The organism is Paenibacillus sp. J5 (assembly GCF_054955055.1).
Genome location: NZ_JBUEDD010000002.1, coordinates 115,121 through 172,791 on the forward strand (window position 1 = coordinate 115,121; position 57,671 = coordinate 172,791).

General features: G+C 54.2%; 46 protein-coding genes (1 of these 46 cut by a window edge). 38 read left to right on the plus strand and 8 right to left on the minus strand.

The window, feature by feature from the left end:
- Window positions 1–70: 70 nt before the first annotated feature.
- Window positions 71–625, minus strand: coding sequence for a TetR/AcrR family transcriptional regulator (locus tag ACY1JZ_RS03250; RefSeq protein ID WP_462628052.1), 555 nt, complete (start codon window positions 623–625; stop codon window positions 71–73).
- A 938-nt stretch (window positions 626–1,563) separates the two neighbouring features.
- On the opposite strand from ACY1JZ_RS03250, the gene ACY1JZ_RS03255 reads away from it, so the two are divergent.
- The 12 genes from ACY1JZ_RS03255 (at window position 1,564) to ACY1JZ_RS03310 (ending at window position 15,130) form a co-directional block, all read left to right on the plus strand.
- Entirely contained in the window at window positions 1,564–2,337 is a 774-nt protein-coding gene (locus tag ACY1JZ_RS03255) for a squalene/phytoene synthase family protein (RefSeq protein ID WP_462628364.1), read from the plus strand.
- 295 nt (window positions 2,338–2,632) lie between these two features.
- Window positions 2,633–3,430: a FadR/GntR family transcriptional regulator gene (locus tag ACY1JZ_RS03260; RefSeq protein ID WP_462628053.1), complete on the plus strand. Its 798-nt coding sequence runs from the start codon at window positions 2,633–2,635 to the stop codon at window positions 3,428–3,430.
- Window positions 3,390–4,601, plus strand: a complete 1,212-nt coding sequence (locus ACY1JZ_RS03265; RefSeq protein WP_462628054.1) for a M20 metallopeptidase family protein — start codon at window positions 3,390–3,392, stop codon at window positions 4,599–4,601. Before ACY1JZ_RS03260 ends, ACY1JZ_RS03265 begins: the two co-directional genes overlap by 41 nt.
- Window positions 4,602–4,615: 14 nt before the next feature.
- Complete coding sequence (locus tag ACY1JZ_RS03270; RefSeq protein ID WP_270171132.1) at window positions 4,616–6,208, plus strand: ABC transporter substrate-binding protein; 1,593 nt, start codon at window positions 4,616–4,618, stop codon at window positions 6,206–6,208.
- 68 nt (window positions 6,209–6,276) lie between these two features.
- Window positions 6,277–7,197 carry an ABC transporter permease gene (locus tag ACY1JZ_RS03275; RefSeq protein ID WP_270171130.1) on the plus strand — a complete coding sequence of 307 codons (921 nt, stop codon included), beginning with the start codon at window positions 6,277–6,279 and terminating at the stop codon, window positions 7,195–7,197.
- A gap of 58 nt (window positions 7,198–7,255) precedes the next feature.
- Window positions 7,256–8,149, plus strand: a complete 894-nt coding sequence (locus tag ACY1JZ_RS03280; RefSeq protein WP_270172484.1) for an ABC transporter permease — start codon at window positions 7,256–7,258, stop codon at window positions 8,147–8,149.
- A gap of 29 nt (window positions 8,150–8,178) precedes the next feature.
- Window positions 8,179–9,153 (plus strand): ABC transporter ATP-binding protein, encoded by a 975-nt coding sequence (locus ACY1JZ_RS03285; RefSeq protein WP_462628055.1) that lies wholly within the window; start codon window positions 8,179–8,181, stop codon window positions 9,151–9,153.
- Entirely contained in the window at window positions 9,150–10,181 is a 1,032-nt protein-coding gene (locus tag ACY1JZ_RS03290) for an ABC transporter ATP-binding protein (RefSeq protein ID WP_462628056.1), read from the plus strand. The genes ACY1JZ_RS03285 and ACY1JZ_RS03290 overlap by 4 nt, the downstream gene beginning before the upstream one ends.
- A 44-nt stretch (window positions 10,182–10,225) precedes the next feature.
- Window positions 10,226–12,589 carry a S9 family peptidase gene (locus tag ACY1JZ_RS03295; protein ID WP_462628057.1) on the plus strand — a complete coding sequence of 788 codons (2,364 nt, stop codon included), beginning with the start codon at window positions 10,226–10,228 and terminating at the stop codon, window positions 12,587–12,589.
- Complete coding sequence (locus tag ACY1JZ_RS03300) at window positions 12,586–13,209, plus strand: hypothetical protein (protein ID WP_462628058.1); 624 nt, start codon at window positions 12,586–12,588, stop codon at window positions 13,207–13,209. The genes ACY1JZ_RS03295 and ACY1JZ_RS03300 overlap by 4 nt, the downstream gene beginning before the upstream one ends.
- A 177-nt stretch (window positions 13,210–13,386) precedes the next feature.
- On the plus strand, window positions 13,387–13,755 hold the full coding sequence (locus ACY1JZ_RS03305; protein WP_462628059.1) for a BlaI/MecI/CopY family transcriptional regulator: 369 nt from the start codon (window positions 13,387–13,389) through the stop codon (window positions 13,753–13,755).
- 1 nt (window position 13,756) lies between these two features.
- Window positions 13,757–15,130, plus strand: a complete 1,374-nt coding sequence (locus ACY1JZ_RS03310; protein ID WP_462628060.1) for a M56 family metallopeptidase — start codon at window positions 13,757–13,759, stop codon at window positions 15,128–15,130.
- 177 nt (window positions 15,131–15,307) lie between these two features.
- Here ACY1JZ_RS03310 and ACY1JZ_RS03315 read toward each other — a convergent pair whose 3' ends face one another.
- Both ACY1JZ_RS03315 and ACY1JZ_RS03320 read right to left on the minus strand, forming a co-directional pair.
- Window positions 15,308–16,006 (minus strand): type 1 glutamine amidotransferase, encoded by a 699-nt coding sequence (locus ACY1JZ_RS03315; protein WP_462628061.1) that lies wholly within the window; start codon window positions 16,004–16,006, stop codon window positions 15,308–15,310.
- Window positions 16,007–16,019: 13 nt separating this feature from the next.
- Complete coding sequence (locus tag ACY1JZ_RS03320) at window positions 16,020–16,661, minus strand: pyridoxamine 5'-phosphate oxidase family protein (RefSeq protein ID WP_462628062.1); 642 nt, start codon at window positions 16,659–16,661, stop codon at window positions 16,020–16,022.
- A gap of 273 nt (window positions 16,662–16,934) precedes the next feature.
- Between ACY1JZ_RS03320 and pdxR the strand changes: the two genes are divergently transcribed.
- Window positions 16,935–18,476 carry a MocR-like pyridoxine biosynthesis transcription factor PdxR gene (gene pdxR, locus ACY1JZ_RS03325; RefSeq protein ID WP_462628063.1) on the plus strand — a complete coding sequence of 514 codons (1,542 nt, stop codon included), beginning with the start codon at window positions 16,935–16,937 and terminating at the stop codon, window positions 18,474–18,476.
- Window positions 18,477–18,827: 351 nt separating this feature from the next.
- Here pdxR and ACY1JZ_RS03330 read toward each other — a convergent pair whose 3' ends face one another.
- The 3 genes from ACY1JZ_RS03330 to ACY1JZ_RS03340 all read right to left on the minus strand — a co-directional run bounded on the left by ACY1JZ_RS03330 (window position 18,828) and on the right by ACY1JZ_RS03340 (window position 20,690).
- Window positions 18,828–19,154, minus strand: coding sequence for a YnfA family protein (locus ACY1JZ_RS03330; protein WP_462628064.1), 327 nt, complete (start codon window positions 19,152–19,154; stop codon window positions 18,828–18,830).
- A 97-nt stretch (window positions 19,155–19,251) separates the two neighbouring features.
- Window positions 19,252–19,620 (minus strand): DUF423 domain-containing protein, encoded by a 369-nt coding sequence (locus ACY1JZ_RS03335; RefSeq protein WP_462628065.1) that lies wholly within the window; start codon window positions 19,618–19,620, stop codon window positions 19,252–19,254.
- A gap of 86 nt (window positions 19,621–19,706) precedes the next feature.
- Window positions 19,707–20,690, minus strand: a complete 984-nt coding sequence (locus ACY1JZ_RS03340; RefSeq protein ID WP_462628066.1) for an aldo/keto reductase — start codon at window positions 20,688–20,690, stop codon at window positions 19,707–19,709.
- 332 nt (window positions 20,691–21,022) lie between these two features.
- On the opposite strand from ACY1JZ_RS03340, the gene ACY1JZ_RS03345 reads away from it, so the two are divergent.
- The 3 genes from ACY1JZ_RS03345 to ACY1JZ_RS03355 all read left to right on the plus strand — a co-directional run bounded on the left by ACY1JZ_RS03345 (window position 21,023) and on the right by ACY1JZ_RS03355 (window position 24,001).
- Window positions 21,023–22,060 carry a UDP-N-acetylmuramate dehydrogenase gene (locus ACY1JZ_RS03345; RefSeq protein WP_462628067.1) on the plus strand — a complete coding sequence of 346 codons (1,038 nt, stop codon included), beginning with the start codon at window positions 21,023–21,025 and terminating at the stop codon, window positions 22,058–22,060.
- A gap of 240 nt (window positions 22,061–22,300) precedes the next feature.
- Window positions 22,301–23,461 carry an acyltransferase family protein gene (locus tag ACY1JZ_RS03350; protein ID WP_462628068.1) on the plus strand — a complete coding sequence of 387 codons (1,161 nt, stop codon included), beginning with the start codon at window positions 22,301–22,303 and terminating at the stop codon, window positions 23,459–23,461.
- A 24-nt stretch (window positions 23,462–23,485) separates the two neighbouring features.
- Window positions 23,486–24,001 (plus strand): DinB family protein, encoded by a 516-nt coding sequence (locus ACY1JZ_RS03355; protein WP_462628069.1) that lies wholly within the window; start codon window positions 23,486–23,488, stop codon window positions 23,999–24,001.
- Window positions 24,002–24,103: 102 nt separating this feature from the next.
- On the opposite strand, the gene ACY1JZ_RS03360 is transcribed toward ACY1JZ_RS03355, so the two are convergent.
- The gene (locus tag ACY1JZ_RS03360; protein ID WP_270171102.1) at window positions 24,104–24,511 is read right to left on the minus strand and encodes a CBS domain-containing protein; all 408 of its coding nucleotides are present in this window, start codon (window positions 24,509–24,511) and stop codon (window positions 24,104–24,106) included.
- Window positions 24,512–24,690: 179 nt separating this feature from the next.
- Here ACY1JZ_RS03360 and ACY1JZ_RS03365 point away from each other — a divergent pair, with 179 nt between their 5' ends.
- Window positions 24,691–24,981, plus strand: a complete 291-nt coding sequence (locus ACY1JZ_RS03365) for a hypothetical protein (RefSeq protein ID WP_462628070.1) — start codon at window positions 24,691–24,693, stop codon at window positions 24,979–24,981.
- Here ACY1JZ_RS03365 and ACY1JZ_RS03370 read toward each other — a convergent pair.
- Window positions 24,978–25,361 (minus strand): PadR family transcriptional regulator, encoded by a 384-nt coding sequence (locus tag ACY1JZ_RS03370; protein ID WP_270171098.1) that lies wholly within the window; start codon window positions 25,359–25,361, stop codon window positions 24,978–24,980. The two genes, ACY1JZ_RS03365 and ACY1JZ_RS03370, sit on opposite strands and share 4 nt — an antisense overlap.
- Before the next feature lie 438 nt (window positions 25,362–25,799).
- Between ACY1JZ_RS03370 and ACY1JZ_RS03375 the strand changes: the two genes are divergently transcribed.
- The 21 genes from ACY1JZ_RS03375 to ACY1JZ_RS03475 all read left to right on the plus strand — a co-directional run.
- Window positions 25,800–26,741, plus strand: a complete 942-nt coding sequence (locus ACY1JZ_RS03375) for a methyl-accepting chemotaxis protein (RefSeq protein ID WP_462628071.1) — start codon at window positions 25,800–25,802, stop codon at window positions 26,739–26,741.
- A gap of 183 nt (window positions 26,742–26,924) precedes the next feature.
- Window positions 26,925–27,326 carry an Rrf2 family transcriptional regulator gene (locus ACY1JZ_RS03380; protein ID WP_270171094.1) on the plus strand — a complete coding sequence of 134 codons (402 nt, stop codon included), beginning with the start codon at window positions 26,925–26,927 and terminating at the stop codon, window positions 27,324–27,326.
- Between the two features lie 13 nt (window positions 27,327–27,339).
- Entirely contained in the window at window positions 27,340–27,810 is a 471-nt protein-coding gene (locus ACY1JZ_RS03385) for a DinB family protein (RefSeq protein ID WP_462628072.1), read from the plus strand.
- A gap of 134 nt (window positions 27,811–27,944) precedes the next feature.
- Entirely contained in the window at window positions 27,945–28,853 is a 909-nt protein-coding gene (locus ACY1JZ_RS03390; protein WP_462628365.1) for an NAD(P)/FAD-dependent oxidoreductase, read from the plus strand.
- Window positions 28,854–29,178: 325 nt separating this feature from the next.
- Window positions 29,179–35,466, plus strand: a complete 6,288-nt coding sequence (locus ACY1JZ_RS03395) for a rhamnogalacturonan lyase family protein (RefSeq protein WP_462628073.1) — start codon at window positions 29,179–29,181, stop codon at window positions 35,464–35,466.
- A gap of 112 nt (window positions 35,467–35,578) precedes the next feature.
- On the plus strand, window positions 35,579–36,313 hold the full coding sequence (locus ACY1JZ_RS03400) for a 4'-phosphopantetheinyl transferase family protein (protein ID WP_462628074.1): 735 nt from the start codon (window positions 35,579–35,581) through the stop codon (window positions 36,311–36,313).
- A gap of 399 nt (window positions 36,314–36,712) precedes the next feature.
- On the plus strand, window positions 36,713–38,743 hold the full coding sequence (locus ACY1JZ_RS03405) for a beta-xylosidase family glycoside hydrolase (RefSeq protein WP_462628075.1): 2,031 nt from the start codon (window positions 36,713–36,715) through the stop codon (window positions 38,741–38,743).
- 59 nt (window positions 38,744–38,802) lie between these two features.
- A complete protein-coding gene (locus ACY1JZ_RS03410; protein ID WP_462628366.1) occupies window positions 38,803–40,782 on the plus strand; it encodes a carbohydrate-binding protein in 1,980 nt (659 codons plus the stop codon).
- A gap of 304 nt (window positions 40,783–41,086) precedes the next feature.
- Window positions 41,087–42,169, plus strand: a complete 1,083-nt coding sequence (locus ACY1JZ_RS03415; RefSeq protein ID WP_462628076.1) for a DUF418 domain-containing protein — start codon at window positions 41,087–41,089, stop codon at window positions 42,167–42,169.
- Window positions 42,170–42,532: 363 nt separating this feature from the next.
- Window positions 42,533–44,029, plus strand: a complete 1,497-nt coding sequence (abc-f, locus tag ACY1JZ_RS03420; RefSeq protein ID WP_462628077.1) for a ribosomal protection-like ABC-F family protein — start codon at window positions 42,533–42,535, stop codon at window positions 44,027–44,029.
- 264 nt (window positions 44,030–44,293) lie between these two features.
- Complete coding sequence (gene cyoE / locus ACY1JZ_RS03425; RefSeq protein WP_270171087.1) at window positions 44,294–45,220, plus strand: heme o synthase; 927 nt, start codon at window positions 44,294–44,296, stop codon at window positions 45,218–45,220.
- 251 nt (window positions 45,221–45,471) lie between these two features.
- A complete protein-coding gene (locus tag ACY1JZ_RS03430; protein WP_462628078.1) occupies window positions 45,472–45,813 on the plus strand; it encodes an Asp23/Gls24 family envelope stress response protein in 342 nt (113 codons plus the stop codon).
- Window positions 45,814–45,997: 184 nt separating this feature from the next.
- Complete coding sequence (locus tag ACY1JZ_RS03435; RefSeq protein WP_462628079.1) at window positions 45,998–47,146, plus strand: NAD(P)/FAD-dependent oxidoreductase; 1,149 nt, start codon at window positions 45,998–46,000, stop codon at window positions 47,144–47,146.
- A gap of 188 nt (window positions 47,147–47,334) precedes the next feature.
- Window positions 47,335–48,156, plus strand: a complete 822-nt coding sequence (locus tag ACY1JZ_RS03440; protein WP_462628080.1) for a MerR family transcriptional regulator — start codon at window positions 47,335–47,337, stop codon at window positions 48,154–48,156.
- Between the two features lie 7 nt (window positions 48,157–48,163).
- Window positions 48,164–49,216, plus strand: coding sequence for a serine hydrolase domain-containing protein (locus ACY1JZ_RS03445; RefSeq protein ID WP_462628081.1), 1,053 nt, complete (start codon window positions 48,164–48,166; stop codon window positions 49,214–49,216).
- Window positions 49,217–49,361: 145 nt separating this feature from the next.
- Window positions 49,362–50,093, plus strand: a complete 732-nt coding sequence (locus tag ACY1JZ_RS03450; RefSeq protein ID WP_270171080.1) for a ZIP family metal transporter — start codon at window positions 49,362–49,364, stop codon at window positions 50,091–50,093.
- 315 nt (window positions 50,094–50,408) lie between these two features.
- Entirely contained in the window at window positions 50,409–50,939 is a 531-nt protein-coding gene (locus ACY1JZ_RS03455) for a GNAT family N-acetyltransferase (RefSeq protein ID WP_462628082.1), read from the plus strand.
- Between the two features lie 29 nt (window positions 50,940–50,968).
- Window positions 50,969–52,231, plus strand: coding sequence for a macrolide family glycosyltransferase (locus ACY1JZ_RS03460; protein WP_462628083.1), 1,263 nt, complete (start codon window positions 50,969–50,971; stop codon window positions 52,229–52,231).
- Between the two features lie 113 nt (window positions 52,232–52,344).
- Window positions 52,345–53,334, plus strand: a complete 990-nt coding sequence (locus tag ACY1JZ_RS03465) for a C39 family peptidase (protein ID WP_462628084.1) — start codon at window positions 52,345–52,347, stop codon at window positions 53,332–53,334.
- Window positions 53,304–56,426, plus strand: a complete 3,123-nt coding sequence (locus tag ACY1JZ_RS03470; protein WP_462628085.1) for a cyclic peptide export ABC transporter — start codon at window positions 53,304–53,306, stop codon at window positions 56,424–56,426. The genes ACY1JZ_RS03465 and ACY1JZ_RS03470 overlap by 31 nt, the downstream gene beginning before the upstream one ends.
- Window positions 56,427–56,431: 5 nt before the next feature.
- Window positions 56,432–57,671, plus strand: partial view of a non-ribosomal peptide synthetase gene (locus ACY1JZ_RS03475; protein WP_462628086.1) — the 5' portion only. It continues 3,266 nt past the right edge of the window; only the first 1,240 of its 4,506 coding nucleotides appear in the window; it begins with the start codon at window positions 56,432–56,434; its stop codon lies off the right edge, out of view.

Consider the following 57,671-nt stretch of genomic DNA (forward strand, 5'->3'; position numbering starts at 1 on the left):
ACAACAAGCCGGCTGCCTGTGTGATCTGAAGGGCAGCCGGCTTGTCATAGAGCGATCTTAGTGCTTTCAGCTAGCCATTGGCGGCCTTGAGCAATCGCAGCAGCCGACGAGCCATAGCTTCAGAGGAACGTGGAGGCGGCTCGTTCAGCCAGCGAACAATGGCATCTACCCAGATGTCGTCTCTGCTCTTAACAGGCAGCTTGGAAGATGCGCTCCCGCCGCTACATGGGGAAGCGAGCTGCTGAATCATCGTGGACAGCCGTCTGCCGAGCTGTGGAATATGGGACAGCATGATGCGGTAATAGTCATTGTTCGCATCGACATGGTCCATTAATCGGGCAAGCAGTTGCGTTCGCTCTTCCTCCGGGTCGTGTGAAGGAATACGGAGAGGCAAGAGCAGCTCCTTCTCCGCCATCGCCAGCATGTCTTCAACGGTCTGCCGCAGTAGTTCTTCCTTGTCTCTGTAATGATAGTAAAAGGTAGAGCGGTTAATATCGGCCCGCCCGGTAATGTCCAGCACTGTAATGGCATCATACCCCTTTTCATCGATTAGCCGGATGAGGGCTTCTCTGATAAATCTGTTAGTTCGCCTGATCCGGGGATCGGGCTTTCGGTTTCTCTGCAACAACGTCACCACTTTCTGTTTTTTTTTACATTAAATAACAACTGAATGTATCGATTGTAAATTTACAATCTATTTCATCGTATTAAAAAATAGAGTGGAATACAATGTTTTAGTGTCCTAAAATCTGGTGAATGACAGCTCGTTGCGAAAAGATGGAGCCCAGCGATCCCAATGGTGGACAGATGAACTAGAGAGGGGAATGTATGGAGCAGGAGCAAGGATCTGATGATGAATATTGAAGAGGTTGACGATGTGCCTGATGGCACAACCTATGCAAGCTTGAAGAAGTGAGCCGGCAGCAGGGTCGGCAAGCTGCAGGAGAGGGCAGCGGCCCACAGCAGGCACGGGTTCGACGGGTTGAACGGATTGTCGTCAGGCAGGGAAACACCGCGGCCCGGAGCTGCACGCGGGCGAGTCGCCTGGCTTGCATAGTGGCAAGAGGTAAGAAAGGGCTTACAATTAAGGGCGAAATTAAAACAGGCTGCCGCTCGCAGCCACGAACATTAAGGCAAGGGTTCCCGCACATATGTAATAGCGTGGCTGAGCCGCCAACCAAGGCGGCTGTGCCATCCAGACTTCTAGTTCTCCTCCTCGGACCGTACAGCAGCTCTGCCGCCGTACACAATGATTCCAGCACCGATAATCATTACTGCAATCAGCAATGTTGCGTACATAGGTAATCCCTCCTTGCAGCCTAGCACTCGGCATGAAGCCAAAGATGCGCTATTGTTCTATAGGTTAAGCATAGCGCACGCGGAGATGGCTGTAAAATGAACATTCTGAAAATTATTTTTTGGTCGGGCATTCAGTAGGCAGCGATTCAATAAGCTGGATTGTAGTGCTCTACTAGTTCAGATTAAATTATGATATGATAAAGAAAGTAAATAATAAGCAGCGCTGCTATGGAGGTATTATTGTTCTTGGACGATGCACTTATCATGCTGAAAAAGACAAGCCGAACATTTTTCATTCCTATCGATCGGCTTGTGCCGGGCTTGAAGGAAGCGGTCGCTTCCGCTTACCTGTGTATGAGAGCGATCGATGAGATTGAGGATCATGAAGAGCTTGATGATGAACTCAAAATTCAACTGCTGCGTCAGATCCGTGATCTGCTGGCAGCTCCCGCCGATCTGGAGTCGGTGAAGGCCATGCTGGCCCCTTATCAAGACAGGCTGCCAGAGGTCAGCGTTCGCCTGCATGAATGGGCGATGCTCTGTCCGGCGACAGTCTCCGAGGTTGTATTGCGATATACTGCCAAGATGTCCGATCAGATGGCGGATTGGGTGAAGCGGGGATGGTCGATTAGAACCGTCGAAGACCTCGATGGGTACACGTACAGTGTAGCCGGGATGGTTGGCGAGATGCTGTCGGAGATTTGGCTGTGGTTTGACGGTACGAAGACAGACCCAGTGAAGGCAGTTGCCTTCGGTCGGGGCTTGCAGGCGGTGAACATCCTGCGCAACCGCGAGGAGGATCTGAAGCGCGGGGTGGATTTCTACCCGGAAGGGTGGGGCAATAAGGAGATGATTCAGTATACGCGGCGCAATCTGGCACTGGGCGATGCGTATAATGAGGAGCTTCGGGGCGGCCCTGCACTCGAATTTTGCAAAATTCCGCTAAAGCTGGCGCATGCGACGCTCAATCTGATCGCTGCCGGAGGCAATAAGCTGACCCGTCAGGCGGTGCTGAAGCTGGTCAACAGCTTGAGTTAACGGGGAGCACGTAACAGCTTGATGCAGGATGTTGACGGCCGCGAAGGACGGACAAGCCAAGCAAGGGAGGAGGATAGCTCCGCTTGCTTGGCTTTTTGCATTCAAATCCCACTAATCCCATTGACATTAAAAAAATAGAGGTCTATAATGAGCTTAGCCTGAATGGTTCGTTTTTTGATCCTTAAAGGTCTAAGGTATGATCATTAGATCATTGATAATGTCCGTCGTGAACGCTGTAAATCAGAGCATACGGGGGATTCAGCTTCTAACGACTTGTTAACAGGAGTGTGAAGGCATGCAGGTTCAATTCCCTGTCCGTCTTGAGCAGGTGAACGCCAAGAAGGTCAGCGACTTCATTCTAGAGCAGTTGGAGGAAGCGATCATCTTGAAGGAGCTGTTGTCAGAGCAGCAGTTGCCGACTGAGCGCGAGCTGGTCTCGATATTCAATGCCAGCCGATTGGCTGTGCGAGAAGCACTCAGCCAACTGGAGGATAAGGGGCTCATCGAGAAGCGTGTTGGCGCCAAGGGCGGCACCTTCGTCCTTCCGGTCACGATGAACTCCCATTTGCGCAACCGCAAGGAGCTGGAGGATAACTGGGAGGATATGCTGCGGCTGTTCGAATATAGGCTGACGATCGAGCCGGAGGCCGCGGCGCTCGCTGCCGAGCGCATAACGAATGAGCAGCTTGAGGAGCTGCATAGCTATCTGGAGCTGAGCCGGGTCGTCACCTGTCCACGGGAGCTGTTCCGCGCGCTCGATGTCAAGTTTCATCTCAAGATTGCTCAGGCCTCTGGCAATCGCTATTATGAGCAGGCTGTGCGCCGGATTCGAACCCGGATCAATCCCGCGCTGGATCTTATGCCTTATAATGAGCAGATTAGACGGACCAATAATGAGAGACACACCGCTTTATTCGAGGCGCTGAAGGCGCGGGATCGCAATCAGTCCCGGGATGTGATGCGGCAGCACATCGACGGCTCTGCAGATGCGATCTATGCACGTGTATTTCGTCCCCGGGATGCGGATAATGTTGGAGAAGGAGTGGAACGCCATGTCGATACAGCCGCAATACATACTGACGAAGGCCGCTGAATGGAAAGAACGAATGGTCTCGTGGAGGCGGGACTTTCACCGTCACCCAGAGATCGGCTATGAGGAGGTGCGCACGGCTGCAATTGTCGAGGCGCATCTTCGAGCCTGCGGCCTGGAGGTGCAGACAGGACTCGGCGGCACAGGTGTCGTAGCGCTACTGCGCGGCAAGCAGCCAGGGCCAACGATCGGCCTGCGAGCCGACATGGATGCGCTCCCGATTCAAGATGACAAGCGTGTAGACTATTGCTCGACGATTCCCGGCAAAGCGCATCTGTGCGGCCATGATGCGCATACGAGTATGCTGATGGGAGCAGCGGGGCTTCTGGCAGAGCTGGGCAGACCAGAGCGCGGCAACATCAAGTTCGTATTTCAGCCAGCAGAGGAGGGGCTTGCCGGGGCCAAGGCGATGATCGAGGATGGTCTGTTGGCGCAGGAGCCACGCATCGAGGCGATGGCGGGATTGCATGTATTCCCGGCTTTGCCGACCGGGCGGCTTGCGGTAACAGATGGCATCGCCTTCGCTTCAGCAGATGGCTTCGAGCTGGTGATTACGGGCAAGGGCGGCCATGCGGCACGCCCGCATGAGACGATCGATGCCATTACAGTGTCGGCGCAGGTCATTACAGCGTTGCAGCATATAGCGAGCCGTCTGATTGATCCGCTGGAGACTGTCGTGGTGACGATCGGCAAGATCGAGGGCGGCTATATGGGTACCGCGATCGCGCCTGAGGTGCGGATGAAGGGCACGGTACGGACATTGTCTCCTGTCGTCAGAGAGCAGGTGCCCAAGCTGCTGCATCAAGTGATCGGTGGCGTCGTGCAGTCGTTCGGCGCAGGCTATGAGCTGAACTTCGGGATGGGCTACCCGCCTGTGCATAATGATGGGCAGATGGTGCGCTTCTTCACAGAGGCGAGTGAACAGCTACTGGGAGAAAAGCGCTGGGAGCCTGTGAAGCCGTCAACAGGCGGAGAGGATTTTGCTTTTTATGCGGAGCAGGTGCCGGGTGTCTTCTTCCGGCTGGGAGCCAGCAATGGACAGCGCGAGACGATGTTTCCGCTGCACCATCCTCAGTTCGACCTGGATGAGGAAGCGATGGTGCTGGGGGCGTCACTGTTAGTTCACTTAGGCTTGTCTTATCTGGAACACCCGGTATACCCTACTAAACAATAATGGAGGCTTAACAGATGCTAAGTACATTGACATCCAGACGAGCAATGATGAAAGGGCTGATCGTCCTGCTGGCAGGCATGCTGATTCTGGCGGGCTGCTCCAGCTCCGGCGGTGGCGGCAACACGACGACTGGCACGGACAAAGGAACGAATACCGAGAGTAAAACTCCGGCAGCCAGTGGGGAGAAGGTGCTCACGATCGCCAATCCTACTGATATTGAGAGTTTCGATGTACACAATAACAATAACACGTTCAGCGAAGCGGTGATGGTCAATGTATTTGATTACTTGCTCAAGAACGACAGCTCGCAGAACAAGCAGCCTTCTCTGGCGACCTCCTGGGAGCAGCGCGATGAGCTGACCTGGCGCTTCAAGCTGCGCGATGATGTGTTGTTCCACAACGGCGACCCGTTCACGGCGGACGATGTGAAGTTCTCTCTGGAGCGTGTAGCCAAGGACAGCGCGTTGAAGCAGCATACCTATTACAAGGATCTTAAAGAAGTGAATGTAATTGACGCGCATACGGTCGATATTGTGACGAATCATCCTGATCCGATCATGCTCAATCGCCTGTCGCGGATGGGCGCGGATATTCTGCCCTCTAAGTATATTCAGGAGAAGGGGATTGAAGCCTTCCTGAAGGCTCCTGTCGGTACAGGCCCATACAAGTTCAGCAAATGGACGAAGGATGACCGGATCGAGCTGGTGAAAAATGATAGCTATTTTGGCGGCGAGCCTAAATGGGACAAGGTCGTATTCCGCATGATCCCGGAAGCGGCGACCCGAGTATCTGAGCTGCTCACAGGCGGAGTAGACATCGTATCGAATGTGCCGGCCACAGATATTGAACGCATCAACAGCTCTGGCAAAGCATCGATCGAGCAGGCAACGATTCAGCGGGTGCTGCATGTGCTGATGCGCACAGGAGAAGGCTCCGTGACAGCGAATCCGAAGGTGCGCGAGGCGATTGAGCTGGCGATTGACAAGCAAGCGATCATCGACAGCATCGCTGGCGGGGCAGGCACGCCGACCCGGACTTCGGTGACACCGGGCAACTTCGGCGCTGACCCTAGTCTGTACGACAACTATATTTATGATCTGGACAAAGCCAAGGCGCTGCTGAAGGAAGCGGGCTATGAGAGCGGGCCGAAGCTGACCTTCACTGCGGGCTCCAACTACAAAGAGGTCGCTGAGGTTGTGGCGGCGATGCTGACCCAGGCAGGCTTTGAAGTGAATCTGGAGATTCTAGAGCCAAGCAAGTTCAGCGAAACGTATAATGCGAAGAAATTCAAGGAGCTGTTCCTGCTCGGAGTTGGCAACTCGCTGTTCGATGCGTCGAACAACTATAACCGTTTCCTGGTTGAAAATGCGAAGGGCGAAACAGATTACAACAATCCTGAGGTGGAAGCACTGCTTCAGGCAGCAGCGGTCAATATGAATCCTGAGGAACGCGAGAAGCAATATCAGCAAGTGCAACAGCATATCGCCAATGATCGCCCAACCATTTATCTGTATCAGATGAAGGGAGTCTACGGCGTGAACGAGCGTATCCAATATGCGCCTCGTCTGGATGAGATGTTCTTCGCGGAGGAAATCACGTTAAAATAAGCAGGACAAGATGGGGAACACTAGCGGTTCCCCTCTTCGCTTGAAGACATCATGAAGGAGGAGCGGCCGTGGGCAAATATATATTCAGGATGGCGCTGCAGATTGTGCCAGTCCTGTTTTTAATTTCGCTAATTGTATTTGTGTTGGTGCATATTACGGGTGATCCGGTCAACCTGATGCTGCCTGAGACGGCCACAGAGGCTGACCGGGAAGCACTGCGTGCGGCTTGGGGACTGGATCGGCCGCTATATGAGCAATACGCTACCTTCCTCGGCAATGTCGTGCAGGGCAACTTCGGCACATCCTTCCACTATGGGGAGGAGGCGCTGCCGCTCGTGCTGGAGCGGCTGCCTGCAAGCTTTGAGCTTGCGGCTGCCTCTATGCTGATCGCTGTCGTGCTGGCGGTGCCGCTGGGCATCATATCGGCTGTCAAGCGCAATACGGTGCTCGATTTGCTCATCTCGGGGCTGGCGGTTATTGGCAAGGCGATGCCTAATTTTTGGATGGGTATTATGCTGATTCTGATTTTCTCCGTACAACTCGGCTACTTTCCTGTATCCGGTCGAGGCGGACTTGAGCATCTAGCCTTGCCCGCGTTCACGCTGGGCGTCGGGCTTGCCGCCCAGATGACCCGTCTGATCCGCTCCAATATGCTGGAGATTCTGAATCAGGATTATATCCGCACCGCTCGCAGCAAGGGGCTGGTGGAAGCAATCGTCGTCGGCAAGCATGCGTTGCGCAATGGCATGATACCTGTCGTTACCATTATGGGTCTGCAATTTACGAGTCTGATCGGCGGCACACTCGTGACGGAGACGGTATTTGCCTGGCCGGGCCTGGGGCAACTGCTCGTTACGGCGATTAATACGAGAGATATGGCTATTGTTCAGGCTGCTGTATTTATTATTGCGATTACGGTTATTATTACCAATCTGATTACAGATCTGATCTATCGGCTGCTGGACCCGCGGATCAAATACAATTCTTGAAGGACTGCAAAGGGGAGAGCGTATGTCAAGGGAACTGGAGCCTGCAGCGGCAGGGGATATGCTGCTCAAGGACGGTATAGCGGCCAGACGGCCCGGCTACCGCCAACTGCTGCGGCAGCTATGGAAGAGCAAGACGGGGACGGTGGGAGCGATCATCGTGCTGGCTACGGTGATCGTGGCTGTGTTCGCCCCGCTTATCGCGACGCATGATCCGGCGGCGCTTGACCCGCTGCTGCGACTGAAGCCGCCGTCCTGGATGGACGGGGGCTCAGATGCTCATCTGCTCGGCACGGATAATCTGGGGCGGGATATATTCAGCCGTCTCGTCTATGGAGCCAGAGTGTCGCTCATCGTCGGCATCGGCGCTGTCGCAGTGTCCGGCCTGATCGGGGCTGTGCTCGGTCTGCTCGCTGGCTATTATGACCGCTGGATCAGCATGATCATCATGCGAACGGCAGACGCTTTCCTGGCGATTCCATCCATTCTGCTCATGCTGGTCGTGCTGGCTGTCGTCGGTCCTGGGCTTACGACCTTGATCTTCGTTATCGGCTTGACCAACTGGGTGTCGTATGCGCGTGTTGTGCGTGGCGAGGTGCTGAGCGTGAAGGAGCGGGATTTTGTCAAGGCGGCCCGTTCAGTCGGAGCGCGCAGCGGTCGGATTATGCTGCGTCATATTTTGCCCAATGTTGTCTCATCATTTATCGTGCTGTCCGGTCTGAACGTGGCGACGACCATTCTCATGGAGGCATCGCTCAGCTTCCTTGGACTTGGCATCAAGCCGCCGGATGTATCATGGGGCGGCATGCTGAGTGATGGCAGACAATATATCGCTACTAGCTGGTGGGTAGCTGCGCTGCCGGGAGCTGCCATCACGATCACGGTGCTCGGCGTCATCTTCCTTGGGGACTGGCTGCGCGATGTGCTCGATCCACGCATGAAGACGAAGGACTGAACTTCAAGGGGAGCAAGGAGGGGAAGGCAATGGAGCATTTGCTGGAAGTGAAGGATTTGAGAACCTATTTCAAAACAGCAGAGGGCATCGTCCCCTCTGTGAATGGTGTCAGCTTTACAGTCGAGCGTGGCGAGACGCTGGCCATTGTCGGAGAATCCGGCAGCGGCAAAAGCGTGACCTCCATGTCGATCCTCGGACTGGTCGCTTCGGGCGGCAAGGTCGTCGGCGGGGAGATATGGTTCGAGGGCCAGAACCTGTTGAAGCTGCCGAAGCGGGCGCTGCGGCAGCTCCGTGGTAATGAGATGTCCATTATATTCCAGGAGCCGATGACGTCGCTGAATCCGGTATTCACCATCGGCAACCAATTGGATGAGGCGCTGCGCGTCCATCAGAAGCTGAGCCGCAGCGAGGCGCGCCAGCGAAGTATCGAGATGCTGGAGCGCGTCGGCATCGCTGGCGCGGAGAAGGTGGCTCGCCGCTTCCCGCATCAGCTATCCGGGGGCATGCGTCAGCGGGTAATGATCGCTATGGCGCTCGCCTGCAAGCCGAAGCTGCTCATCGCTGATGAGCCGACGACGGCTCTGGACGTGACGATTCAGGCGCAGATATTGAAGCTGATCGGTGAGCTGAGCAAGGAGCAGCAGACGGGCGTTATATTAATTACACATGATTTGGGTGTTGTTGCGGAGCTGGCTGACAAGGTAGCTGTCATGTACGCAGGCGAGATTGTTGAACAGGCTTCCGTGTACGACCTGTTCCGCCGTCCGCTTCATCCCTATACAATCGGCCTGCTCGGCTCGCTGCCGAGCCTGCATCAGCAGCAGGAACGGCTGGCGTCGATTCCCGGCTCTGTGCCTAATCTGCTCCATAAGCCTGCAGGCTGTCCGTTTCATCCGCGCTGCCCCTATGCCGATGAGAGCTGCACACAGCACAAGCCGCGAATGGAGGAGAAGCAGCCGGGTCACTATGCAAGCTGTCTAAAGACGGAGGAGGTGCGCTCATGAGCAAGCTGACGAAGCGGCAGCCCGATGTGCCGCAGGCCGCTACAGGCCAGCCACTGCTTGAGGTAGCGGGACTGAAAAAGTATTATACGGTCAAGCAAGGGCTATTCGGGAGGCGCTCCAGCTTGATCCGGGCGGTGGACGGTCTGGATTTTGCAGTCATGCAGGGAGAAACGCTTGGTGTGGTGGGCGAGTCTGGCTGTGGCAAGTCGACGATGGGACAGTTGGTGACTTGCCTGCTGGAGCCGACAGAGGGCGAGGTTCGCTTTCAGGGCAAGAGTCTGTTCCAGATGGGCGCAGAGGAGCTGCGCCAAGCCAGACGCGACCTGCAGATGGTGTTCCAGGACCCGTATTCGTCGCTCAATCCGCGCATGACCATATTCGATACGGTGGCGGAGCCGTTGCAGGTGCATGGCATCGCGGCAGGCAGCGAGCTGCGAGCGGAGGTGCACCGCCTGCTGGAGACGGTCGGACTGGGCGCGCATCTGGCCGATCGGTATCCGCATGAGTTCAGCGGCGGACAGCGTCAGCGGGTAGGCATCGCACGCGCGCTGGCACTGCGCCCCAAGCTGATCGTCTGTGATGAGCCGATCTCGGCGCTGGACGTATCGATTCAAGCACAGATATTGAATCTGCTCAAGGATTTGCAGCAGCAGTTCGATCTGACCTACATCTTTATTGCGCATGGCCTGCCTTCTGTGAAGCATATCAGCGACCGGATTGCTGTCATGTATCTCGGGCGCATCGTTGAGCTGGCGCCGCGCGATGCGCTGTTCGAGCAGACGCTGCACCCCTACACGGAGGCGCTGCTGGCAGCCGTCCCGGTCCCTGATCCTACACTGCGGCGCGACAAGGAGCCGCTGCGCGGCGAGCCGCCGAACCCGGCGAACCCGCCTTCGGGTTGCGCCTTCCATCCGCGTTGTCCCTATGCGACAGACAGATGCCGCCAAGAGACGCCGCTGCTGCTGGAGCATGTGCCAGGGCAGTGGGCGGCCTGTCATTACCCGCTTGCTGCTAACAAGATGCAATGACGGACCAACGATATAAGTTCACGACAACAAGGGAGGGTGTCGCAATGGGGAAGCAACCGATTGCACCGGAGGATCTGTATCGCTATCGGCTAGTCAGCGAGCCTGCCGGCAGGCCGGGGACGCTGGAGGCCGCCTATGTAGTGAAGGAAGCTACGCAGGAGCGCAATGATTATCATAGCCATATTCGGCTGGCAGGAAGCAGCCCGGAGGATGACCGCCAGCTCACGGCGGGACCGAAGGACAGCACGCCGCAGTGGGCGCCGGATGGCAGCCGATTCGCCTTCATCCGGGTGGAGGGAGGCGTGCGCCAGCTATGGACGGCCGCCGCAGACGGCAGTGAGGCGATGCTGGCGGCCAGCGAAGCAGCCACGGCGGGGCGAAGCATCGCCAGCTATGCCTGGTCGCCAGACGGCAGCAGGCTCATCTACTGTGCGCGGGTAGCGGCCAGCGAATCTGTAGTGGATGCTAAGGACGCGCGGTCTGGAGGAGCAGCCGCTGCTGGTGCCGTTGGCGGCAGTACGGCGACCCGTGCCAGTGCCTTGGACAGCAAGGCAGAGGGAGGCACGCCGCTCAAGGCACGACCGCTGCGGGGAGCTGTCTATGAGCGCACTGTCCCCAAGGCGGAGGGCGCAGGCTGGTGGGACGGGCTGTGGCCGCAGTTGTTCCTGCTAGAGCTGGACAGCGGGGCAGAGCGTCAGGTCACTTACTGCCCGCGCGGAGCGTTGCAGCCGCAATGGTCGCCTGACGGGCAGTCCATCGCTTATATGTCGAAGCAACCGGAAGAGGGAGCGGACGCGGATCTGTTCCCTTTCAATGATCTGTTCACACTCTGCCTTGACAGCGGGACATCCCTTAAGGTGAGCGCATCGGATGTCCTCATCCAGCACTACGCCTATAGCGGGGACGGCAAAGAGCTGCTCTATATTGGCGATGACCGTACCTATGGCAGCGGCACGCACAATAAGCTCTACAGCGTGCCGTCAGGAGGCGGCTCGGTACGTGTCCTGACAGCATGTGATTTGCAGCTTGGCAACTATATTCTGAATGATGTCAAGTCGGGACCGCCTATGGCTGGCCCTGTGCCCTCTGTAGACGGCAGCGCTGCGTATGCTGTAGCTACCTGTGAGGGCAATGCAGACATCTATCTGCTTGAGGAAAACGGTATGCCGCAGCGGATCGGCCGCGCTGCTGGCAGCGGGCGGGATGTGTACCAGTTGGCGGCTGCCGGGGACGGGAAGCATCTGCTTGCCTGCATTATGGATGCGAACGGGCCCGGAGAGCTATACCGGATCGATCCGCTTACAGGCGAGGAGACACGACTGACCGACTGGAACGGAGCTCTGATGCAGGAGCGGGCTGTGGCGCAGCCGCAGCCGCTCTGGTTCGAGTCAGCGGATGGCCTGCGCGTGCAGGGCTGGCTGCTGCTGCCTCCAGCCGCAGCGGGAGCGGAGAGGGAAATGACCGGTGGCGCTGTGATGGTGGATGAGGGTGAGGATGAGGCGGCTGCTCCAGCACAGGGGGGCGGCGAAGCGGAGTGTGCGCCAATGAACACTAGCGCCAGCTTGGGGCAAGCTACAGAATTAGAGGCGCTCCATCTCCCTTCTAGCTCTGCTGGCGTGGGGAGCGGAGCCGCTCCGATGCCTCCGCAGGCTCCTTCCGCGGCGGCGGGCGGCAGCAGCGCGCCAGACGAGGATCAGCACAAGCTTCCGCTGGTGCTGGTTATTCATGGCGGCCCCCATGCGATGTATGCGCCTGCTTATAGCCATGAGCTGCAGCAGCTCGCTGCACAAGGCTACGCGGTGCTGTTCACCAATCCACGGGGCAGCTTCGGCTATGGCCAGACCTTCGCCCGCGCCTGTCGCGGCGACTTCGGCGGGGGCGATTACCAGGATCTGCTGACCGCAGTAGACGCGGCTCTGGCACAGTGGGACATCCTCGACGAGCGGCGTATGGGCGTGATGGGCGGCAGCTACGGCGGCTTGATGACCAACTGGATGATTGCCCATTCGAATCGCTTCCGCGCTGCCATCTCACAGCGCTGTATCTCCAACTGGCTGTCCTTCTACGGCACAAGCGATATTGGTATCTCCTACACGGAGGGCATCGCAGGCGCTCAGCCCTGGAGCGATCCGCAGTTACTATGGGAACGCTCGCCGCTGGCCCATGCACATAAGGTGAAAGCGCCTGTGCTGATCATGCATGGCGAGCAGGATATGCGCTGTCCAGTGGAGCAGTCGGACGAGTGGTACACTGCGCTCAGGCGTCATGGCGTCACCACAAGGCTAGTCCGTTATCCCGGCTCCAACCATGCGTTCATGAAGCTCGGCAAGCCGTCGTTGCGACTGGATGCGCTGGAGCAGGTGAACAGGTGGCTCCATCTCTATGTTCGCGGAGGGGATCAGTCATGAGCGGCAGCGTGAACTCGCGTGTGCAACTGCCGCTGCCGCTAGCGCTGCTGCTGGAGAATTGTCGTACCAGTGGCTTGCCTGATGAGCTGATTGTAGCTTGCATCCGCGAGCAGCAATTTGCTGCTCTTGCAGAGCGACCGCTTGCTGATTCCAAGATGGAGCTGGCAGAGCGCGCTCGGCTTGCGCAGGAGCTGGGGATCGATTGGGAAGCGGTGCTGCGCAATGGCTATGAATTCGGCTTCCTGCATCTGAATGGCTTGAAGCGGCTGCTGGCGTTTCGCTATGGGCTGCAAGAAGGGACGGATTATGCGGCAGACGAGGACAGGCTGGAGCGCGTCCCGCTTGCCCCGGAGCAAGCGGCTGAGCTGGCGGCGCTCATTCACCGCCAATGGTTGGTGCAGCCTCAATCCGCGCAGCAGCCAACCGCTCCTGAACCGTCTGCATCGGACAACACTGCTCTGCCCGAAGCTGCAGCATCGACAACCGGGGAGGTAGACCCTCATCAGAGCCAGTCGTTATCAGCAACTGCGGGCTCTGACGGCCGCATGGAAGTCTGGTCGATCCGGCTCAAGCTCAGCAGCGGGCCAGACGAAGCATCGCTTCGCGGCAGAACAGAATAGCAGGGCGCAGTCCGTTTGTATGCGCTGGTCGTTGCAGCCGGAACCTCCGGTAGCAACGCCAGCGCTTTTTTGCATCGCATCTTGGATGCGGCTCTCATGGTTTCCAACTGTTGACATCTATTTTAGACATTTGTATAATTAATCTATTATAGACAACTGTATAACTGGAGGGTCAGGATGAAGAAGCTGCCGGATGCCGAATTTGAAGTGATGCAGATCATGTGGAAGAATCAACCCCCGCTTACGACTGCCATGATGATGCAGCAACTGGGAGCTGGATGCGATTGGAAGGTGCAGACGCTCATCGTGCTGCTGAATCGCCTGATCGACCGCGGCTTTGTCCGTTCCGAGAAGAAGGGTAAGGAACGAACCTACTATCCTGTAGTCGGGGAGGCGGAGTATCTGCATTTTGAAACGAGCATGTTTATCGAACGGTTTCATCGTAATTCTGTCACTCATCTGGTGGCGACGCTCGTCAATGCCAATAAGGTGAGCGATAGCGATATGGAGATGCTGACCCGTCTGCTGGAAGACAAGGGGCGTTAGCATGAGCGATTATTTTGATCTATTGGTCTACAATTCCCTCGCGATGACCATTGTCTCGGGGTGTTATCTGCTCTTGCTTGCCAAGTTTGGCGCGGCTTATTCTGCCAAATGGAAATATGGGATCTCGATATTGATCCTCACACTATGGGTCATTCCCTATCGTCCTCAGCTGCAATTCCCGGCGATGATGGCGGAAGGGCCGCAGGCGCTCCCTATGCTGCTGCCTTCGATGGTGAAGGAGGCGATAAGACCCTCTGTGTTGCCAGAGATTGAGCTGGGCGCACAGCAGAGCCTGTCCTGGGGCATGGTGCTATGCGCGCTCTGGCTGACCGGGATGACCGCTGTCGCTGCAGTATATATCGTCAGGCAATGGCGCTTCAGAGCCTTGGTCGGTCGCTGGAGCACACCGGTGACAGATCATCATCTGCTAGGTATGCTGGAGCAGGTGAGAGAGGAGGTGCATATCAAGCGCCGATTGCCTCTCAAGCTTTGCAAGGGAATTTCCACGCCTATGCTTTTCGGTTTATGGAGTACGGTGATTCTGCTGCCGGATCGGGGCTATGATGATGAAGAGCTATATTATATTTTGAAGCATGAGTGTATTCATTATAAGGACAAGGATCTGTATATCCGGCTGCTTATATGTGTCGCCACAATTGTACACTTCTTCAATCCCGTCATGTGGCTTATGGCGCGGGTTACCGCCATTCAATGCGAGCTGGCTTGTGACGAGCGTGTGATGGAGGGGATGGGGGCAGAGAAGAGAAAGGACTACGGGCGGGTCATTCTCACGGAAATCGAGAGGCAGAGGAAAGAACGCGCCGTTCTATCTACCTATTTTTATGGGGGAGCCTATGCGATAAAATCGCGGATTACCGCGATTGTCAACACGAAGAGGAGACAGCCTAGCATCATGATGCTCGGTATCGTAATGTCACTGGTTGTCATTGCAGCCTGCAGTCCTGTTCCAACGATTGACACGGTGACGGGTTATATTGTTTTTGAAGGGGACGAGTTGAACGTTGACCAGGTGGAGATTATTACACCAGAGGATTCGGATAGGGTCTTAGCGCTCGGTCTGCTGGATACCGATATGCCCAATGGCTACTATATTTTGAATAGGGAGGATGAGACCTCGCGCTACAAGCTGACGGAGCAGACGGTATATTCCTTTGTCGATTTCAATCTGCTCTTTGTAGGAGAGGAGCAGGCGGATGGCGATAGACGATATGAGACGACCGACAGGGATGAATTTCTCCGTCATCTGTACACCAGCTACGCGGATGATCCTCCTGCCCAGAGAGTGCCGTTTGTGATTCGAATCAGCGCAGGCAAAGTGGTGAGTATTCGCGAGGAGCTGCTGTATACCATCTAGGGTTGGAATATACCCCCTAGTGAAGCTGGCGTCCTGCTTCACTAGGGGGCGGACAGGAGGTATCCTGGGCACATCCAATAGATCCAATCCTACTTAGATGATAGGCTCATCCTTGATTATGGTCTGGTAATCGCTGACATACGCTTCTGCTCGGAAATGTATGAGCTTGCCGTTCTACTAATTCTCCTGCTCCAGCTTATCCAGCAGCATGAACAGCAGCTCCTGGCAGTGTGATGCATACGGTGAGCTGATGAGCAGCTCATCCTTGGTCTGCACATAGGCTCCTGGCGTTATATCCTTCTCGCATTGCTCTGCAAGCTCGCAGATGCTGGCTGGGGTGGATTCCAGATGGAATTGCAGCCCAACCACCCTGTTGCCGACCGTGAACGCTTGATGCGCACAGCCGTCGCTGGAGGCGATCCATGTCGCCTGCGGCGGCAGTGAGAAGGTGTCCCCATGCCAATGGAAGGCCGTAAAGCTCGCCGGAAAATGAGAAAATAGCGGGTGGCTCTTGCCCTCTGCTGTGAGCTGCAGCGGGTGCCAGCCAATCTCCTTATGCTCATTGCGATAGACTTGGCCGCCCAGCGCTTCTGCGATCAACTGTGCGCCCAGACAGATGCCCAGCACGCGCTTGCCGGCTGCAACCGCTGCGGCGATGCATCGCTTCTCCTGTACCAGGAATGGAAACTCCGCTTCATCCTTCGTGCCCATCGGCCCGCCCATTACAACTAGCAGATCATACTCCTCCGCCTTCGGAAGCTGCTGTTGTTGCTGATATAGCAGCGTCGAACGGACAGCATGTCCTCTCGTAGCAGCCCAATCCAGTATCAGCTCCGGCGTCTCAAATGGAACATGCTGCAAATAGTGAATTCTCATCCTGCTGTCCTCCCTAGACATCGCCGGCTTCATCGCTCTGCCTGGCATGTGGGCAGAGGCTGCGCATCATGGCGACCGTCTCATTGTCCATTCCCTCATTGCGCCGGCATAGACCATCGGCCACCTTGTCCCATTTTTCCGTCTTCATATTTTGCCCGAACTTGTACTTGGCGGTCAGCTCCTGGATGTCGATACGAACCACGGAGGTGCTCTTCAGGTTGCCGATGTAGTCGGGATCAGAAGCATCCAGCGGCGCATACCCGCCCTCGGGCTGCAGCTTGCGCATGAATGCGCCCAGCGCGTCCGCCTTCTCCTCCAGATCGGACACGGGCCGGGCTATGCCCTTGATAACGACCGACTTGAAGAACGCAGTTGCAGGACAGGCCAACTCGGCCCCACTAAAGTAAGAGGGAATAATGGCATATTCCTTAGCGACCGAAAACGTCACATGCTCATCGGCCTTCAGGTTTTTCATCTTGCGCCCGGCGATGCTGCCATGAAAATATATCACTCCGTCGGCAAATACGAAATTAAGCGGCGTCAGCTCTGGCCAGCCATCGCTGCCGTTGGTGCCCAGTACGCCAAAGCTCATCTCCTGCAAGAAGGCTTCGATCTGTTCCACCTGCTCGCTCATGTCAAACTCTTTTCTCCTCATTACTGCCACTCCTTTATAGCCAGGCAATCTATTGCTCCAGCTTGCTTGATCGCATGGTATGGACTTCTATGAACTTTTTCGCACCGCGGGCAGCTCCAGGGCGCTGCACCTCTCCCGCATGACGGCGATCGTGTGAACCTGTCTCTATGGATACGGTGCCGCCATAGGAATTGATTTCTATCGTAGCGCGAATATTGACAATAAAAAAGAACCAATATAGATTAATTTTATTAGACCAATTAATAGTGATATCACAGGAAGGACAGAAATCCGATGACATTTCAGCTTCCATATTATACGTATCTGGAGCAGCACCGGAGCAAGCAATCGGCACTCTATCACGCCATCAGGGATGGCATCACCTCTGGTATGCTGCCCTGCCGCACCCGCCTGGCCTCCAGCCGTACCCTGGCGGCACAATATGGCCTGTCCCGTGGTACAGTCAATCTGGTGTATGAGATGCTGGCGGCTGAGGGCTACTTGTCGAGCGAGCCGGGGCGTGGAACCTTTGTATTGTATGAAGCGGCGGCTCACAGACGGGAACGAGGTAGCGTCGATGGGAGGGTGTACCCGCTCTCGGACTGGGCGCGCAGACTGGAGAAGCTGAATGGCTGGCGGCATGAGGTCGCGGGGCAGTCAGATAGCGCCAAGAAAGGCGATGGAGAAGGGGAGCGGCAAGGGGGCGAGAATGGAGAGGAAGAGGACAGGGCGATTCGCTTCGACCTAGCGACTCTCGATCTGCAGCAGTTCCCGGCTCAGGAGTGGCATCGCTTCTTGTATGCGGAGGCAAGAGGATATGTCCAGCGGGCGACCGCAGCGATGGGGCATCCTGTGCTCGGAGACGCTGCGCTGCGCGGGGCGATCGCCGCCTATCTGCGCCGCGCAAGGGGTATCGATGCCGATCCGAGGCAGATCGCGGTAGTCGGCGGATCATTGCAGGCGATCGCGCTGCTAGCGCAGCTATTGCTCGGGGATCAGAGCAGAGCTGTCATCGAGAGCCCTGGGTATAGCGGCGCACTGCGGGCGTTCCGCGCTGCCGGTGCGGACTGCATCGAAGCGCGGGTTGATGGCGAGGGCATCGTGCCGGAGGATTGGCCAGCGCAGTTGCTGCTCGTCACGCCGAACCGGCAGTTCCCGACTGGAGCAGTGCTGCCGATGCGACGCCGCAGGGAGCTGCTGCAATGGGCGGCGACGCAAGGGGCGCTCATTATCGAGGATGACTATGACAGCGAATTCCGCTATCGGGGCAAGGCGCTTGATCCGCTCAAGACGCTGGATCGCGAAGGGCGCGTCATCTACATCGGCAGCTTCAGCAAGACGCTGCTGCCTGGCACGCGGATTGGCTATGCGGTGCTGCCCGATCCGCTCATTGAGCCGTTCGCCAGAGCGAAGGCGCTGTATGAGCCGCAGCCGTCCAATCTGCTGGAGCAGCGCGCCCTGGCGGCGTGGATGCTAAGCGGGCAGTATGAGCGCCATCTGCGCCGCATGATCCGGGTCTACAGCCGCAGCTTTCGTCAGCTAGGCGAGCTGCTGACAGAGCGGCTATCGGAGGCGATCGCCTTTGTGGAGGGCGACGCGGGCCTTAGCCTGTTCGGCTGGTGGCGCCTGTCGGCAGCGCTCTATATGCAGTTTCGCGATGAATGTGCACGCCAGCGCGTCTATTGGAGCGAGGCGGTGATCAATCAGGAGGGGGAGCAACGCTATGGCATCATGCTCCATTTCCCGCATCTGTCCAGCGAGCAGCTCCGTGCCGGCGTCGAGCGGATGGAGCAGGTGTGGCTGCGCTTGCAGCCATATCACGTGAAGGAGAGCTGATAGACGGACTCCAGCATAATAAATTTCATTTTTTGTGATACAGGCACTATTTTCTTGCTGTGGTTTCTTTTATAATCATATCATCAACAGCAGCAACTTCAGAGGAGAGGGGGAGTGAGCTTGATTCCGCCATTGGGTTTTGGCAACAAAAAGGATGTCAAAAAAGGCAGCGGCTTTGGCAAAATTATCATCGTGAATGACACACTGAGAGCACAGGCTCAATAACGAGCAGGTGTCTTGCAGCCGCTCCGCTCCCCTGACAGGCGAAGATGACAGGGGAGCAAACAAACAGAACGCAAGCGCGGGAGAAGGGGAAGCTCCTGTCGCTTGCGTTCTGTTATTTGTTATGGCTTAACTGCGCGGAGCCCACAGCATAATGCTGACGCCAACCACGCAGACGGCGGCTCCAATCCAATCATACAGATCCGGGGTCTTCTTATCCACCCACCAGCCCCAGAGGACAGCCATCACGATGAATACACCGCCATACGCGGCATACACCCGTCCAAAGTTTGGAAAGGACTGCAGGGTAGGCAGGATGCCGTAGAGTACAAGCACGATGCTGCCCACCCCTCCGTACCACAGTGGTCTGCCATCCCGGAGCCACAGCCAGACGAGATAGCCGCCTCCAATCTCAGCCAGGCCCGCTAGCAGAAAGATAAGCACTGTCCCGATCATCGCGAACCCCTCCTCCTTGATCCATAGGCGAGGTCTATCTTGCCGCTAAAGCTGTTGGCATGTGGCCGAATCTCAAGCGCAACTACCACCATTCCCCTTAGCCCTGCAGCGCGGCTGCGAACAACACCACCCAGCCCGCGATAAATCCAAGTCCCCCCAGCGGCGTAATGGCACCGAGTCGCTTGACGCCTGTCAGCGCCAGCACATACAGGCTGCCGCAGAACAGCACAATCCCGATCTGCAGCAGCCAGCCTGCTGTAACCGCCAGTCCGCTGCTTACCGCTCCGCCCGCCAGGACGCCAATCAGCAGCAATCCAAGTCCGTGAACGAGATGATAGAGCACGCCTGTTTCATAGATTTTCAGCAATTCCGGTGTCAGCTTCTTCTTGAGCGCATGCGCTCCGAAGGCGCCGAGAATAACGACCAGCGCCATATTCAGACTGCCTAGCAGCAGCAACGTTTGCATACTGATTCCTCCATGGATATGTATCCTGTTATCCTGTTATCCTGTTATATAACATCCTCCTGCGATTGCAGCAATAGACATCCCAGCTAAGGCAGGCGATATTCGGCAAATGGCTTGCCGTATATGAACGGCTCGCTTAACTTGTCCAGCGCTGTCCATAAGCTGTCCATCGTGTCATCCGCCGCCAGCGCAACGCTGCGTATATTGTCCTCCAGTTGCTCGACTGAGGTTGCCCCTACGATGACGGTAGAGACGGCGGGACGGCGCATGAGCCATGCCAGCGCGAGCGAGCTGGACGACTGCTGCTGCGCTGCAGCCTGCCGGGCCAACTGTTGTCCTAGCTGCAAATAGCGCGGCTCCAGGAAACGGCTGAAGCTGGGGTCGGTCTCTGCTCGTGAAGCGGCAGGAACCGCTTCGCCACTGCCGTATTTGCCGCTCAAGATGCCGCCTGCCAGCGGGAAATACGGAATAATCCCGACGCCTTGATCGGCGCAGACCGGCACCAGCTCGCGCTCCGGTGTGCGATCGGCCAGCGAGTAGCTTGTCTGCGTCGAGACATAGCGTTCGTAGCCGCGATGCTCGCTGATGCCGAGCGCCTTCATCAGCTCCCAGGCGGCATAGTTGGATGCGCCGATGTAGCGCACCTTGCCGGAGCTGATCAGATCGTCGAGCGTGCGCAGCGTTTCTTCCAGTCGGGTATTCGGATCAAAGGTGTGAATCTGGTACAGATCGACATAGTCTGTCTGCAGCCTTCTCAGACTCTGCTCCAGCTCCTGCTGAAGATGATAGCGTGATGAGCCGCGTTCATTCGGGCCGGAGCCACTCACTAGTCCTGCCTTCGTAGCAAGGACGACCTGCTGCCGCTTGCCGCGCAGCGCCTCCCCGATAATTCGCTCAGATTCTGTGCCTGCATAGATGTTGGCCGTATCGATAAAGTTGATTCCCTGATCCAGCGCATAATGGAGAATTCGGGTTGAGGCAGCCTGATCGGCGCGCTTGCCGAATGAATTGGTGCCCAGACCCAGCAGGGATACGTGTAATCCGCTCCCTCCGAGCTGACGGTAGTGCATAGGGTCTTCACTCCTTCACATTCCCTTGAAACCTGCATTCCATAGGCTTCCTGTCCTAAGTGCCGAGGCGCTTGCGCCAAGCACGTACAAAATGTATTGTAACATAATAATAGTGATTGACAAGCAACGTATCAGGGGGCATTATTGAAACATTGTGTGTAAAATATATAATGAATCGGTACAGTATGGTCTTGTTGCCGAGGCATTGACGATATATATAGAAAAGACGCCTTGGAATAGGCGGCAGCATGGATAGGCCCACCGCTGGCGGAGGCTTGCAACAACGTTCGCCTGCAGTGATGGAGCTTGGAACAATTGGAGGTAAACATACATTGACAGATAATCGTTATGATCGTTTTAACAAGCTGTGCATGAGGCAGGTCATGCTGGCCGAGCATTCCTCTTACGCCATTGGAGGAGAGGCTCCTTATTTTGCGATGCCGCAGACCGTGGAGGAGCTGTCTGAGCTGCTGCAGGTGAGCAAGCTATATGGCATGGAAGTGCTCGTATTCGGCATGGGCACCAATATATTATTTCCAGATCGCCCTAAGGCGGATACCCTATATATTTCATTGAAGCGGCTGTCGGAGCTGAGTGCATCGGGCGGACGCTGGTTCGCATCGGCTGGATTGCCGTTATCGGTGCTTGCGCTCGCGGGACTGTGGTCGGGCAGTGATGATTTCCATTTCACCTATCTGATGCCTGGCAGTCTCGGCGCAGGGGTCTATATGAATGTGAAATATCATGATGTCCAGATGAGCGACAGGCTGGCGGCAGTGCATTATATTGATTGCTCTGACCCGGCATTGCCGCTGCGGAAGCTGGCGGTTGCAGATTGTGAGTACAGCTACAAGAAATCGATCTTTCAGCAACACCCGTGGATTATTGTTGGTGGGGAATTCGAGCTGCCGGAACCAGAGGGGGAAGCCATCAAGCAACGCGCGGAAATGCTGGAGCGCTACCGCCAGGAGGCGGATAGCTTGTCTTCTCTTGCGTCCTTCTACGCATTCTTCACGAAGGAGGCCAGCCTCATCCCGGCCTGTAGCGGCGGATTGCCTGCGCCGATGCAGCAGATTGACGATTACCGCAATGGCATGCGCCATTTCACGCATCCTTCCTGTGGCTCCTTCTTCAAAAACTATTACCCGGCAGGCATCTCGATCGGTGCCATTGTTGACCGCCTGGGCTTGAAGGGAACCGAGCATGGCGGAGCCTGTATCTCGCCCTACCATGGCAACATGCTGCTCAATATGAAGCAGGCGACTGCTGCGGATATTCTCTATCTCAAGGAGCTGATCTCGGAGCAGATTGAGCGGCAGTACGGATTCGTACCTGAACCGGAGGTCGTCATTGTCGAAGGAGAGGATTAAGCTTAGCGCGCAGGACAGTTGTCCATGCAAGGCGGCATGCTAATGGAGCATGGCAGAGCAGGTTAGGGCAGTATTGGTAATGGGGGATGAAGCAGAAGGGATGGAAGAAGTAAGGCGATGAAGAAAGAAACGGCTACAACAAAGCTATTCTACCTGGACGGTCTTCGAGGAATCGCAGCATTTGTTGTGGTGATTTCACATTATATATAAGTGTTTTACCCGGCTGCGCTAAATGGGAGAGTGCAAGAAGCACACTTTAAATGGGACACATGGTATGGGCACTCTCCAATTAATTTATTCTATAATGGTCAATTTGCCGTTTGCTTGTTTTTTGTTCTCAGTGGTTATGTGCTCAGTGTCAGCATGTTTAATACAGACCTGGATCAAGAGGAGTTTTATAAGCGATTGCGTTCCAGTGCACTACGAAGGTATATTCGGCTTGCTGTACCCGCAGCGACATCCGTATTGCTCGTATATCTGGCCATTATTATGAATTTATTTCATCTCCAAGAGATATGGGATATAACATGGACAGGTATGAAGAAGGACTACTATGCTCTGGACATCAATCTGTATACCGTTATCAAGGCGGCTATTTATGATCCGTTTATTCGGTTTACAGCGCATCCATATAATCCAGTGCTGTGGACAATGAGCTATGAGCTGCTAGGTTCTTTTTTTATTTTCGCTTTTTTGGCTTTATTTGGGCGCATGAATAGAAGATGGATGGTGTATGTGGTCTTATCCCTTGCTTTCATTCAAACCTATTTTATCGCTTTTTTGTGGGGAATGCTGCTGGCAGACTTGCTGAAGGATCGATGGGCTGAAAGTAAGATAACGAGGGGGCTAGTGCTAGTATTGGGGATCTATTTGGCCTCGGCACCCTATACCTCATTCACGGGGACGATGTATCAGCCGATTGAAGTGTGGGTTCAGGCGATAAATCAATGGTTTCTCCTCGATATTAACCCGCGGCTGCTTGCACGAACGCTAGGGGCTGTGATGATTTTATTTGTCCTGCTGCGTTCACAAGTGCTACAAAGACTGTTTGGCTGGGGGCCATTTGTTTATTTGGGACAAGTCTCGTTCTCCATTTATCTTATTCATTTTACGTTTATCAATACGTTCTCAGCATTCATATTTAGTAAAATGATTCATCAATATAGTTATAATCTTGCTTATGCAATTACGTTTAGTGTTTCGATGGTGCCCTTGTTCATCTTGTCGCACTTCTATATGAAGTATATTGACCAAGGAGCAATCAAGCTGGCTCGATCCGTCGAAAAGAAGCTCCTGCATGAACGTCATCCGTCAGATGAGGTCTCCGGCGTTATGTTTGGCAGCCTCATGAGCTGGGCGAGGTTTGCCAATACGAATCGAAAGATGTATCGTATAAATTAGCAAGAGGCGAAAGGAGAGAGGCGCATGCTAGGCAGACCCGAAAAAACAGAGTATTCAGCAGCCGTGGGAACTTATATTGAACAGGTGAATGAAGAAGATATCGTCAAGTATCTGAGGGAGCAGATGAATCGCACTCTCGCGTTGCTTCAGCCGCTCTCGCAAGCTCAGTGGGAATATCGGTATCAGCCAGAGAAGTGGAGCGTGAAGGAGGTTATCGGGCATCTGATGGATAATGAACGAATCGCCAGCTATCGCATGCTGTGTATTGCACGTGGCGATACAACACCATTGCCTGGCTATGACGAGAACATATATGCCAAGAACGCTGGCTATCATGATATGGCTCCTGAGGTAATTATGGAGGATTATAGAACGGCCAGAGAGGGGACGCTTGCCATCATGCGCAGCGCTCCCCCTGAGGCATGGCTGCTTGCAGGTTCAGCGAACGGAGCCGCAATCACCGCTCGAGCGGTGGCTTATATGATCGCAGGACATGAACGTCATCATATCCAGGTGCTGCAAGAACGCTATCGATTGTAACGCTACGGGAGATTGTAATGCCAGCAGCGGCTAAGCCAGCAGCGCGGGCTGACGGCTTAGCCGCTGCTCACAATCTGCTCCCGCTAAGAGTGAAGACACACTCTAGTCCATGATGTTCCGGGTATAATAAGCGATGATGTCCTTGCGGCGAATCAGACCGAGAAATAAGCCCTGAGCATCCACGACAGGGACGAAATTCTGATCTGTGGCGAGCTGAAGCATATCATCCAGATCAGCATCCAGCATGACGGACTCGTTGAAGATATGCTTCTTAATATCCATGATGGGCACTTGATCCGCATTCTCAAAGGTGAGTCCGGGCGTTTGCTTCAGCTTCCATAACAGATCGCCCTCCGACAGAGTGCCGATATAATAGCCCTGCTCGTCAATGATTGGAATCGCCGTATAATAATGATGCTCCAGCACCTCCAGCGCTTCCTTCATCGAGGAGGTAGAAGTGATGAAAGCGACATCTTTCTTCGGGTGGAGAAATGAAGCGATCGTAGCCATAGCTGTCAGCTCCCTTCAATATGAGATAAAATAGATTGCAGCGGGCGCTGCTGCCAACGTGGTTCCATCAGAATCGACTGTATACAAAATTGTAGCATATTATAGCCCATTTATGTACCCAATGATAAGAACTCGCCCTAAGCGTGTCAACTATGTTGCGATATTAATGGAGGGATCATATGCAAAAGGAACAACAGCAGGCAGGAAAGAACAGGTCGATGGAGCAAGAGCTGGCCAAGCAGTTGCAGGAAGGGCCCATGGAGCTGTCCGAGCAGGAGAGAAGGGCCAAAGCCTCCCCCTCTCCAAAGTATGAGGTAAGAATCCAAACGGTGCATGATCCTGTAGTGGAGGAGACGAAGCGATTTCGCAAGCTGGCCAAAGAGGTGGATGATCGCTATGACCGCTATCTGGAGCGTGCATCACGGCAGCAGGAGCAGCATGTGGAGCATCAGGAGGAGGGCGACAGCTAATCCTGATGCTTCTGGATGGTCTGCTCGAATAGCTTATAGACCTTGAGAGCCAGGGCTACCCGTTCAGGCAGATCCCGCTGGAGCTGCCTGAAGTACTCTCGCCCAGAATCTGTAATTTCATAATATCGGTTATACCGGTTATCATCATCCCAGCGGCTCGTTGCATGCCCCTTCTCCGCCAGCTTCTTCATCCTCTGCGCAAGATAAGAATCATTCACCCCGACCCCCTGCAGCGTCGTCGTAATGACACGGTCAATCTGCTTGCCATAGCGCCGTCCATGCTGCAGCTCTGCCAACACCATATAATCAATCACATGCTGAACCCGCACCACATGACCAAGTGACGACTCCTTATCGATCTGAGCATCTTTTTCCCTCATGAACAAATCCCTCCCTCTCTATTAATTCCATGTGTTCTCATTATACGTGTTTGCACGTGATAAATCCACCCCTTTGCAGCCATAGGGGATGTCCGTAGCTACGGAAGCTGGCATACTTACGTGAAATCATCATACGTGTTTGCACGCTTATTAATTAACATAATCACCGTATCTTGTCACCTCATCTATCATTCTGACCACGACGCTACTTGGTTCACTATCCGTTGCTTCAAGAGTGGATTTAGGTATAGGTCCAAGGATACATCTAAATCTTTGATTACTATGATTCTAAAGACTCGCTTTTGTTTATTTATTGTATATGTAAATAGAGTATCCTTAAATAGTCATTGGTGAATCTGGCAACTCGACATGGTCATGTTCCCGATGGCTCTCGGGGATGTACCATAGGAAATTAACAGCAAGAGCGGAGGAGAACGGATGATTATGATGCAACGTGGCGACCATTCGCCAGTTAACTTAAATTCAGACGCAGTAATGAACGAGCAGATTATGAGCGCGTTAACCAACAATTTGGCAATGATTCATTTCAACCTGGAGCGGCGTGTTACTTCGGTGAATGCAATATTTGCCCGAACCTTGGGCTATAGCCAATCAGAGCTTATCGGGATGCATCATCAGCAGTTATGTTTTCGGGATTTTGTAGATTCTACGGAGTACGAGCAACTATGGAGCAATCTGCTGGCGGGCATCAGCTTTCAGGATAAGATCAAGCGTAAGAGCGCTGCGGGTGGCGAGGTATGGCTGGAAGCCACCTACATGCCTATATTGGATACGGATTCCAGTCGGGTGGTCAGCGTCATGAAGATTGCCACCGATATTACGGAGCGCAGGAACCATGCCTACGAGTTGGTTCATCAGTTGCAGGAGATGGCCGCAGAGCTGAACGGGCAAGCCGAGCAGGGCATTACGCGCAGTAGAGAACTGCTCTTGGGCACAGAGAGCATCGATCATGCAACGCAGCAAAACACCGCTATACTTGGACAACTCCAGAGCCAGGCTCGCAAGATTGAGGGACTGGTTGAGACGATTCAGGGCTTTGCATCGCAGACTCAACTGCTTGCACTGAATGCAGCGATCGAGGCGGCTCATGCCGGCCCGTATGGGAGAGGCTTCGATATTGTAGCCAAGGAGGTAAAGAAGCTATCGGTCATGGTGCAAAGCTCTATTCATCAGGTGAAGCAGAGCGTCGATGCGATGACCTTGGAGATGGGGCGCATCTCCAAGGGAACCTCACAGGTACAGACGATTGCAGTGGAGAATCGCCACAAGCTTGCTGCGACAATGAATGATTTCGAGGTGCTGTCCACCTCCGCGCGCACGTTGGACGAGCAAGCCCATGACGTAACTGCGATGGTGTAGGCAAAGGTGCTAATAGCCCCGACAGCGCCGGGGCTAATAGGCATAGAGTGCAGGTTGCGGTTGCGCCCAGATAATGGTTCAACCGGCGCCTCCTTGGGGGCGCACATTTTAGTATTATCCTTGACGTCATGAAGCATAATAGTTATTATAGATATATAAAGTCCATGTTTGAGGTGATGATCAATGAAGTTCTCAAAGGCTACCGATTATGCTCTCCATACCATGCTCTTTCTAACGGCCGCGACTCCTCAAAAACCAATGAGTGTGCAGCAGTTGGCGGAGCGACAACGAGTGTCTCCAACCTACCTGTCCAAAATACTGACTAAGCTGGTGAAGGCGGGCATGATTGAATCGATAACGGGTGTGAATGGTGGCTATCGACTCAAATTAAATTGGGAAACTATCTCGTTTCTAGATATTATTCATGCAATTGAAGGCTCGGCCTCCTTGTTCGATTGCAGTGTCGATCATGGACCTGGTTGCCCGATTCAGAAGGTGGTGTTATCGGCAGAAGAGAAGATGGAAGAACAGTTGAGAAATCAGAAAATGTCGGATCTTGTGAGGGAACTGAATATAGTTATTTAAGGAGAGCGAGAAGATGGATGTATTCAAAAGTCAGTATGAAATGATCCAACGCACAAGGGAATCATTATTTCGTTTTTGCGAAACGTTGTCCCCCACAGATTATGTTAAAGAAATAGAACCCTTAGGCGGAGTTTCTATTCGCAGTCTGCATGTTCATGTAGCCGATTGTTATCGGGTATGGTTAGGGAGTCGTGCCCTTGGTAAATCACTTCCCAAAGTAAACCCGGAATCCGTTGACAATGTACAGAAAATGCGTGAAATTTTTAAGAACACGGATGAACTGGTTTATGAATTTCTAAATGACTTTAAAATCAAATGGGATCCTACCATTACAGCATCCTGGCAGAGTGACAGTGTAGAGTTAACCGAATTATGGTTATTTTCGCACACCATCACCCACGAATTTCATCATAGAGGGCAAATTGTAAAAATCGGCAGGCAACTCGGGTATATCCCGCCGAAAATGAACCTGGCTAAACCTTAGTGATTTCATCCACATTTTTTTAAGCCTATTATAGATAACTCATATCTTTAAAGACTATAATGTGAAATTATAACGTGGAGAGTGGAGAATATGCAAGAAAACAAATCCCAAGGAGGAATATCAAGGTGGACAATGTGAAGCTTCTGGACGTAGCGATTATCGGCGGAGGACCGGCCGGTCTGAGCGCCGCTCTCATTCTGGGGCGCGCGAGAAAACAAGCTGTCCTCATTGACGAGGGTCGTCCCCGCAATGCTGTGACTCGCGAGGCGCATGGATTTCTGACACGCGACGGGATAAGTCCGAACGAATTCCGCGGCCTCGCGAAAGAACAGTTAAGCAATTATCCGTCTGTGTCGCTGGCAGAAGATACAGTGATGTCGATTGAGGGAGAGGATGGTTGCTTTCGTTTGAAGACGGCGCAAGGGAAGAGGATTACCAGCCGCAAGCTGCTAATTGCTGTCGGTATGAAGGATCGACCACTGGATATTCCGGGCCTGTCCGAGGTATACGGGAAAAGCGCGTTCGTCTGTCCATATTGCGACGGTTGGGAATTAAAGGACGAGCCGCTGGTTGTCATAAGCAGAGGAGCCGCGCTTATGCACTTCGCCCCGCTTCTGTCGGGATGGACGAAGCGGTTTGTTGTCTGTACGAACGGACCTGACGAGCTTAACGAGGCCGAGCGTGAAGAACTACGCAGCCATCAAATACCATTGTTCGATTCCCCCATTCGTTTGATCGATTCCAGCGCCGGAATGGTGAAGCAGGTTGTGCTTGAGGATGGGAGGGCGCTACCGTGTACGGGAATCTTTTTCAAACCTGAGCTAGTACCGGGTTCGGACTTGCCGCAATCGCTAGGCTGCCGCGTCTCGGAAGAGGGGGTTGTTTCAGTCGACGAACTTGGTAAGTCGAGCGTTCCCGGCATTTACGCTGCGGGCGACGCGGCCTCACGGATGCATCAAGCTATTGCCGCCGCCGCTTCGGGAGCAATGGCTGCGGCGGCGATAAACAATGAACTGAACAAAGAGGCCTGGCTGCGCGAATAGCTTGTCCATACGACGCAGTATTTGCAAAACCTGCCGATGTATGCGGCGGTTCCTTTGTTCACGCAGTCACTTGTCCGATGAGAGGATTGGGCTATTGGAGGTTTTCCAATAGCTCTTTCTTGAGCTCGGCACCACTGATTTTTACATAATCAAGACGGTTTTTATGATGTAAACGCATTCATTTACATGGTAGAATCTACTGCGAAGGAGGTTCCTTACATAAAATGTTCACTGGCTACTGGCCGCAAAGAAAGGTCTGCACGAAGCCGCCCAGAATAGCCGAGGTAGCTTGTAATTCCACAGCCATAAGGAGGAATGTTAAGGTATGATACGAGCTTCACACCGTTATCGCCGTTATGCCGGCCTGCTTGTATTTTTGTTGCTGTTCTCATCCCTGCAAGCTGCCATACCCGTTCGTGGCGTCCATGCAGAGGAGACAGAGACTCGGACAGCCTGGCGCTTTGACTTTGGCGGTCCGACCAGTCCGGTGATGGAAGGCTATGAGGCTGTCTATCCCGGCCTGCTGTATACGACCGAGCGTGGGTATGGTGTCGATGAACGGGCGGACAACTTCCGTCACCGTGCTGGCACACTGAACGATCTGCTTAGTGATTTTCTTCTATCTGGCGGATTCACCTTCAAGGTAGATGTGCCTAATGGCAAGTATAAGCTAAATATCTACACCGGCGACCCGATTGGCACGGGCACAACTCGCGCTCGCCTGTCGATTGGCGGCATTGAAACTGGCGGATTGACCTCGCCTGCCGGTCAGGTGACCTCTCACGTCTTTGAGGCTGATGCCACTGAGGGGCAATTGATCCTCGACTTCAGCACCTGGCATGCAAATAGCGGCGGAGTGTATATCAATGCGATCGAAATCGATGTGATGGAGGATTCGGAACCGGAGCCGGAGCAGCCTGGGGATCAGGAACCTGGTCCCCTGCCTGACGGCGATGTGATTCGCTTGGACTTCGGACCGGGAGCAGCCGAGGAAAACTATTTGCAAGTACAGGCCTCGACAGCCTATACGGCTGAGCGCAAATATGGCTTTGTCAATCCCGCACAGGTCAGCGGCGTGAACCGTGGCGGCGCGGATGCGCTGCGCTCCGATTTTGTCATGGTGCCGGATGCAGAGTTCAGGGTGGATCTGCCGAATGCGGATTACAGCGTCTCGCTCATTGCTGGCGATGCGGAGCAGGCGACGGAGATTGCAATCAAGGCGGAGGAGATGCAGAAGGTTCAACTGACTACCCGCGAAGCGGGCAGCTATCTGGAGATGTCATTTGACATAGCCTTGATCGATGGGCAGTTGACGCTTGCGTTCAGCGGGGCGGCGCCCAAGCTGAATGCACTGGTCATCACCCGCAAGGCTGCAAGAGCGCCGGGTGATGTGCCACGTATCTATCTAGCAGGAGACTCAACCGTCCAGACCTATGATCCGTACTGGGAGCCGCAGGCTGGCTGGGGACAGATGATCGAACAATTTTTCAGTGATGCGGTCAGCTTCGAGAATCATGCGATCGGTGGGCGCAGCTCCAAGACGTTCATTACGGAGGGGCGGCTGGATGCTGTCTTGCAGAAGATTCGGCCGGGCGATTATTTCTTGATACAGTTCGGACATAATGATTCGACCATCAGCAGGCCGGAGCGCTATGCTTCACCTGCCGACTACAAGGTGTACTTGAAAACCCATCTTGACGGAGCCCGGCAGCGCGGAGCAACGCCGATCCTCGTCACCCCGATGGGGCGTAGAGACTTTAATGAAGCGACGGGAACGTTTAATGTCAGCTTCCCTGACTATGTACAGGCGATGAAGGAGGTAGCAATGGAGCAAGGGGTGGCGCTGGTCGACCTGAGCGCTCTAAGCGTTGCCTACTATAATTCCATCGGCCCTGAGGCCTCGCGTTCCGTCTTCCTGCATGTGCCTCCCGGCATCTACCAGGCCTTCCCGAATGGCTCAGAGGATAATACACACTTTCAGGAATACGGAGCTATCCAGATAGCCCGCCTGCTGGCGACAGGTATACAAGCGCTAAATATTCCACTCTCTGCTCATGTGCAGGAGCTGGCTCCGCCTGACAGCGTGCCTGCCCAGCCGACAGGGCTGATTGCGGGAAGCATCAGCAATGCAGGCGCTGTGCTGAAGTGGAACGCAACGGAGCATACAGATATTTACCGCATCTACCGCAAGCGAGCGGCGGATGCCCAGTATACCCTGGTTGGCACCTCGACCGTGCCGACAGCCGAGCTCTCCGGCATGGCGGAGGGGCAGAGCTACCTGGTACGGATTACCGCGGTGAACGGCAAGGGGGAGTCGGAGCCATCAAGCCCGATCACCATCACAACCAAGGCCGCACAGTACCGCTATGACTTCGGCCCAGTCGGCTCGCCGGTTGCGCCCGGATATACCGGTGTGACACGCAGCACGATCTATACGCCGGAGCTCGGCTATGGCCTCGTCTCCAGCGCAGGCATGGCCGATCGTGATCGGGGAGGCGCTACGGATGCGTTGCGGCGGGATTTCGTGATCTATTTCGGAGGCAGCTACGAATTCAAGGTTGATCTTCCGAATGGTTACTATGCCGTCAAAACCTACACAGGAGACTGGATCGGTTCAACGCGCACCGAGATTCACATTGAAGGCAAAAGTTATGGCACGGTAACCTCAGGGAAAGAGAATATCGCCGAAAAGGTCTTCACGATGATCCCCGTTCGCGATGGCCAGATGAATCTGGTGTTCAGCGGACAGACCGCACATCTGAACGGGCTGGAGATTACACCGATTCTGCTGGCGCCTGCCGGATTGAAGCTGGAGCAGGTGAAGCTGGATGAGGACCCTGCCGAAGCGAAGCTCTCATGGGTGCCGTCTGGCGATGCGGCCAAGTACCGTATCTATCGTCAAGCAAGCGGAGCAGCAGCGCCCGGGCAGATCGCCGAGACAGTAGGCGCCAGCTATACGGATCAGAGCGCCTCGATCGGTCTGAACTATCTCTATAGCGTCACCGCATTGGATGCTTCAGGACTGGAGTCCGTGCCATCCATTGCGGTGCAGGTGGCGATGATTGACGAGACCGTCAGCAAGCCGGCGGTGCCGACAGGACTCACTGCGGCGGGGATTGCAAAGGAACGGATCGATTTACAATGGCAGGCTGCCCAAGGGGCACGCTTCTATCAGGTATACCGTTCGAAGAAGGCTGCTGGCCCGTATGAGCTGCTCGCTCAGGCTGCGGAACCATCCTACTCCGACACGACTGTGCTGACCACCATTCCGTATTATTACAAGGTAGCCGCCGTGAATGCCGGGGGCATCTCGCAGCTATCGACAGCCCTGGAGACGGAGGCCGTGACGACGCTTGTACGCGATATGGAACGTCTCGATCGTGCTCCGGTTGCCATTCGTACAGAACAAGGCAACTATATCGGCTGGCGCATGCTCGGTCTTGACCCGGATTCGATCGCTTTCCACGTGTATCGTGATGGAGAGCGATTGACTAGCCAGCCCATAACAGACAGCACGAACTATGTCGATCCGACAGGCAACGAGAATGCCAGCTATACGCTATCCGCCATCTTGAACGGGGTGGAACGGCCCATTACTGAGCCATTTGGCGTATGGCAGCAGCAATATCTGTCTGTACCGCTGCAAAAGCCTGCCGACGGGTACACGAAGGATGGGCAGCCGTACACCTATTATGCCGGGGATGCCAGTACAGGCGACCTGGATGGGGATGGAGAGCTGGAGATTGTCATGCTGTGGTCTCCGAGCAATTCGAAGGACAATTCCCAGGCAGGCTATACCGGCATCGTCTACATGGATGCTTACAAGCTTGACGGCACGAGGCTGTGGCGCATCAATCTGGGGCCGAACATTCGGGCTGGCGCGCACTATACTCAATTCATGGTATACGACCTGGATGGAGACGGCAGAGCCGAGGTCGCTTTCAAGACAGCGGACGGCACCGTCGATGGATTGGGCAAGGTCATCGGCAAGCCCGATGCCGACCATCGGAACAGCAGCGGCTATGTGCTGCTTGGCGATGAGTTCCTGACCGTCTTCGACGGCCAGACTGGCGGTGCGCTAGCCACCGTTCCGTATGATCCGCCGCGCGGCGATGTCGCCGCATGGGGGGACAGCTATGGCAACCGGGTCGATCGCTTCCTGGGCGCGATTGCTTATCTGGATGGCGAGCGGCCTAGTCTCGTCATGAGCCGGGGCTACTATACACGCACCGTGCTCGCCGCCTACAATTTCAGAGACGGACAACTGACGAAGCTGTGGCGGTTCGACACGGATGACGAGGGCTACGGCGATTACGCGGGGCAGGGCAACCACGGGATTTCGGTGGGCGATGTCGACGGTGACGGCAAGGATGAGATTACCTTTGGCGCGATGGCGATCGATGACGACGGTACTCCGCTGTACAATACGCGGCTGGGTCACGGGGATGCGATGCATCTGGGCAATCTTGATCCAACGCGTCCGGGTCTTGAAGTATTCGGCGTTCATGAGAACGTCAATGCGGAGTATGGTATGGAGATGCGTGATGCAGCTACCGGCGAGATACTGTGGGGCGTATTTACCGGAATAGATACCGGGCGCGGCATGTCTGCTGACATCGATCCACGTTACCCTGGCGAGGAGGTCTGGGCGGCCACGATTACGAATGCACAGCATATTCCGGTTACCGGACTGTACACCGCCAAGGGCGAGCTGATCTCGACGACGATCCCTTCGTCAACGAACTTCGGCATCTGGTGGGATGGCGATCTGCTGCGCGAGCTTCAAGACGATATTCGGATTGATAAGTGGGACTGGACGAACAGCACGACGAAGAATCTGTTGACGGCCACCGGAGCGGCATCCAATAACTCGACCAAGGCCAATCCGATGCTGCAGGCCGATCTGCTCGGCGATTGGAGAGAAGAGGTCGTATGGCGCTCTGCAGACAGTACCGAGCTGCGCATCTATTCGACGACCGATGTAACAGAGCATCGCATTCGCACGTTGATGCATGATCCGATCTACAGGCTGGGCGTCGCCTGGCAGAATGTCTCGTACAATCAGCCGCCGCACCCTGGGTTTTACCTGGGTCATGGGATGGAGATGCCGCCCATGCCCAGCATCCGCTATGCAGGAGATCAAGCTGTAGGCGAGGTTGAGGTGAGCAGTGTGAGCGGCGCAGCCACAGTACGCGCCGGCTCCTCCCTGCAGATGAAGGCGAGCATCCGACCTGCTGAGGCCACCAATCAGGAGGTCATCTGGTCGGTGCACTCTGTAGACGGGTCGCCAACCGAACTGGCAACGATCAGCCATCAAGGTCAGTTGCAGGCGCTGAAGCCTGGGGCCGTCATCGTCAAGGCTGAGGCTACAGACGGCTCCAGAGCTAGCGGGCAGGCAAGCATCACGATTCAGCCTCCTGCGTCCATGTACTATCCATCGGCGCAGTCATCCTCGCCATCAGCACTTGCTGCGCCAGAGCCGCAGAAGAGCGGCGCAGCCAGCGGAAGCGGCGAGCTGACGCTTCGCCTGGAGGGAACAGATGACGGGCGGCTTGCGCTGAGTGCAGCGGAGCTGCGCGGGGCGGTCGAGGGCGGCAAGTCATTGACCATCCGGGTGGACGGCAAGCCGGGGAGCAATGGAGTCAAGCTGGAGCTGGCACTGGAGGGCTGGCAGCAGGGCGATGCCAAGCCGTCAGCAGTCGTGCTGAAGACGGCTTGGGCAAGGCTGGAGCTGCCGCTTGACGCGCTGCTGAGTCAGATGGAGCAGCAGAACGGCAAGGCAGCAAGTCGGCTGACGATCGAGCTGATGCGGGAGGAAGACGATGCGTTGCGCATTATGCTGCTGGCTGACGGTCAGAGGCTGGAGCAGACCGCAGCCTACCGCATCGGGCTGCCCTATCAGCTACAGCCAGGCGAACAGCAAGAGCAGGCCGTAGCGTATAAGCGGCAGGCGGATGGCAGCTATCAGCCTGTGCGCCATTCGCGCTTCGTCTCCGGGCTGGCTGAGATTGAGCTATGGGCTGGTGCGCCTGGAGCTTACATGGCGCGCAGCTTCAATGGCAGCTTCAGCGATATTGCGCAAGCCTCGTGGGCAGAAGCTCCGATTCGCTTGCTTGCAGCGCGCGGTATTGTGGACGGCTACAGCGATGGACGCTTCCGCCCGAATGAGCAAGTGACACGAGCCGCCTATGTGAAGCTGCTGTTGCTCGCGCTGGAGCTGGATGGAACGGAGGGAGGCAGCAGCTTCAGCGATGTGGCGAGCAATGCTTGGCATGCCGGCTATATTGCAACGGCTCATCAGCTCGGCATTGTACAGGGTAATCCGGCAGGACAGATCAAGCCGGATGACCCGATCAGCCGTCAGGAGATGGCTGTGATGACAGCTCGGGCAGCCGAGGCTGCCGGAATCGAGCTCGCGGGCGGGAACGAGTCCCCAAACTTCACAGACAGCGGCGATATTGCCGATTACGCAGCGGAGGCTATCGCCCGACTGCAGGCAGCCGGTCTGATTAGCGGTAAAGGTGACGGAAGATTTGTGCCCAAGGAGCCGACGACCCGCGCGGAGGCTGCCAAGCTGGTCGCACAGCTCTGGGAGCTGCGGACAGGGGGATGACAACTGCTCCGCGCTCATTGGAGGTTCATTCCTGCAATGCAATATGCTAGAATAGAGTGGACATAGATTCCATATTTATCCCAATCGACTCCAGGTTAAGAGGTGTTAGCCGTTGCATAGCAGCAAGGAATTGAATCCCGCCAGCGCGCGGTTCGGCGCGCATATTATCGCGATGCAGGTGCCCGAGCAACTGGAAGAAGAGGTGTATCGACATCTGCTATCGGATGCCGCCCCTGACAAGCAGCAGCGGATAGAGCGATATGTCCGGCGCGCCGATGCCTATCGTTCGCTGCTTGCGGATGCGATTGTCCGCCGCCGTTTGGCAACCCAATTGAGAGTGAAGACGTCCGACCTGACCTTCAGCAGCAATGCGTATGGAAAACCCTATGTTGAGCAGGGGGAGGGCTTGCATTTCAATACGACGCACTCGGGACAATGGGTAGCTGTCGTATTCAGTGATGAGCCTAGCGGGATTGATGTTGAAATCATGAAGAAGAGCGATTCGCTGCCGCTGGCCAGGCGATTCTTCTCACCCACGGAATACGAGGCCATCCAATCGAGTGACCAGCAGTTGCAGACCTTCTACACCTACTGGAGCATGAAGGAGAGCTATATTAAGGCTCTGGGTCTTGGCTTGTCCAAGGAGCTGACCTCGTTCACCGTCCTCATCAGCGCGGACGGCAGCGCAGATGTAGAGGATGAAGGCCGTCTGAGCAGCTACCGGATCTACCCGTTTGAGCTGGATAAGGACTATTCCAGCACCGTCTGTCTGAAGGCGGGCTGCCGCATCGGCGCTGTCGAAGTGTGGGGGCTCGCTGCGCTGATGGAGGCATCTAATCCGGTCTAGCTATCCATGCTAACAGGCTAGCAGGCTGAGCGAAAGCCTAACGCACGAGCAAGATGCTGATGCACCGAGCATGCAGCAGACCCCATAGGAGGCTGAGGAGCCGCTACGTTCTGATTGGTTTGCCAAGAGCAAACACCGATCAGGAGGGAGCGGCTCTTCTTCTTGTGAATTGAATAAAAAATCACAAAAAATGGACATATTTTTCTATTTCAATTTCCTGTCGCAATGTTAAAGTTTACTTGTAAATATGTAAATATTTTGTCAAAATTAATAAAAGGAGGTGAGCGGGTATGCAAAACGAATTGAAGGGAGGGGAGACACACATCTCGCTAGGACGAGAGGGCACAATCAGACATTCTATCGTTATTCTGCTTGCAGGCTCAGGAAGGATGTGACACGATGAAATTAAAAAGCTTGATATTATTGGTATCGCTTACATTGTCAATTATATTTACATCCTCTGGAGTCGAGGCCACCCAGACAGGAACCACGTTCCAGAACCCTGTTATTTATGCGGATGTACCCGATCCTTCTGTCATCAGAGTAGGGAACACATTCTATATGACCAGTACGACGATGCACATGAATCCTGGCGTGCCCGTAATGCGCTCCTATGATCTGGTGAACTGGGAGATTGTCAACTATGTCTATGATACGCTGGGCAATATGGATGCACAGATGCTAAGAAACGGACAGAGCGAATATGGCAAGGGTTCGTGGGCGAGCAGCCTCAAGTATCATAATGGCACGTATTACGCCGTATTTTCCTCGAGCACGGCCGGCAGAACATTCATCTACAAAACACAGGACATTGAGAATGGCACATGGACTCGCTCCACGATTAACTTTTACCATGATATGTCCCTCCTGTTCGATGATGACGGGCGCGTGTACCTCGCCCATGGCGGCGGAGATATACGGCTGACTGAGCTGACCTCAGATGCAAGCGCTGTCAAACCGGGAGGAGTCAATCAGATTATCATCCCAAATGCGAGCGCAGTCGCAGGACCGAACATCGGTCTGGCGGCAGAGGGGGCGCATCTTCAGAAGATTAATGGGAAATATTACATCTCCCTGATTACGTGGCCGCAAGGCGGCAACCGCACGCAGCTCATCTTCCGTGCAGATCAGATTACCGGGCCATATGAAGGCCGTGTTGCGCTGAACCACAATGGGATCGCTCAAGGCGGACTCATCGATACAGCCAACGGCGACTGGTATGCCTTCCTGTTCCGCGACTTTGGCGCTGTGGGCCGCATTCCTTACCTTGTACCGGTCAGATGGCAGAATGGCTGGCCCGTATTCGGTAACAACGGTCAGGTTCCTGTACAGATGCCAAAGCCGGTCTATGTCGCTAATGCTAACGAGAAGATCATTTCCTCGGATGAATTCGATGGAACCCAGCTTGGGAAGGTGTGGCAGTGGAACCATAACCCGGACCCTAGCCGCTGGTCATTGAACGCTCGTCCCGGATATATGCGGATCACGACTGGTCGCACCAACTCGAATCTCCTGGATACAATCAATACGCTGACGCAGCGATCCTACGGGCCGGAGAGCTCTGGACAGACCATGCTGGATGTGAGCCGGATGAGAAATGGCGACTATGCCGGGCTGGCCGCATTTCAGAAAAATTATGGCTATGTCGGGGTCAAAATGTCCAATGGTCAAAAATCGATCGTCATGGTGAATGCTTCTTCGGGCAATGCCACCGAGGTCGCCAGCATTCCGCTGTCACAGAACAATATCTATGTGAAGATCGATATGGACTTCAAAAACCGGACAGACAAGGCATACTTCTACTACAGTCTGGATGGCAACCAATGGACAGCGATTGGCAATACGCTTCAGATGAGCTATACGCTTCCGCATTTTATGGGCTATCGCTATGCGCTGTTCTATTATTCCACCCAATCTGCGGGGGGAAATGTCGACTTCGATTACTTCAGAATCGAGAAGCAGCTAACAGGTACAGGCGGCTCCGGGCCGGCCCCGATTCAGAACAACGCCGTCTATTACCTGGAGAATCAGCACAGCGGACTTCGCATCGGCATCTCCGGCGCTTCGACGGCCGCAGGAGCCCAAGCTGTACAATCGAACAATTGGGGTGCAGCAGATCATGAGTGGCGAACCGACAGCCTGAATAACGGCTACTATAAGCTGACCAATGTTCGCAGTGGCAAGGTGCTTGGCATCGAGAACATGTCCACCTCCAACGGAGCCAAGGCGGTGCTCAAGGATAGCAGCAATGCTGCTGACCAGGAATGGCAATTGGTCACCGTCGGCAATGGCTATTACAAGCTGGTTAACCGTCACAGCGGCAAGGTGCTGGGCGTGACGGATATGTCCACCACTACAAGCGCGAGCCTGCTTCAATGGGACGATAACGGGACGGCAGACCACAACTGGAAGTTCAATTTTATTCGATAAAGGTAAGCACCTAATTCTAAGGAGGCAGATCATGTATGCGTATCAAAAGAACATTTAGTATGTTATTGCTAGCTGTAGCGCTCATATGGACAGGGGTTCTCGGTGGGCAAAGTGTCCATGCGGCAACGCCGTCGCTGGCCAAAACACCAACCAATGGCAATCCACTCATGGATCATAAGCTGGGGGCCGATCCGTTCGCGATGGTCTACAACGGCAGAGTCTACCTCTATATGTCAAGCGATGCTTACGAATACAATAGCAACGGCACAGTCAAAAACAACTCTTTCAGCAATCTGAACAAGGTGCATGTCATCTCCTCTGATGATATGGTGAACTGGACGGATCATGGCGCAATTCCCGTCGCAGGTCCTAACGGTATTGCGAGGTGGGCGAACGGTTCCTGGGCGCCAGCTGCGGCACACAAGAAGATTAACGGTCAGGACAAATTCTTCCTCTACTTCTCCAACTCGGCGGGCAGCATCGGTGTGCTGACAGCCAACAGCCCGATCGGGCCATGGTCGGATCCGCGCGGGCAAGCGCTCATTACCCATAGCACGCCAGGTGTGGCGGGAGTGGTGTGGCTGTTTGATCCGGCCGTGCTGGTCGATGACAACGGCGACGGCTACCTGTACTTCGGCGGCGGCATCCCTGGCGGCAACAACCCTTCTCAGGCTCAATACGCGAGTCCCAAGACAGCTCGCGTCATCAAATTGGGCAATGATATGACCAGTGTCGTCGGCAGCGCACAGACGATCGATGCGCCATTCTTCTTCGAGGACTCGGGTATTCATAAATATAATGGCAAATATTACTATTCTTATTGCGCCAACTTTGGCGGCAGCCACCCGGCGAACATTCCGCCTGGCGAGATCGTCTACATGGTGAGCGATAATCCGATGGGGCCATTTACTTATGTGAAGTCCATCCTGCGCAATCCTGGCGTGTTCTTCGGTGGAGGGGGCAACAACCACCATTCGGTCTTCCAATTCAATAGCAAATGGTATATGGCGTACCATACCCAGACCGTAGCCAAAGCCCAGCTCGGCGATGGCAAGGGCTACCGCTCGCCGCACATCAACGAGCTGACCTATGCCGGAAATGGCCAGATCAACCCGGTAACCGGCACGATGCAAGGCGTCGCGAAGACGAAAAACCTGAACCCGTATCAGCGGGTTGAGGCAGAGACGATCGCATGGCAGGGCGGCATTAAGACCGATGTGGCTCAGTCGCCAGGCGGTATGGTACCAAGCTCTAATCTGGCTGTGACCGATATTCATAACGGGGATTGGGTGGCTGTTGCCAATGCGGACTTTGGCAGCGGCGGTGTGACGAACTTCAAGGCGAACGTAGCCTCCACCGTAGGCGGACAGATCGAGATTCGTCTGGACAGCACGACCGGGCCTGTAATCGGCACGCTGAATGTGACGCCAACCGGCGGCAATCAATCATGGAGTCTGCGGGAGACAACGGTGAGCCAGGTAACGGGCGTGCATCATGTCTACTTCATGTTCAAGGGCTCAAGCAACCAGCCACTGTTCAATTTCGACTACTGGCAGTTCGGCAATACGCCAGGGGGCGGTGAGCCGCAGCCGGAGCCTTCGGAGATCAAGAGCGGCAGTGTCTACTATTTGCAGAATCAACATAGCAGCCTGCGCATTGGCATTTCCGGTGCCTCGACAGCCAATGGAGCACTCGCCGTACAATCCACTAATTTTGGTGCAGCAGATCATGAGTGGAGAGTAGATAGCGTAGGTAACGGCTACTTTAAGCTGACCAATATGCGCAGCGGCAAGGTGATGGGCATCGAGAATATGTCGACTTCCAATGGTGCGAAGGCGATGCAGTGGGATGATAACGGAACCGCTGATCATGAATGGCAATTCGTCTCAGTCGGCAACGGGTACTACAAGATTGTGAACCGCCACAGCAGCAAGGTACTCGGCGTAACGAATATGTCGACCTCAAGCGGTGCTGAGATTGTCCAGTGGGATGATAACGGAACGGCTGATCACAACTGGTCCTTCCAATTCGTCAGATAATTATTATACGGTTACAAAAAAGCGCAGCGCTTTGGGCAAGTTGTCCAGAGCGGGCGCTTTTTTTTGTATCATGCATTCTACTCTAAAGCCATGGGACGGCTTATGATCGCAGCACATGTCACCCAGCCTTATCCTGCATGCAAGGATACTCTTGTGCCCCTATTGACCTTAGGTCAGACCTAAGGTGTAGGATGAGTTCAAGCCGGGATGCAGACGAACGAGGAATGAACGCGCTGCTCGCAGGCTGCATACTGGCCTCGTGCTGCGGGAGCGTCAACATAGCTTTAAGAGGGAGCGGAACCGGATGACACAAGCAAAAAAACGGATTACTGGATTGGACGTGGCCAGAGCCTGGGCTATACTGGGCATGATTATCGTCAATTACAAGCTGGCTATGGGAGCCCAGGACAGCGGGCCGGCCTGGTTGAACGCGGCGGCAAGCCTGCTTGAGGGACGGGCGTCCGCACTATTTGTCGTGCTGGCAGGAATCGGCACTGCGCTGATGACTGCCAGAGCACGGGGATCGGCAGACCCATCGCTAGTAGGGCAAGGTCGGAGCAGTCTATACAAGCGAGCGCTCTTCCTGATGGGGGTGGGCTTACTGCTCCTGTCGATAGGCTGGTCGGCAGATATTTTACATTACTATGGCGTGTTCCTGCTGGTCGGCGCTGCGCTTCTGTCGGTCAGGGATCGCCTCGTGCTGGCGCTCGCGGCCATCGCAGCCCTTCTCTCGCTCTTGTTGCAGCTTACGCTGGATTACAGCGCAGGATGGGCGCCGGGATACCATGAGTATACCCAGTTATGGAGCATCGACGGATTTGTCCGCAATTTGCTGTTCAACGGCTTTCACCCCTTATTCCCATGGCTCGCTTTTTATCTCATGGGTCTATGGCTGGGACGCAAGGGCTGGCTGGCCGTCGCCAGACTCCGCCGTCCACTGTTATGGCTCTCCATCGGATTAACGCTTACAGCCGAGCTGTTATCCTGGGGGTTGTCCAAGGCAACATCGTCTATGCTGGATGCTGAGGCAACAGCCTATCTGTTCACCACCAAGCCGATGCCGCCTACACTGCTATATGTCGGCTCCTCGCTAGGGACAGCGATTGCTGCTATCCTCATCTGTCTGGCATGGGCGGAACGGTTCCATGCTGCGCGTCTGACGACGATGCTGATCCGCACAGGGCAATTATCACTGACCCATTACATCGGACATATTGTGCTCGTTCTGGTGCCTCTGCAATTGGCAGGGGTGCTCGAGAACGGCAATCTCGTCATTGCAGTGCTCTGTTCACTGCTTTACTTTATCCTGGCGCTGCTATTTTCCTTCTGGTGGCGGCAGCGGCATGAGCGCGGACCCATCGAATGGCTCATGCGCAAGCTCGGGTAACACAGGGAGGAGAAGCTCTAGCTTGCATGAGCGCGGCAGCTATGCTAAACTAATGGTACATTTTTAAGGACAGGAGCTGACCAGGATAATGTACAACTTTCTTGCCTAAGTACAACGATAAACATGCCATGTTTATTTTTGTATCCGCAAGAGAGTTGCTTTATCCTTGTTGCTCAATAATACGCTCCATCTGACCTGCATGTGGCAGGTTAGCTGTGCTGTATGTATTTAAGCTGCAGGAAGGCGACTTTCTTGCAGCTTTTTCTATGTCTCGCGCAGGCGGCTCCTTCTGTTACTACCGGAAGAGGCCGTCTGCCGCACGCACAGCCCCGGCGCTAACGCCGGCAGAGGAGGAAAGTACACATGTCATTGATTCAAGTGAGCCAGCTCACGTTTGCCTATGAAGGCAGCTATGATCCGATATTCGAGAACGTCAGCTTTCAGTTGGATACCAATTGGAAGCTGGGCTTCACCGGCCGCAACGGCCGCGGCAAGACGACCTTCATGAAGCTGCTGATGGGCGATCATGAGTATCGCGGCACGATCGCGGCACAGGTTGATTTTGAATATTTCCCGTTCGAGGTGGACAATAAGGATAACCTGACCCTGCATGTTGCAGAGGAGATTCACCCGGACATCCAGTTGTGGCAGCTACAGCGGGAGCTGTCGCTGCTCCAGGTATCGGAGGATGTCTTGTATCGACCACTGCGCACGCTATCTAGCGGCGAGCAGACGAAGGTGCTGCTGGCAACGCTATTTCTCAAGGAGAATCGATTCCTGCTCATCGATGAGCCGACGAATCATCTCGACCAGCATGCGCGGGGGCTGGTCAGCCGCTATCTTCACTCCAAGCGCGGCTTCATTCTCGTCTCTCATGACAGAGCCTTTCTGGATCAATGTGTCGATCATATCTTATCTATAAACAAGACGAACATTGAAGTGCAAAAGGGGAATTTCTCGGAATGGTGGGCGAACAAGCAGCGGCAAGATCAATACGAGCTGGCAGAGAACGACCGGCTGCGCAAGGACATCAAGCGGCTGCAGGAGGCTGCCCAGCGTACCAGCAAGTGGTCCGACGCGGTGGAGAAGTCGAAGAATGGCACGGTGAATTCCGGCTCCAAGGTTGACAAAGGATATATCGGCCATAAAGCGGCCAAAATGATGAAGCGCGCCAAATCAATGGAGCATAGACAGCATAGCAAGGTGGAGGAGAAGTCCAAGCTGCTGCATAACCTCGAGAGCATGGACAGCCTCAAAATCTCGCAGCTTCGTTATCATAAGCAACAGCTCGCCGAGCTGAAGGATATTGCCGTGCATTATGATGGTCATACCGCATGCAGCGGTGTCAGCTTCACGGTCTCGCAGGGCGAGCGGATCGCCCTGTCCGGCCCCAATGGCTCCGGCAAGTCCAGTCTGCTGAGGCTGCTGGCGGGAGAAGCACTGAATTATACCGGCACGCTGCAGCGCGGCAGCCAGCTTAGCATCTCCTTCGTCTCGCAGGAAACCTCGCAGCTCCAAGGCAGTCTGTCTGCTTATGCACAGAGCTGCGGGATTGACGAGAGTCTGTTCAAGGCGATCTTGCGCAAGCTTGATTTCTCGCGGGTGCAATTCGAGAAGGACATGAAGGACTTTAGCGGCGGCCAGAAGAAAAAGGTGCTGATCGCCAAGAGCTTGTGTGAGCCTGCACATCTCCACCTCTGGGATGAACCCCTTAACTTCATCGATGTCATCTCCCGTATGCAGATTGAGGAGCTGCTGCTGGAGCATCAACCGACGATCGTGTTTGTCGAGCATGACGGCGAATTTTGCCGCAACATTGCCACCAAGCATGTAGAGCTGCTGCCGCAGCCAGAGCGTTAGCTGTCCTATCCGGTGCGGTGCGCTTCAACCGAGAATTGTGATCGGCTACGGCAGGGCTACGGCTCAGGGTATTCCAGGCAGAAGAGGGCAGGGGAGCGTATTTTCCAGACGTCAATGACTTTTTGCTCAAAAATCATCATATTTTTGCCACAGAATAGTGACAAATATATGATGATCCGCTTTTTACAGCTACGAGGTTGATGTTCTGTGCTATTATAATTATAGTATTTACTAAAGAGAGAATAGGGAGGCAGAACCACACTCATGCGTAAAACAGATGAAGTTTTGGACACAGGCTTAACCCTGCCCACTGTGTCCTTTTCAAAAATTGTATTTGAAACGATAAAAGTGGGGATTATAAAATCTAATCTCATTGCGATGTTTGCCGGGCTATGTATGGCATTATATGTCCATGAGACTTCGTTTTTCACTCATGTCGGGAGCATCGTACTGGCGGTGATCGGATCGGCGCTTGTCATCGGATCAGCGGGAGCATTCAATAATCTGTACGATCGGGACATTGATGCGATTATGGAGCGAACCAAGCAACGTCCGACCGTTACAGGTCAGATGGAAGCGAAGCGCGCGCTCGCACTGGGCGTAGGGATGGCGATAACGGGGATTATCGCTCTGTACGCGGCTTCGCCGCTTGCTGCGCTGTTTGGATTTCTGGGGCTGTTCCTCTATGTCGTGCCCTATACGATGTGGACGAAGCGAACCACCATCTATAATACCGAGGTGGGTAGTCTGTCCGGCGCTATGCCGCCGCTGATCGGTTGGGCAGCGATCTCCTCCGATATGAGTCACCCGAGCATCGCTGCGCTGTTCATACTGCTGCTGATCTGGCAAATGCCGCATTTCTATGCGATTGCGATTCGCCGCTTCGATGAATATAAGGCTGCCAAGGTGCCGATGCTGCCTGTAGTCAAGGGCTTGCGCCGCACGTATGTGCAGACCAATGTCTACCTTGTTGTGCTGCTGTTGTCCAGTGGCCTGTTCTGGAGCTTCAGTCCCTTCATCGCCATAACATCGGCGCTGCTTAGCCTCGTATGGCTCGTGCTCAGCATTCGCGGGTACAAGAAGGTAGAGGCTGACAAGTGGGCCAAAACGATGTTTATCTTCTCATTGAACCACTTGACCATATTGCTGATGATTATTATTGTGTACTCCCTGGTCAAGCCTTTATTCTAGAATCATGCATGTTGAGACGGCTGCCCTGGCTGGATGCGGGCAGCCGTCTTTGTGCATCATTCGACAGTGACGGCCAGCTTTGCACATCTGACGACAGAAGCTCTCCTTGTATGATGAGAATATTTGACGAGCCCTGCAATTATGAATTAAAATGAGTATAAATGATACTCCAAACTATCACTAGGAGCATCCAATGAAGGATACGCCCGGGGAGCAGCAGCGATCTTCGGACATATGAGGAGGCGGAAGGCATGATGATTCAACAGGTATTGGGCAAGGTGACGTATTCCAAGGATGCTATCATCAAAATTATCAGCCAGACCATCACAGCGACGCAAGGAATTGCAGCAATGTCCGAGGGCCTTGTTGAAGGGCTTGCCCGCAAGCTGACTACGACTCGCTCATTGGGCGGCATTGAGCTGACACTTCAGGATGCAGGGCTGCATATCCGCTTGAGCGTGATTATCCAATACGGAATGAAAATGCATGAGGTGTGCCACGAGCTGCAGCACAATGTGCGGGAAGCGGTGGAACGAACTGCAGGCCTTGCAATTGATGGCATTGATATTCGTGTGGAAGGCGTAGCCGTCTGATGGAATAGATCGAGTAAATTGGATGAGTTGTAGAGGGAATACAAGGATGCTCCAGCGTCGCGATGACCGTGAGGCTGGAGCATCCTTTTGCATGGTAAGCGGTATGCGTCGCAGCACGACGCTGGCTAGATGGTGTTCAGCCTGCGCTGGAGCAGGGGGAACGGAGTAGGAAAGGAGATTCAGCATGAAGAAGGTTATTGTAATCGGAGCCGGTATCGCGGGAGCATCGACCGCCTATCACCTGGCTAAGCTGGGAGCTGAGGTGCTCATTGTCGATCGCCAGGAGCAGGGTCAGGCGACAGCGGCGGCGGCGGGCATCATCTGTCCGTGGCTGTCGCAGCGTCGCAACAAGGCATGGTACAAGCTGGTCAAGGCCGGAGCGCGATATTACGCCGAGCTCATCGAGGCGCTCGCAGGTGAAGGGGAGAGCGACACGGGGTATGCGCAGGTCGGGGCGCTCTGTCTGCAGCAGGAGACAGAGAAGCTGGTCAAGCTGGAGGAGCGCGCGCAACAGCGTCTGGCGGATGCACCGGAGATCGGGGCGGTCTCGATGCTGAGTGAGCAGGAGACGGTCGCACGCTTTCCGCTGCTGGGAGCAGGCCAGGGTGCTGTTCATGTGAGCGGAGCGGCTCGTGTAGATGGGCATAAGCTTTCTGCAGCGCTCCTGCGCGGCGCTCAGCGCCAGGGCGCCCGACTCGTCCATGGCAGTGCTGCCATAAACTATCGGGGGACACACGTCAATGGAGTCACCATCCGTGGCGCAGACGGACTTAGCTCCAGCTATGAGGCGGATGAAGTTGTCGTCTGCGCCGGCGCCTGGGCGCGCGAGCTGCTGCAGCCGCTCGGTCTGCTGTTCTCCATCCGCCCGCAGAAGGCGCAAATCCTTCATCTGGAATTGCCTCCGGGCTACGATGCGTCTTCCTGGCCTGTCGTTATTCCTCCTTCCACCCAATATATGCTGACGTTCGGCAGCTCACGGCTCGTCATTGGAGCCACGCATGAGGATCACGCTGTGGATTATGACGTCCGTGCTACGGCTGGCGGGGTGTACGAGATCTTACATAAAGGACTTGAGATGGCACCCGGGCTTGCCGATTGCGCGCTGCAGGAGGTTCGTGTCGGGTTCCGGCCCGTCGCGCCGGGATTCCTGCCCGTGCTGGGCAGAATGCCTGGCTGGGGGGGACTATCTGCGGTCAATGGGCTGGGCTCATCCGGGCTGACGGTCGGGCCCTATGCTGGCAGACAATTGGCGCGGCTCGTGCTTGGCCTCCACACCGAGCTGGATATTGCGCCTTATGATGTGGGACAGGCGCTGGCAGCACAGAGTCCATAGCTTGCGGGGGATAGAGAATGTCTCTTCCCGGGGTTGACCTTCCCCTTACGGCAAGGCGCATAGTGGAGATCAAGCACAGGGGCGTATACAGTGAGAGCTATTGCAGCGGACATAACATAACCGATGCAAAGCCAAGCTGAATACAGCACTTCTGCGCAGAATGACGTGGATACGACGGAGGTGATAAGATGCTGCCGATCGGCGAGTTCTCTAAATTATGTGGCGTCTCCACAAAAACGCTGCGATATTACAATGAAATCGGATTGCTCCTCCCGCAGAATATTAATCCAGATAACGGCTACCGCTATTATTCGACCCAGCAGCTCAAGGACATGCTGTGGATCAACCGTTTGAAGTCCTTCCACTGCTCCCTGGAGGAGATCAAGTCCATACTGGAGCAGGGGAGTAAGACATTGGAGGAGGTTCTGCTGCACAAGCAGCGTGAGCTGCTGGAGAAGCAACGGGAGCTAAGCTACACGCTGCTGCAACTGGGGCAGGATATTGGCAAGGTCAAGGAAGGCATACCGATTATGGCCTATGTAGACGATATTGTGGTGGAGCTGGTTCATACGGAGTCGATGGAGCTGCTGTCCATTCGTCGCATGATGAGCAGCGCAGATTACGCGCAGGGCTACAAGCGCTATTTTGATCAACTGTACGCGCGCGCTGCAAGTGAGGGACTGAGTCTCCCAGGAGCACCAATGACCTTCTATCATAGTGACCAATTCGACCCGGCAGGCAATGACACGGAATTTGCCCTCCCGATAAGCGTACCCGTGGTAGGATCGCGCACGCTGCCACGCCGCTCATGTGCCAAGGCGGTGTACACAGGCGCGTATGCCGACCTCCCCGCCGTCTATGCGAGAATGTGGGATTGGGCGGAGCAGCAAGGCTATGCGCTAGTGGACTCACCCTATGAGATCTATCTTACAGATCCAGCTCATTCCGCGGCAGATCAGCTTGTCACCGAGGTGTATTTTCCCGTCAAGCTGAATCTGTCAAGGAGCTGAGTGATACGTGAGAGAGAAATTATGGCCAGGCGCGCAATGGGAAGTCATCTCGCCGGAAGCAGCCGGGATGAGCAGCAGCAAGCTGAATGCGTTGGAGCTGGCGATTCAATCCGGCTTTGGCAATATGAATGGCATCGTTGTCGTCCGTGACGCCCGCATCGTGTTTGAACGTTACTATAACGGTTATGGACCAGAGGATGCGCATCATGTTGCCTCGGTGACGAAAAGCGTGCTGTCAGCGCTCGTAGGCATCGCTATGGAGGATGGCGCAATGGACAGCCCGGAGCAGCAGATTATGAGGGTGTTCCCAGAGTATGCTGAGCATGGAGAAGAGGAGACAGGAGTAAGAAGCCAGGTGACGCTGGGGCATCTGCTCACGATGACGGCTCCCTATCCGTTCCCGGACTGGCAGGAGCGGCTGGATGAGCTGTGCATGCAGCCAGACTGGGTAGGCTACACGATGGGGCGGCTTGGCAGACAGGGCGCACTCGGCGCCTTCAAGTACAGTACAGCCGGGGCTCATCTTATGTCGGCGGCGCTTACACGCTGCACAGGCAAGAGCGCGCGGCAATTCGCTAACGAGCGGCTGTTCGGACCGATCGGCATGCAGACGATCCCTGATTATATCATGGAAGGCTATGGGTTCGATGAGCTGTTCGGAAGCAAGGTAAAGGGCTGGGTGCATGATCCTGCAGGCAACTCGACTGGTGGATGGGGGCTGACGCTGACGCCGCGGGATATGGCTCGGTTCGGCTGGCTCTACGTGCAGGGGGGGAGCTGGCACGGGGAGCAGATCGTTCCTCCGGCTTGGGTCGAGGAATCCACTACAGCTCATACGCCGCAGTATGGCTACCTCTGGTGGCTTCATGAGGAGGATGGAGTGAAGGCGTATGCAGCAATCGGCGATGGCGGCAATATGATCTGCTGTGTGCCTGCTTGCGGCCTGGTCGTTGCCGCGGCGTCCAGCTATACCCCGGAGCCACGGGATTGCTTGCGGCTGGTCAGAGAGTATATCCTTCCGGCAACTTATGATAAGATGAATGATGGGCGCATAGTCTAGCTATCAGGGGCTAGCGCCCCCAGCATCGCATGGTGCCGATCTGTCTATTCGATCTGCACCATTTTGCTGGGCGGTGTATATCTATGTAAGCAGGCGTATTGAGCGGTCTACGCTTAAAGCCCGCGCCTGGAAGGGAAGAAGCAACATGACGTCTGCATTAATTGGTAGCTTTATTTCTGCGATGGCTACAGTGCTCGGAGCGCTCCCCCTGCTCTTGTTCCGCTCCTTGTCCGAGAAGTGGAAGGATATTCTGATTGCCTTTACGGCAGGCATTATGGTGTCGGCCTCGCTGTTCGGCTTGCTGCCGCAGGCGCTGAAGGAGGCTGGGCTGATTCCGCTTACGGTTGGCCTAATGATCGGCGTCATCGTGCTCGATCTGCTGGAGAAGAACATTCCACATATTGATATAGAGAAGAGACGGGGAATCTCGTCCTTTAATACGAAGACCCTGCTTGTGATGTTCGCGTTGTTCATTCATAACATTCCCGAAGGGTTAAGCACAGGCTTCAGCTATGCCAGCACCAATGAGGGGCTGGGGCCGATGGTGGCGATAGCGATCGGGGCGCAGAATATGCCGGAAGGGCTGGTGCTTGCCGTCTTCCTGATGCAATCCAAGGTCAGCAAGCTCAAGCTGCTGATGATCGTCACCTTAACAGGGCTGATGGAGGTCGTCTCAGCCATCATCGGTTATTTCACCGCTAGCTACATCCAGTGGCTGATTGGCTACGGGTTGGCATTTGCCTCGGGCGCGATGCTGTTTATCGTCTATAAGGAGCTGATACCCGAGACACATAGCCATGGCTATGAACGACCCGCAACGTATTCCTTTATTTTTGGTCTAATCATCATGATCTATATTAGCTATTTCTTTGGATAGCAATCGAGGGCCAGGAATACTAGATGATTCATGCATCGATGATGAAATGTGGTGCAGCTATGCTACGTGATGATAGGTTCCATGCGCATTCGGATATCATGCTACTGGCGGAAACTGGCGGAAGTCGCATCATATATCCTGGTTAGTACGACATATTCGACCTATATAATTCATTTAATACCACTTATTGACACGATTGTGTGAATAGACATATAATGATGTCAGTAAGCTAGCCATCCGCTGCAATGCTGCACCGCTGGCTCTGATGGATAGCTCTGGCGCTCTTTTTGGCATCAACGATTCGGAGGGAAGCTAGTGACTATTAAAATCATAGATATGGAGAAAGAAGGGCTTCACAAGCTTGGCGAGATCGACCGCTCGGAATTTGTGCGTCGAATCCATGTCTATACGAACGGTTCTCTTCAGACCCAAGAGTTGAATAAGGATGTCCCGAGATGGAGCGAAGACGAAGTTGAAGATTTCATCCGAGCGTTGACCCTGAAAATCAAGGGAGGGGGCAGGCTCGTAGGAGCATTCGATAATGATCTGCTAGTGGGAATTGCCGCGCTGGGCGGTGAATTTATCGGTGAGAATCGAGATGAGCTGCAGATGGCGTTTCTTTATGTAAGTCATGCCTACAGAAGACAAGGGATTGCCCACCGCTTGATGGATCGGATGTGTGAGCTGGCCAGAGAACGAGGAGCGAAACGCTTGTATATCTCTGCGACAGAAACCGAATCGGCGGTTGGATTTTATTTGAACTATGGATGCAGGCTGGCTTCAGATGTGAATGCCGAGCTGTATGCTCTTGAGCCGCATGATATTCATATGGTCAAAGATGTATAGATGGAGAGGCATTGCCGGGAGGGATCGCTATGTCGAAAGTCATTTTCCTGGGGACGCCGTTACACGGGCATACCTACCCCTCGCTAGGATTGATCAACGAGCTGGTGAATAGAGGCGAGCAAGTGATCTATTACTCTTCAGACTACTTCCGAGAAGCGATCGAGAAGGCTGGAGCTGTGTTTCGCAGGTACAAGCATCCCGAATTGCACACCGAACTTGAGTATACGCATGATGCCGTTGTCCACTCCCAGAGGCTGTATGACTTGAAGCACTTCTATGGCGGACTCGAGGGCTCCATGAAAATATGCAGCGAGATGGTGCGCGAGGTATTGGAGGAGGTCGAGAAGGACAACCCCGCTTATATTATCCATGATTCAACCGCACATTGGGGAAAGCAGCTTGCCAGAAGACTTCAGCTCCCTAGCATCGCGTCCATTACGATGTTCGCCTTCTGTGACAGGATTTTGGAGCTTCACCCCCGCACAGTGCTCGAAAAGTTATTCCGAATTGAAGTGAATTCCTCCGATCAGCTACACGATACGCTTCGAATGCTGGAGTTAATTCCGAAAGCATTAACCCAGAAATATGACTTGACCCATTTCAAAAGTCAGGATAAATTCCTGTGTACGGGCGACCTGAATATTGTCTATGTTGATGAACGCCTGCAGCCTTATGCTGAATTATTTGACGACAGCTTCAAATTTGTTGGCCCCTCATTTTTTCAGAGAGATACATGCCATGCCCGTTCCTTTGGCGATTCCACAGATAAACCTCTCCTCTATATTTCGCTGGGTAGCATGGTGAACAAGCTAGGTATTTACGATCATTTTTATGAGCTTTGCTTTGAGGCCTTCGGAGAGCAGGATCTTCGTGTGGTGCTCAATGTCGGCACAGAGCATGATTTATCTTCTATGCGCAACGTACCCGCTAACTTTCAAATGACAAACTTTGTCCCCCAACTTGAGATTTTGAAATCTACCGATGTTTTTATATCCCATGCCGGAATGAATAGTGTAAGCGAATCGATACATTTCCACGTCCCCCTTCTCTTACTCCCCCAGACCGGGGATCAATATTATGTTGCAGAGCGAGTCGAACACATAGGGGCAGGGCTCTGCCTCGATCTGCAGACACTGGATGCTGCGCAATTGCGTAGCGCCGTGGAAACCTTGCTCAAGGATCCGACCTATCGTGAGAACTGCAAGTCATTTCGAACAGCGAACTCAGGTAACGGCCATAAGGAAGCGGCTGACGAGGTGTTCCGTTTTAAGCAAGTCCATTCTATTGTCTAATATGATGGAGGGATTCTTAATGACCAAAGCAGAAAAGATGAAGAGCATTGTTGTGGAACAGGCTGCCTCCTATATGGAGGAACAGGGAGCGGAATCAGTGGGAGTGAACGAGCGTGCCGGAGAATAGCTGTCCGTCCGGCCTTATCGATATTAGTCCGATTAAGGAATTGGACTACAATTGTATTGACGGCATCATTGCCAGCGTTGCCGGGTGGCTCGGACGCGATTATGAACTCATGTTTCTAGGATCATGGGACTTCGCCTTCAGCCTCGATCTGCACGGTCAATCGCTGGGCAGGCGGATGCAGCTATTGCCTGAGCCTGTCTTGCAACTGCTGGACAAGTATCACGGTATACGTCGGATCGCCGAAGCAGCGGACAGCTCTCAGGAGGGGATGACCCGCATCAAGGAGCTGATTCCAACAGGAGTGCCCGTTGTTCTGACATGCAATGCCTACTGGGTTCCTTGGGATAAGTATTATGGACAGCAGCACACTGTTCACTCCTTCCTTGTTGTGGGCATTGATGTCCATTCACGTCATTTGTATTGCACCGACCCGTATTACAGGAAGAACAAGGTCAGTTTGTCGTTTGAGCATGTTGAGAAAGCATATGCCTCTATGTCGACGTTTGTGCCGCTAAGCCAAGAGCCTCCTGTACTAGCCCATGCGCTGCAAGAGCTGCAAGAGCTGCTCAAGCAACAGCAGCACCGTGATCTTTATGCTGAGATGAATGGCTTTGCCCGCCACATCACATCGATCGATCTGGAGGCGGAGGCAGGCGATTGTGAATTCCTGCCGAGCCTTCCATTGTTTGAAGCATTGCAGGAAGTCGCCCAAGGAAGGCATAAGTTTGCGCGGTCACTCGATTATTTGGGGCGAGCCGCCCAGCTCACTCCTCTGCAAGAAGCTGCCGCTGCATTCAGACAGTTGGGCGATAGCTGGAACATGGTTCGGGGCACACTCATGAAGATGTTCATGACCGGTCAGGTCAGTGAGGAGCAACTGAGCAGCCTGTCTTGCACCATCAGAGACTTAAGTGAACAGGAGCAGCGGTGGAGGGAAGCATTGCTATGGTGTACTCAAAAACAGCTCGATTGTTGATCCTTGCATTCCTTCTCTTGCAGTTCGTCTTAGCCGATCACACCGCACGGGCCGAGACAGCCGCGCCCCTGCGTCACGACATGGACGAAGAGGCGATCGCACGTCTTATCGATGAGCACCGGAAGGCGGGAGACATTCCAGGGCTAGCCGTGGTCATTGCGGATGGACAGAAGGAGTTATACTCTGGTTTTTTTGGATATGCCAATGTTGAAGGCCAGATTCCTGTCACGGCAGATACCCTGTTCGAGCTAGGCTCCAACAGCAAGGCCTTCACTGCATTGGCGATCGTGAAGCTCTTCCATGAAGGTCTGATTCACTATAGCGATCCGGTGGACAAGTATCTTCCTTGGTTGAGGATGACCTATAAGGGAGCAGAGACAGCCATTACGATCGAGCAGCTAATGCATCATACTAGCGGCATTCCATTTCATTCCATTAAGGCGATACCTGCAAGCGGGGCTAGTGATGCGTTAGAGCAGACGGTGCAGACACTGCAAGGACAGCGTCTGGTTCATGAGCCAGGGAGCAAATATCTGTATGCAACGATTAACTATGATGTGCTGGGACTCATCATTCAGACGGTCACGGGAACAGCCTTCGAGAGCTATATGCAAGAGCAGCTCTTGACGCCTCTAGGTTTAACAGATGTCTACATGCTCCAGGAGCATGTAGAGGCTTCCAAGATGGCCACGGGCTATAAGTACGGCTTCGGCTCTCCAAGGCGCTACGATGCCCCGACATATAAGGGGAATCTGCCAGCGGGATATTTCATTACGAACGCCCATGGGCTGCTGAGGTGGATGCAGCTACAACTGCAGGGGGGAGCGGGAAGCCTGGCTCCCTATGGTGATTACATCGAGGAGACGCATCAACCGAATCGCACGGTGGCCCCGGATGGGGCAGGCGCTTCATATGGTGGAGGGTGGAGCATCTTCCAGAGAGGAACGGGAGAAATCTCTCATGGCGGAGCCAACCCCAACTTCTCTTCCTTCATTATTCTGCGTCCTGCAGACCAGCTTGCGATTGGTGTGATGGCGAACATCAACTCCAGCTATACCGAGTCTCTAGCCCAGAACATCTTGAATCAAATACTCGGCCAAGAGCTGGACATTGTGGCTCGTGATCAGAATAAAAGTGTTGACAAGCTGTCTACAGCCCTGTTCTTGCTTCTGAGCATCGTGGGTGTAGGCTTGATCTACGGCATCCTGAGTTTAGTAGTGAAGGCTGCTGCCTCCCGTGGATGGCAGCGCCAACCAGGACAACTGTTGAAGGCCATCTTCTATACGGTCTATCTGGGCATCTTTATCGCCAGCATTCAATTCATCCCCCATGTTTTTTTTGATAAGCTCGACTGGGCATTTCTGTATGTCTGGGGGCCGCTGAGTCTTCCGGCAGCGGCAGCAGCGTTATGCATCGCGGGGGTTCTATATTATGTATTCAGCATTGTTCAGCTCTTCTGCTCGAAGTCCAGCAAACCACCATACCACACTCTAATTGTTCTCAGCCTGTTAAGCGGCTTTGGCAATGCACTCATTATTTATACGATTAATGAAGCGATTATGCGGAATGAAGAACAACTGGTGAACGGATTGCTCTTCTACTTCCTGCTGGCCCTGCTGATCTATATCCTCGGGCAACGAATGATACGATTCAAGCTGGTGGAAATAACGAATGAGCTGGTCTATGCCAAACGGCTACAATTAATCAACCGGCTGCTGCAAACGAATTATGCGAAGCTGGAGGACATAGAGCACAGTCACATTCAAGCGTGCCTGAATAACGATACGGAAAAGATCAGCAACTTCGCCACGGTCATCGTCACAGGAGCAACAGGATTAACTACGCTGATGTTCTGTTTTGCCTACCTCGGCTCGATGAACCCCTATGGCCTGCTATTATCGGTACTGGTCATTGCACTTACCGCCGGCTTGTTCTTCCGCGTTAGTCAGCGGGCGAACCGATTATGGGAATTGACGAGAGATACGCAAAATGTATTCTTCGGCTTCATTCACGACCTCTTATTCGGGTTTAAGGAGCTGCGCATTAACAAGCAGAAGCGCGATGCGTTCGGGCAGGACATGGCGGAAAGCTGTAAGGTATACAAAACGAATCGTGTGAAGGCCGACTTGAAATTTGCGAATGTATCTATCGTTGGAGAATTGCTGTTTGTCATCGTCATCGGGGCCGTAGCCTTTATATTCCCCTATATTTTCAAGAGGTTTGAGGGGGACACCATACGGAGCTATGTGTTTGTATTCATCTATATGACCGGCCCGCTACACGCTGTACTCAACACGATCCCGGAGCTGATTCAGATGAGGATCAGTTGGAAACGAATTCATGCCATGCTAACTGACCTGGCTCAGCCATGGAGGCCAAGCCGCCTGAATGAACATGCCTCGGTACATCCGCCAACACCGTTCACCAGCCTGGAGGTTCAAGAGGTTGTGTATCGATACCATGATCACAATGGGAATCCGTTCTCCATCGGCCCGGTGAATCTGCGGCTAAATCAAGGCGAGATTACGTTTATTACAGGCGGGAATGGGAGCGGGAAATCGACGCTGGCGAAAGTATTGACAGGCTTATACCCACCGGATGAGGGCCAATTCATCATGAACGCCTTGCCACTTGCCAGCCATGAGGAGCTGGGGGAATATTACGCGACCGTCTATAATGACTACCATCTTTTCCCCAAGATGTATGGGGTGGACATGAACCAGCATGGTGATCAGGCCAAGAGGCTGTTGCAGGAGCTGCAGCTTTCATCCAAGGTCAATATTGTCAACGGAGCATTCGACACACAGGATTTATCAACCGGCCAGCGAAAAAGATTAGCGCTGCTTGCTTGTTGTCTGGAGGATAAACCGCTCATTTTGCTGGATGAATGGGCGGCAGACCAAGACCCGCAATACAAGGACTACTTTTACCGTGTGCTGCTCCCCAAGCTGAAGCAGGCTGGTAAATGCATCGTAGCCATCTCCCATGATGACCGGTATTTTGACTGTGCGGATGTGGTGCTCAAGATGGAATCCGGGCACATTGTCGAAATCCACAGGATGGAGAGAACTCAGAATTCCGTGAGAGGATGAGGCGTGTGAAGAATGTGGAGGAAGAAGTATATCCATTAACACACCCGCAAAGGCGGATATGGTATACCGAACAGGAGCATCCCGATACCTCAATCAACAATGTGGGCGGGATCGTGCAAGTAACCGGGCTTATCGATCCTCTCGTCCTGGAGCAAGCTATAAACCGGTTTATTGAAGAGAACGATGGGGTAAGAATCCGCTTGACAGCCATGGAGGCTGCGCAATACGTTACGAACTATGCGTATCGGAGCTTCCCCATGCTTTACTTTGTGAATGAGTCCGAATTACATGATTGGGCACAGCAGCAATTCGAGCTTCCATTTCCATGTTATGATAGCGATTTGTTTCAATTTGCCCGCTTCGAGGTTGCACAACGGTTGAGCGGATATGTTGTGAAGCTCCATCATTTGATTGCTGACGGCTGGTCTGTGAGCCTCATGACCGATCAGATTGCCGAGCACTATGAGAGACTGTCTGCAGGCGCGGTAGCGGTCACGAAGAAACCATCTTATCTGGAATGGCTGCGTGCAGAAGCTGATTATTTGAATTCTGAACGTTGCCGCAAAAACCGCTCTTATTGGACCAGGAAGCTGACCCCATTGCCCGAAGACTACATGTTTCGAAGCGCTCATGCAGCGAAGGGAAGACGCGAGGCTATCGATCTGGAACCAGAGCTCTCTCATCGTATCAGGCAATGTGCAGAGCATCTCCACATTTCATTGAATTCGATGTTTGCTTCGCTCATGATTCTGTATCTGTCCAAAACCATGCAGCAAAAGGAGGCGATCATTGGCATTCCGGTATTGAATCGTTCGGGAGCCAAGGAGAAGAACACATTTGGCATGTTCACCAGCACGATGCCGCTTCGCGTGAGCATCCATAACGAGGATTCGATCCAAGAATATATGAAGAAGGTGAATAAAGAACTCATCAGCGGCATCTATCATCAGAGATACCCGTTTGATCTGCTCGTGAATGACATTCAGCTCAAGAAGAACGGGTATGACCGTCTGTTCCAGGTGTGTGTGAACACATATAATACCAAGCTCCATCCACACTTTCACGGCATGCCTGTCGACAATCTGGAGCTGTACAATGGCTATCAGCCGTATGCGCTCCAGCTCGTAGTGAAGGACTGGTCCTCAGACGGGCGGCTGACCTTATTCTATGATTATCTGATCAGCGACTTCACGAGTGACCGCATCGCACAGATGCACCGGCGAATGGTCGGGCTGATGAAGCAAA

Excerpts from the sequence above, each read along its gene's own strand:
- ACY1JZ_RS03335 (WP_462628065.1), bottom strand. The coding sequence starts at position 19,620 with ATGCAAACGTTGCTGCTGCTAGGCAGTCTGAATATGGCGCTGGTCGTT.
- ACY1JZ_RS03435 (WP_462628079.1), top strand. The coding sequence starts at position 45,998 with ATGAAGAAGGTTATTGTAATCGGAGCCGGTATCGCGGGAGCATCGACC.
- ACY1JZ_RS03380 (WP_270171094.1), top strand. The coding sequence starts at position 26,925 with ATGAAGTTCTCAAAGGCTACCGATTATGCTCTCCATACCATGCTCTTT.
- ACY1JZ_RS03375 (WP_462628071.1), top strand. The coding sequence starts at position 25,800 with ATGATTATGATGCAACGTGGCGACCATTCGCCAGTTAACTTAAATTCA.
- ACY1JZ_RS03470 (WP_462628085.1), top strand. The coding sequence starts at position 53,304 with ATGGTGTACTCAAAAACAGCTCGATTGTTGATCCTTGCATTCCTTCTC.
- ACY1JZ_RS03295 (WP_462628057.1), top strand. The coding sequence starts at position 10,226 with ATGGGGAAGCAACCGATTGCACCGGAGGATCTGTATCGCTATCGGCTA.
- ACY1JZ_RS03290 (WP_462628056.1), top strand. The coding sequence starts at position 9,150 with ATGAGCAAGCTGACGAAGCGGCAGCCCGATGTGCCGCAGGCCGCTACA.
- ACY1JZ_RS03395 (WP_462628073.1), top strand. The coding sequence starts at position 29,179 with ATGATACGAGCTTCACACCGTTATCGCCGTTATGCCGGCCTGCTTGTA.
- ACY1JZ_RS03365 (WP_462628070.1), top strand. The coding sequence starts at position 24,691 with ATGCAAAAGGAACAACAGCAGGCAGGAAAGAACAGGTCGATGGAGCAA.
- ACY1JZ_RS03405 (WP_462628075.1), top strand. The coding sequence starts at position 36,713 with ATGAAATTAAAAAGCTTGATATTATTGGTATCGCTTACATTGTCAATT.
- ACY1JZ_RS03305 (WP_462628059.1), top strand. The coding sequence starts at position 13,387 with ATGAAGAAGCTGCCGGATGCCGAATTTGAAGTGATGCAGATCATGTGG.
- cyoE (WP_270171087.1), top strand. The coding sequence starts at position 44,294 with ATGCGTAAAACAGATGAAGTTTTGGACACAGGCTTAACCCTGCCCACT.
- ACY1JZ_RS03340 (WP_462628066.1), bottom strand. The coding sequence starts at position 20,690 with ATGCACTACCGTCAGCTCGGAGGGAGCGGATTACACGTATCCCTGCTG.
- abc-f (WP_462628077.1), top strand. The coding sequence starts at position 42,533 with ATGTCATTGATTCAAGTGAGCCAGCTCACGTTTGCCTATGAAGGCAGC.
- ACY1JZ_RS03440 (WP_462628080.1), top strand. The coding sequence starts at position 47,335 with ATGCTGCCGATCGGCGAGTTCTCTAAATTATGTGGCGTCTCCACAAAA.
- ACY1JZ_RS03360 (WP_270171102.1), bottom strand. The coding sequence starts at position 24,511 with ATGGCTACGATCGCTTCATTTCTCCACCCGAAGAAAGATGTCGCTTTC.
- ACY1JZ_RS03460 (WP_462628083.1), top strand. The coding sequence starts at position 50,969 with ATGTCGAAAGTCATTTTCCTGGGGACGCCGTTACACGGGCATACCTAC.
- ACY1JZ_RS03255 (WP_462628364.1), top strand. The coding sequence starts at position 1,564 with ATGCTGAAAAAGACAAGCCGAACATTTTTCATTCCTATCGATCGGCTT.
- ACY1JZ_RS03415 (WP_462628076.1), top strand. The coding sequence starts at position 41,087 with ATGACACAAGCAAAAAAACGGATTACTGGATTGGACGTGGCCAGAGCC.
- ACY1JZ_RS03450 (WP_270171080.1), top strand. The coding sequence starts at position 49,362 with ATGACGTCTGCATTAATTGGTAGCTTTATTTCTGCGATGGCTACAGTG.
- ACY1JZ_RS03280 (WP_270172484.1), top strand. The coding sequence starts at position 7,256 with ATGCTGCTCAAGGACGGTATAGCGGCCAGACGGCCCGGCTACCGCCAA.
- pdxR (WP_462628063.1), top strand. The coding sequence starts at position 16,935 with ATGACATTTCAGCTTCCATATTATACGTATCTGGAGCAGCACCGGAGC.
- ACY1JZ_RS03355 (WP_462628069.1), top strand. The coding sequence starts at position 23,486 with ATGCTAGGCAGACCCGAAAAAACAGAGTATTCAGCAGCCGTGGGAACT.
- ACY1JZ_RS03370 (WP_270171098.1), bottom strand. The coding sequence starts at position 25,361 with ATGAGGGAAAAAGATGCTCAGATCGATAAGGAGTCGTCACTTGGTCAT.
- ACY1JZ_RS03430 (WP_462628078.1), top strand. The coding sequence starts at position 45,472 with ATGATGATTCAACAGGTATTGGGCAAGGTGACGTATTCCAAGGATGCT.
- ACY1JZ_RS03270 (WP_270171132.1), top strand. The coding sequence starts at position 4,616 with ATGCTAAGTACATTGACATCCAGACGAGCAATGATGAAAGGGCTGATC.
- ACY1JZ_RS03410 (WP_462628366.1), top strand. The coding sequence starts at position 38,803 with ATGTTATTGCTAGCTGTAGCGCTCATATGGACAGGGGTTCTCGGTGGG.
- ACY1JZ_RS03285 (WP_462628055.1), top strand. The coding sequence starts at position 8,179 with ATGGAGCATTTGCTGGAAGTGAAGGATTTGAGAACCTATTTCAAAACA.
- ACY1JZ_RS03320 (WP_462628062.1), bottom strand. The coding sequence starts at position 16,661 with ATGAGGAGAAAAGAGTTTGACATGAGCGAGCAGGTGGAACAGATCGAA.
- ACY1JZ_RS03315 (WP_462628061.1), bottom strand. The coding sequence starts at position 16,006 with ATGAGAATTCACTATTTGCAGCATGTTCCATTTGAGACGCCGGAGCTG.
- ACY1JZ_RS03385 (WP_462628072.1), top strand. The coding sequence starts at position 27,340 with ATGGATGTATTCAAAAGTCAGTATGAAATGATCCAACGCACAAGGGAA.
- ACY1JZ_RS03300 (WP_462628058.1), top strand. The coding sequence starts at position 12,586 with ATGAGCGGCAGCGTGAACTCGCGTGTGCAACTGCCGCTGCCGCTAGCG.
- ACY1JZ_RS03310 (WP_462628060.1), top strand. The coding sequence starts at position 13,757 with ATGAGCGATTATTTTGATCTATTGGTCTACAATTCCCTCGCGATGACC.
- ACY1JZ_RS03260 (WP_462628053.1), top strand. The coding sequence starts at position 2,633 with ATGCAGGTTCAATTCCCTGTCCGTCTTGAGCAGGTGAACGCCAAGAAG.
- ACY1JZ_RS03265 (WP_462628054.1), top strand. The coding sequence starts at position 3,390 with ATGTCGATACAGCCGCAATACATACTGACGAAGGCCGCTGAATGGAAA.
- ACY1JZ_RS03330 (WP_462628064.1), bottom strand. The coding sequence starts at position 19,154 with ATGATCGGGACAGTGCTTATCTTTCTGCTAGCGGGCCTGGCTGAGATT.